A 55,426-nucleotide genomic window follows, 5' to 3' on the forward strand; every position below is an offset into this window, starting at 1 on the left:
TCCGCCGCCAGCAGCTCGGCCACGTCCGCGAGACGGATCAGGCCGTGCAGGGTCAGGATCAGCCGGACCGTGCGGCGGCAGACGGTGACCGCGCGCAGGTCGTGGGGGATGTGGAGCGTGTAGTCCCAGGGTTCGGTTTCGGGCATGAGTGAACTCCGTTCGTGAGATGAGGAGTCGACCGAGCTCGGCGGCGCCGGGCGGTGGCAGTGCCACAGCCGTCGTGGCAGGACGGAGTGGTGCGCTTCCGGGGCCCCGATGTGTCGCAGAGTGCGCGTCGCATCACGGACGGTATGCCTTAAATTTGTGACTGGGCAAGGTGATCGCCTAATCTGACACCCGAACGGGGCATCTCGGCAGATGAGTTGAACCAGGGAGCTGAGCGCATGGCGACACGGCGACACCCCACCGCACGGCAGCTGCGACTGGGGGCCGAGCTGCGGAAACTCCGAGACGCCGCAGGCCTGAAGGCCGTTGAAGCGGCGGCCCTCCTAGGAGTGAACTCTGCCCAGACGAGCCAGATCGAGGCCGGCGTCGCAGGGGTGAGTGAGGAACGCCTACGCCGCATGGCCGCGCACTACTCCTGCGCGAGCGGGGAGTTGATCGACGCGCTGGCAGCATGGGCGACGGACCGTACACGCGGCTGGTGGGAGGAGTACCGGGGCCTGCTGCCCACCCCCTTCCTGGACCTTTCCGAACTGGAGCACCACGCCACGTTTCGCTGGGACGTGGAATTCCTGCACGTCCCGGGCCTCCTTCAGACAGAGGGGTACGCCCACGGTGTCTTCTCGCACAGGCTGCCCGAACTCACCCTCAGAGAACTCGGGTTGCGCGTCGCGCATCGCATGAAGCGGCGCGTCATCATCGAAGGCGCACAAGCCGTCCCGTACAGGGCGGTGATCCACGAAGCGGCATTGCGTATCAGGGTCGGCGACCGTGCCACATCACGGACTCAGCTGAACCGGGTCCTGGAACTCTCGGAAGCCGACCACGTGACGGTGCGCGTCATCCCGTTCGACCTGGACGGATTCACCGATGCCGGAAGCGCGATGGTGTACGCGGGCGGCGCCGTCCCCCAACTGGACACCGTCGTGCGTGACGCACCGTACGGATCGGCCTTCGTCGATTCCGGTGCTCAACTCATGAGCTTCCGAACGCTCTTTCATAGAGTCGAGGATGTGTCGCTCGATCCCACGCGGTCGCGCGACTTCATCCACAAGCTGACGAAGGAACTGTGAGGAGCCTCATGACGAACCCGCGCAACTGGCAGAAGTCCTCCTTCTCCGGAGGCGGCGACGGCAACGCCTGCGTCGAACTCGCCTCCACCCCCGCCACCCTCCACCTCCGTGAGTCCGACGACCCCGCCGTCGTCCTCACCACCAGCACTGCCTCCGTGAGTCACCTCCTCCAGGCCATACGCACCGGAGCGGTCGCCGCGCCCCGGACGTAACAACCCTTCGACGAAGCCCGTCCGGCGTTCCACCCGCAACGCCCAGCACGCCAAGGAGCAGCAGACCGCCGCCCGGAACGATGTCGACGGCGCCCAGGGGCTGCTGGACGCGGCGAAGAAGCTCGCCGCCCACGCGAAGGGACTGCGCGAGGACGCCGCCCGCCGCACGGTGAAGAAGCTTCACGAGGCGTCCGACGCCGGTATCCGCAACCGGCACTGGTGGGAGGAGTCCGTCGACTGGATCTCCGACCACTGGGACGAGATCGTCGGCGGAGAACTTCGACGGCGTGCCGCTGTCGGCGACGGTCACGGTCTCCGTGCTGGGCGCCAAGAGCAAACAGGGTGTGGTCCTGTCCACCGACCCGCGGGTCATCGCGGAGAGCCTGCGCACCATCACGCCCCGCCGCGAAGGTGACGCGTGGCGCACGGTCACCACCGTGGAGATCCCCGAAGTCGGCGTCACGGCCCGGACGTTCGGCGTCGAGGACGTTCCCGTGGCACAGGGCGACACCCGTACCCTTCGTATGGCGCTGACCCAGACGTACATCCCGGTCCCGGGAACCACCGACCAGGTCGTTCTCGTCTCCGGGGCCAGCCCGGTGCTGGATCTGGCCGAGGCGTTCCACGACATCTTCGACGCGGTGACCAGCACCTTCCGCTTCGTCTGACCGAGACTTCAGGACTCCAGGAGGGGGAACCGACATGGGCAGTGGCGGCAAGAGCGACCTCGCGCTCCCGCTGAGCGAGCTGGAGGACTACGGCGGGCGGCTGCGGGACATCAAGACCCGGCTGAACCACACCAAGAAGCTCTTCGAGTCCTACAAGGACGACCTCGGCGACCACACCGTCTACGACGCCCTGGACGACTTCGAGTCCGGCTGGGAGGACGGCCGCGAGGACATCGGCCAGGCCCTCGACGCCCTCGCCGAGATGTCCGACGCCGTCGTCCGCGAGTTCAGGAAGCTCGACGACAAGCTGGCCAAGGACGTCTCCGAGGGAGTGAAGACGGAGAAGAAGGGCGGGGCGAAGTAGCCCGACGGCGGCCGGGACATGCGGAGTTGGGCAGCGTCTCCGAGGGGCCGCGTCGTGATCGAAGCGCTCGGATGATCCGACCCGTGGGGTTCTTCACCGAACTCGCCCCCGGGTGGGGACTCCCCCTGGACGGACTCATGCGGAACTCCGTGAACCCGACGGGAGAACCGGACGAGGCGGAGATCATCGCCTATCTCGGAAACGGTGCCGGGATCTGGAGCGAGATGAGCGCGGGGGCCGACGTCCTGGACCCGGAGGCTCCTGACCTGTCCGGCATCGGTTCGCTCCACACGGACGGAACCTGGCTGTGGCGCCGGGACCTTCCCTACTATCTCGGCAAGTACCACGTCTCCCTGCCCCCGGATTTCGTCACACACGTCAGGAACGCCCACCACCGGGTTCCGGAAGTGCCGGAGAAACGGCTGCTGGAGATCCTGACGGGGGATCTCGGAATCGACATGGATTGAGCAGTGTCCGGCCGAGGGACATGAAGGCGATCACCCGCAGGCGCCCGCCTCAGCCCACCTCGTTCTCCGCCACCGCGCTGCCGTGGACGGTCACGTCGCCGCCGTAGAACAGGCCGGTGAAGACCGGTGAGTAGGTCAGCTGGACCTCGACCTCGACCTGTTCGGCGTCGGCGGCCACGCAGTGGGTGGCGGCGATGTCGGCGCCGGACATGCCCATCTCGCGGGCGAACGCCTTCACTCGGGCGCCGCAGTTCTCGAAGTTGATGGGCGCCGGGCCGTTCTCGTTCTCGTAGAGGGAGTCGAGGTCGATGTCCTGGGCCGCGAAACGGGCCGCCTGTTCGGCGATGTCGGCGGCTCGTTCCCGCTTGGAGATGGACATACCGCCGTCGATGACGAAGGCCGAGAGCGACAGGAAGAGGAGCGCGAAGATGATGACCGCGCCGGCACCCGAGCCGCGGTCGTCGAGACGCGCGCGGCGTGCCGCGATCCGGCCGCGTACCGCGGAGCCCGGCTTCACGCCGTCCTCCGGAACGGGTCGAGCGGCGAGCTGAAACGGGCCTGCAGGGTGGTCGGGACATCGAGGCCGATCATCGCGAGGCCCCGCACCTCGCAGCTCACCTCGACGGTGAAGAGCGTGTCCGGTTCGAATCCCGCGCTGGTCTGCGACACCGTCACCGGGCCCGAGCAGACGTCAGCTAGGTCGGCCTCGGCCGCCTTCCTCGCCTCTGCCATGGCGGTCGCGTGGTCCTTCTGGATCGAGCCGGCGCGCGCGGCGTCCCGGGCGGCGCCGTCCAGCGCGCCCCGTCCGTCGACCAGTTGCCCGAAGGCCACCAGCACCAGAATGAAGAGGATCATCACCGGGGCGAGGATGACCACCTCGATGGTGGACAGCCCCCGGTCGCACCCGGCGGAGAGCCGGTCGCGTCGGGCCGAGAACTGGCCGCGGAGGGCGGACGCGCGGGCGAAGAACGCGGACGTCCGGCCGCGGATGGCGGCGAACACGCCCTCCGTTCCCCACACTTCCGCTCCCCCCATCAGTTCCCCTCCTCCTTCACGAACCGCTCCACCGGTCCAGACGACCGCGCGTGCACCGTCAGATCCAGGCCCGGGAAGACGGAAGGAACCCTCGCCGTGATCTCGACGCCCACGGTGTTCTGCTCCGGCTGGAGCAGCGTCACGTCCGGGGACAGCACCAGCTGCGGGCCGAGCTGGCGGATGTAGCTGTCGACGACGTCACGTGCCTCGCCGCGCCAGGCGCCGGGCTGCGCGTCGGCCGTGGCGCGGGCCTTGCGGGCACCCGCCTGGGCCGCCGCCTGGGCCACATGGTCCGCGAAGAAGTACAGCGCGAACTGCACCGTCGCGAAGATCATGAAGAAGAGCACCGGAGTGAGCAGCACGAACTCGATCGCGGTCATGCCGGAGTCGCCGCGGGCGGAGGCTGCCTCCACCCTGCGGCGCACCCAGCGACGTACACCTCGACGTGCTCGCACCCGTATCCCCGTATGAATTCAGCAGGTCTTGCCCGCGTCGGCGCCCTTGATGCAGTCGCCGACCTTGTTGGCTCCCTCGCTCAGCGCGGCGTTGATGATCGCGGCGACCACGCCGACGATGGCGACGACGACGGCCGAGATGATGACCCACTCGACCGCGGACGCACCCCGGTCGAGTTCGCCGGAGCGGGCACGCTGCACCCGGCCCTGGAGGAAGGTGATCAGGAAGTCCACCCCCGGGATCCCGGTGCTGAAGTTCCGTCCGTTCATGGTGAGTTGTCCTCTCGAAGGATAGTGGTGGTCGACTGGTGACGTTTCGGGCACCGCGGATGCTCAGACCTGGAACACGCGCATCGCCGCCGGGAAGATCAGGAAGACCAGGAAGCCCGCGCACAGCAGCAGTTGGGCGACCAGCATCGACTGCGACTTCTCGCCAGCGCTGCCCTCGATCTCGGAGAGTTCGCGGTGGCGCATCGTCTCGGCGCGCGAGGCGAGCGACTCACGCACCTTGGCGCCGTCGTCCGCGACCAGAGCCAGGGAGGCGGAGAGGTCCTTGAGCTCCTCGACGCCGAGTTCCTCGCCGAGCGAACCGAGCGCCTGCCACTGGCTGATGCCGGTGATGCGGGCGTCGGCGAGCGCGTTGCGGATGCGCTGTGTGGCCCAGCCGTCGGAGATCTCGGCGGCGGCCATCAGCGCCTCGGGCAGACCGCGGCCGCCCGCCAGGCTCATCGACACCAGGTCCAGATACGCGCCGATCACCCGCCGCAGGTCGCGCCGCTTGTCCACCGCGTCCCGCCGTACCTCCACATCGGGGAGGAAGAAGAAGACGATCGCGAAGAGCAGCGCCAGCCAGACCGGGATGATCGGACTGCGGCCGACGCCGAGCGTCCAGACGACGGCGAAGAGGAGCGGGCCGAAGAAGACACCGGCCGCGGCCAGCAACACCTTCGTCGCGAGGAACCTCTCCCAACTCCGGTCCAGGACCGCCAGGTCGGCACGGAGCGAGCGCTGCTCCCAGCCCTGCTGGAGATAGAAGTCGGCGATGCGCGTGCCCACGTGGGCGCGCAGGCTGCCGAGGCGCCCGGTGTCCTGCTGACCGTGGTGGGCGGACTCGTACGCCGCCCCCCGGGCCCGCATCGCGTCGATGCGCCTGACCTGCGCGACGGCACTGCGCTTCGAGGGCATGAGCGCGCGGACGAGGGCGTAGACGCCCAGGCCCAGGACGGCGCCGATCAGGATTGGCATGGTCAGGTTCATCGGCGTACCGCCTCATCACCAGGAACCGGCGTACGGGGGCGCACGAACTGCACGGACGACCCGTCCCGGACCAGGAACCGCTCCGGCGTCTCGATCGTGGACAGCTTGCGCAGCCACCAGAAGCCGAGGGCGAACAGGCCGCAGACACAGGCGAGTACGAGCTGTCCGACCGCCGTGCCGTACGGCTCGACGAACTCACGGTTGAAGATCGACAGCCCGAGGACGAAGGCGATGGAGACCGCGACGACGATCTGCACGGAGCGCCGGGTCGAGGCACGCTGGGCCATCACGCGCTGCCGCATGTCGACCTCCTCGCGCGCCGACTTGGCGAGCGCGCCCAGCACTTGGCGCAGACCGGGGCCGCGCAGCTTCGCGTTGAGGATGAGCGCGGCGACGATGATGTCCGCGGACGCGTCGTCGATCTCGTCGGCCAGGTGCTGCAGGGCCTCGGGCAGCGGCGTACGGGACCGCAGCCGGTCCACCAGCGCGTCGAGATGCGGCCGCAGCACGGGAGCGGAGGCGCGCGCCGACGCGGGGATGGCCTGCTCCAGGCCGACCGCGCCCGCGATGGTGTCGCGCAGCGACTCGGTCCAGGACGCCAGCGCCTCCACACGCCGCATCGCGGCCCGCTCCTCCGAGGCGCCGCCGAAGAGCTTGTCCCAGAAGAAGACGAGGATGCCTGCCGCGATACCGGCCACGGCCCAGCGCGTGAGGAGGAGGACGACGAGACCCGCCAGGGCGGCGATCGAGCCGCGCTGTCCGGCGAAGCGGATCAGTTCGTTCGCGCGTTCGCTCGCCTTCTGCTTCTCGTGCTCGGGCTTGGCGGGCAGCCCGCGCACGGCGACGGCGAACAGCGCGAGGCCGCCGCCTACGGCGACACCGCACGCGAGCGCGTACAGCACGGTCGTGGAGAACAGCCCGCCCATGGAGCCGAGCGAGTCGAGCGCCGCGAGCGACGTCGTGCCCGGTGTCGCGGGCGTCATGTCCTGGGTCATCGTCGTCACCAATTCCCGCTGCCGGGCAGCCGGTAGCCCTGTGCGATGAGTTCGTCGAGGCAGGCGATGGGCGCGTGCGGGACGATCCGTCCGTCCGGGGCCTCGGCGAACACCTCGCTGGACAGCACCCGGCCGTCGACGCCGTTGACCTCGCGCACGGACGTCACCATGCGCTGGAGGCGGCCACCGGACTCGTATTCGTTGCGGCGCTGGATGAAGACGACGAAGTTCACCGCGCCCGCGATGAGCATCTGGCTGGCCTCGATGGGCAGTCGCTCGGTCGCCTGGAGCGCGTACGTGGAAATGCGGTTGAAGACCTCGCTGGAGCTGTTCGCGTGGATCGTGGAGAGCGAGCCGTCGTTGCCCTGCGACATCGCGTTGAGCATCGTCACGATCTCGTCGCCGAGGACCTCACCGACGATGACGCGGGAGGGGTTCATACGGAGCGACCGGCGGACCAACTCGGCCATCGTGATGGCGCCTTGGCCTTCCGAGTTGGGCAGGCGCTCCTCGAAGGCCACCACGTTCGGGTGCAGGTCGGCGAAGGTGTCGAGGCCGAGTTCCAGGGCGCGTTCGACGGTGACGAGCCGCTCGTGCGTCGGAATCTCGTTGGCGAGGGCGCGCAGCAGCGTCGTCTTGCCCGCGTTGGTGGCTCCCGCGATCATGATGTTCTTGCGGGCCCGTACGGCGCAGGCCAGGAAGTGCGCGACCTCGGGGGCCAGGGTGCCGTTGCCCACCAGGTCGGACATGAAGACCTTGCCCATGCGCGCGCGGCGGATCGACAGGGCCGGCCGACGGGTGACGTCCATGACGGCGGAGAGCCGGGAACCGTCCGGCAGCCGCAGGTCGAGCTGCGGGTTGGCGGAGTCGAAGGGCCGGGAGGACAGACCCGAGTAGGCGCCGAGGATCTGGATCAGCTCGATGAGTTCCTCGTCGTTCTCGGCGACGGAGTCCCCCTTCGCCTCCCGGCCGTCCGCGTAGCCGATGAAGACCTGGTCGTACCCGTTGATGTCGATGTTCTCGACTTCCGGGTCGTCGAGCAGCGGCTGGAGGCGGCCGACACCGAAGAGCGCGGCGTGCACGGCGGCCGCGTACTGCTCCTCGGTCTCGGCGTCGAGCGGGGTCCGGCCGAGGTTGATCTCCGTGCGGGCGTGGTCCTCGAGTATCTGGGCGATGACGGCGCGGGCGTAATGCCGTTCGTCCTCGCTGGACATCGGGGTGACGCCGCGGACCTGGTCCTCGCGGCGCTGCTCGGAGATACGGTCACCGGCGTCCTGCCGGAACCGCTTGACCAACTGGTGGTCGACGGCGGTCATCGGCCGGCTCCGGCAGCGGGCTGCCCGTGCGCCCCATGGGGTCCGTCGGCGGGTACGGACCAGGCGGCGCCGTACTGCTGGTACAGATCCGCGGTCACCTTGCGGGCCGAGCGGATCAGCAGTGACTTGTCGAGACGGCCGCGCCGGCGTCCGGCCAACTGGTCGGCGCCCGCCGGATCGTCGGCGAGCGTGCCCACGACCCGGGCACCGGTCTGGGCCGCCACGAGCATGTCGTTGACCTGGTGGACGAGCTTGGCGGAGTCGCTCGGGTCGGCGATGAGGATGACGCCGATGAACGGTGTGGCGAGGCCGGCGGCGCCACGCGGGCCGCCGTGCAGCTTGGCGGAGAGCGCGGCGGCGCGGTCCCGGACACGCGCGATGGCCTCGGGTTCGGTACGGGAGAGCAGCAGCACCAGGGCGGCGTGCGGGAAGAGTTCGACGGCCGGGGTGTCTCCGCTGATGCGCCCGCAGTCGGCGATGACATCGGCGGGCGCGTTCGGGGAGTCGGCGAGCTGCGCGAACGCCCGGCCCAGGGTGGGCCAGAGTCCGGCGAGACCGGCGGCCTGCTCGGCCATCCCGAGCCCGACCAGGACTTCGAGGCCGCCGCTCAACGGCTGCACGTGGTCCCAGAGTTGGTCGGGCACGAGCCCGCGCCGGGCAGTCGCCGCGATCGACAGCATGCCGGTGTTGGGGTTCAGCGGGCCGCCGTGGGCCGCCGCGCTGCGGTACACGAGGTCGCCGCCTGCCGGGTCGGTCTCGGCGAGCAGGACCCTGCGGGGCCAGACCGCCGAGAGTGCCACGGCGGCGGTGGTGACTCCGGGGGAACCCTTGTCTGCGGCGAGGGCGATGAGCGCCATGGGTCTCTACTCACTCGCCTCTAGTTGCCGGGGACGATGACGACGGCGACTTCGCCGGCCGAGGAGGCGGCGGCGACGTACGGCGCCTCATCGCTGTCCACGACGAGGGTGACCGGCAGGTTGGTGCTGCTGATCGTGCCGTCCTTCCGGGAGTCGACGGAACTGACCTTCGCCCGCTCGACGATGAGGGCGTCGTCCGCGCTCGACGAGCTCGAGCCGGAGGAACTCGACGAACCGCGGCTGCCGCTGGAGCCGCTGCTGCCGACGCGGTAGACGGCGACCGTGTCACCGGACTTGATGCCCGCGGGGTACTGGCCCTCCTTGAGGGAGACGCCCACGGAGGCCTTGCCGGCCGGAACGGTGGCGCCGTTGGCGAACATCTCGCCGATGACCAGGGTCCCCGCGTAGATCGTGGACTTGGCCTTGAGCTTCTTGAGCGCCTCGACCTGGCTCCACTTGACGTAGTTGATGGACGGGTCGTCCGCCACCAGCACGGAGTCCACGTGATCGCTCACGGACTCACCGGCCTGGACCTCGCTCGTCACCTTCACGACCTCGATGCGGTCACCGGCGCGCAGCACCAGCATGGTGGCGCCCAGCGCGCCGACGAGGATCAGGAGCACCGCGAGGGCGGCCAGCGCGGGTTTGCGCTCGCGAGGCGGCGTGGGAAGACGCTCACCCATCGCCGGGTGAGCCGACGTGGCGGAACGGTTGTTGCCCGCCCCCGTACGCTCTTGGATCTTCACGCAACCGCTCCCCGTACACCCAAGAAAATGTCTGTCAATTCACGCGCCAAGTAGGACACTTCACCCCCGCGCCCCTTTACGGGACGTACCGCGCGACCTGGCCGAATAGCCAGCGCTGGAGCGAGTGTCAAGCCATGGCACCGTATCAGCCGCACAAAAGCCCCTCAAGGCGCGTCAAGGCCCGTGAAGCACACCCGACTCGACGTTATCGACGCGCAACGGAAGGCACGCGGTTCCCTGTTGAGCCCGGCGATCTCCCGGTCCGCCGAACTGTGCGGCAGCGAATCTCCCACCGGCCCGCCCCGGACGACCCGTCACGGACTGTGCACGATGCCTGCACGAGGTGCTCACGGGTGGGGCGGGGGATGTGATCTTTCAGCCACACGGGGGACCGGGCGTCAGCCCCGGGACTCGTCCCAGGGACCCTCCCTCTCGACGTCCCAAGTCCCACCGACCCCGTCCGTGACCCGCAGCCGCGCGTCACCCGGCCGCGCCGCGACGAGCGACTCGACGCCCTCGCACGACAGGCCGGTCGGGCCGACGGGCGCATCCGACCCGGCGGTCACCATGCACGGCTCAGAACCCCCAGGGGTTGGGACGGACCGGACCGGACGTGTCCTCCGACCAGATCAGGCGGGCCTCGATGTCGTCGCCGAGGAGTTCGGTCAGGCGGGCGACGGCCCAACCGTTCCAGTGGACGCCGCCGCGGTACTCGGGCAGCCGGAACGCGGCGAGCCGGGAGGGAAGCGCCTCCGGGCGGAAGACGGCCTTGGTGATCTCGCCGGTGGTCTTCTTCGGCTTGGACGACCGGCGGGCGTCCAGGCAGTCGACGACCCGCTCCACGAGGTAGAGGACATAGTCGTCGGAGCCGACGGCGTCGGTGGGGCCGGTCCGACCGGGTCCCTCGGTGGCGACCGGCACGAAGCGTCCCGCCCCCGACAGATCGTCGGCCAGAAGGTCGGCGACCCGCCTGCTCAGAACGGGAGCCCCGGGGTAGCCGCTCGGAAACTCGCACCTGCGCCAGCCGGGGTTGCCGTCCCACGAGCCGCTGAACGAGGTCGGCGGATCCGACGGGGATCCGGAGATCTGCCAGCGGATGAGCTTCCTGAGGGAGCTGCCGAGGAGCAGTGTCCGGAACTCGCCCATGCGGGGCAGGAGGCGGTAAGCGAAGTTACTGGATGGGCGCGAGGTGAGAAAGGGAGCTCACTGACGCCGGCGCCGCAGGGGGTCTACCGGTCGGCACCCCACCTTGCTCGGCGCCCACTGATCGGCGCCTACTGATCGGCAAAACGGAACGTCGAGGTGATGGCGTCGAAGATGTCGAAGAAGGAGTCGGCGAGGTCGAGGACCTGGCTGCTGCCGGCGACCAGGGCGACCTTGCCCTCCTGGCCGGGCACGGGGATGAATGTCTGCATGAGCACCGCGCGGATCGTGCGCTGGAGACTGTCGTCGGGTACGGCGATGTCCTCGATGCCGTACGTGCGCGCGGCGGGACCGACGCCGGGTATCTCGACGGTGGTCACCTTGCGCCAGGCGTCGCCCTCCTTCTTGGCCTCGCGCACGGCGAGTTGGCCCGCGATCGCCTGCGGGTCGGTGGAAAGGGGCTCGCCGGACTGCGAGCGGCCGCCGACGATCGAGACGGTGACCGAGCCGGTGATCGGGGTGTCACCGCCGAAGGACTCCGCCATGCATCCGCAGTACAGGGCACCGGACTTCCAGGCGTCGGCCGCGGCCTTCCGCAGGAAGGCGGTGTAGGTGTCGCGGTACTGAGCCAGCTCCGGTCGCTGCTCGATCCGTTCGCTCACCATCCGCCGGATCGAGTCGTCCCGCGACTCCGGCCGCACGTCGAACTCCCACCACGACTCGGGCACCTTGATCCGAAATCCGCCGCGCTCGACGGTGAGCATCTCCATGTAGCGGGCCATGGCGTGTCCCCCGGGGTCGTCGTTCGTCCTGCTGTTCGGCCTGCTGTTCGGCCTGTTCGACCGGTTCGGCTCGGGTCAGCCTACGAGGTGGGGGCCGTACGGCCTCTGGTCACACCCGGAAGCCGGGGCCGCGAAGGCGCCGGCCGGGCTTGTGAAGGTGCGGAAAGCAAAGTCGGGGTGAGGTGTGGAAGCGGGCCCGGACGCGGGTGGGTGAATGTGGCCATGGACACGATCGGGCGACGGCAAGCCTCCATTTCACACCCGATCAACCCCATATGACCCCATCCAGAAGGAGGGTTCAGCCTGGCGAAACCAAGAGCCCCACGGATACCGTCATTGCCCTTGACTGACTTCGCTCAACCGATGTCTCACGGGGAGTCCACTGTGAAGCGCCGCTCTTTGCCCGTTGCTGCCGCGTTCGCCGCGACAACAGCCCTGCTGCTGACGGCTTGTGGCGGCGGGGGTGACAGTTCGAAGGACAATGACAAGATCGCGGGGGCGGACCAGAGCGGCACGGATTCGGCTTCGCCGAGCGCGAGCGCTTCGGATGGCGTCACGCGCCCCGACCTGACACTGCCGGGCGACATCAAGGAGACCTTCCAGGGCTGGAAGACCGGCGACGCGACCAAGGACGCGGTCCTGACCGACGCCGGGCACGCCCAGACTGCCGTCACGTACGCGGTCGCCAAGGGTGACCCCAAGTCCGCCGCGCTCTCCTTCTATCAGGCCGGCTCCGCCCTGCCCGGCAGCCAGGACTGGGTGAAGACCATCGTCGACTCAGGTTCCACGTTCACCGGCGCGGTCCGCTACTACTCGCCCGATCTCGAAGTGTTCGACAAGCAGTCGGCGGGGCTTTCCTACTGCTCCGACGAGAGCAAGGCGTTCAACAAGAACCGCAAGACGCAGAAGATCGACAAGACGCCCGCGAACGACGACTCGTACGTGCTCTACAGCACCCGCCTGGAGAAGAACGACAAGGGGATCTGGCAGACCACCAAGCTCGTATCGGAACGGGGGAACAAGACATGCACGCCTTGACGAGGCGGCGCAACCGATGGCTGGTCATAGGGACCGTCCTGGGCGTCTGCGCCTTGACACCGGGCACGGCAATGGCCGGATGGGGACCCGGGGGCAAGTCGAACGGCGAGAACACGGAGACGGGCGGCGGACAGTCCGGGACCGACATCGTCTCCATGGTCCGCTACAGCGGTAGCTCCAAGGGCGGTGGCGGCAGCAAGGGCAACGTCACTCCTGTGGGGAACTGGACGCCCCCCGCCTGCTGGTACGAGCCGCGCACGGCCGAGGACTTCCAGAAGTACGTCGAGGACATGTACACCGAGACGGTCAACTACCCGGGTCAGCACAGCTACGCGAAGACCGCCGTCGGGCAGTTCCGGAACATGTACAAGGACGGCAAGTACAAGGACTACAACCTCGACATGGCCGACGAGGGAACCTGGTGGGTCGCGGTCCAGGATCCCGATCGCTGGATGGAGCCCGCGGCGCAGCTCTGCAACGAGATGCCCTTCTGGGTCGTGAACGGGGACACTCCCGACGTGCCCAACGCCGTCACCCCGAAGGTCCTCGCCGAACTGGCGTACAACAGGCTCCGGCTCCCGGAGACCGAGGTCACCCTGGCGCCCGAGAACAGCACCAAGGTGAATCTCCCGACATGGGCCTGGCTGGACAAGGCCAAGTTCAAGTCCGTTGGCGTCACCGCACAGATCAACGTGGGCGGCCTCAACATCCAGGCCACCACGACGGCCAAGCCCGTCGCCCTCAAACTCGAACCGGGCACGAAGGACGCGGAGACCTACCCGGCCTCCGGCGAATGCGCGATCAACGACGACGGTTCGATCGGCGAGCCGTACGCCAAGGGCAAGTCCGACCGGACCCCGCCCTGCGGACTCAAGTACCTGCGGTCCTCCGGCGACGGCACATTCGCTCTCAAGGCGACGGTCACGTGGGAGATCACCTGGACCGGAACCGGTAACCCGGGTCCGACGCGACTGCCGGACGGGACCTTCGGCAAGGAGCAGGAAGTCACGGTGCAGGAGATCCAGTCCGTCAACCGATGACAGCGCAGCCGCACCCGTGAGACCCAGGCCATCGACCACTCAGGAAGTCAGAGAACCCCATGAGTGACCTTCGCCTCGAAGACACCATATTCGAGGACCTGAAAAAGACCTTCTCCGATATCAGCGATCGCATGGAGACGACCCGCCGCACCCTCCGGGGGGCGGACGCCTCGGCCGTCGGCGAAGGCAAACTCGTCGAGGACGTACAGGATTTCGCCGACGACTGGGGCTACGGCATCAAGCAGCTCGGCAAGCACACCCATGGCGCGGTCAAGATGATCAACAAGATCGGCGAATCGTTCGGCAAACTCGACCTGGATCTCGCCGAGTCACTCAAGGCTTCGAAGAAGAAGGGCGATTGAGGTGGCGGGAAAGCGTCCTGCCTTCCCCCACATAGGCTGGGATCCGACGCCGGGAGATGTCGAGGACACCCGGGACCTCGCCAAAAAACTCGGCGGCCTGGCAAGCGAGTTGGGCACTGCGCTCCGCGAGCTGGAGCGGATCGAATGCGGGGCGTGGAAGGGCAAGACCGCCCTTGCCTTCACCGAGTACATCGGAGAAGACGTCACCCCTCTGATCCGCAAGAGTCACGACTCCTTCGACAAGGCGTCGCACGCCCTGCATCGGTGGGCCGGAGAACTCAAGGAGTTCCAGGAGGAGGCTGACCGGCTCGAGAAGTCCGCAGGTGAGAAGCTCGAAGCCAGGGAGAAGGCCGAACAGAAGGCCGAAGGCAAGGGCAGCGAGGAACTCGGCAAAGCCTCCGGCGCGGTGGACGAGGTCACCAACAAGGTCCACGACCTCGAAGACCGCTACAAGCAGGCCGCCGGAAAGATCAGCAAGGAGCTCGACAAGGCCGGCGACATCGCCCCGGACGAGCCCGGGTTCTGGGACAAGCTCACCAAGGGCGTCGCGGACGCCTGGGACGTCACCGGTCAGTGGATCAAGGACCACGCCGACATGATCAAATTGATCGGCGACCTGCTGAGCGACCTGACCGCGGTACTCGGACTGCTGGCCATCATCACGCTCCCATTTCCACCGCTGGCGGCGATCTTCGGAACGGCCGCACTCATCGGGAGCGGGCTCGCGCTGGCGGCACACGGGCTGGCGAAGGCTGCCGGCGCGGATGTCAGCTGGATGCAGATCGGAATGGACGCGGTCGGCCTGATGCCGGGAATCGGGATGTTCAGCAAAGGCATCAAGGTGGCCGGAGAGACCGCCGATGTCGCCAGGGTTGCCGCGGCCGGGAAGGTAGCCGCGCTCGGCAAGGGGTTCCAGGCCACCGACATCGGAAGCTCACGCATCCTGATGGCCTTCGGCAAGTCCTCGCAAGGCCTCACCGGCGGGCTCGGCAAGGCGGGCCTGGTGAAGATCGGTGGCATGTCCGACCACGTCTACGAGGTCTCGCATGCAACGAGCGGCTTGATGTCCCGGATGGGAGGGCTCGCCAGCGCCGGATATCACGAGGGTCAGTGGGCGGGTTCCAAGGGCCTGAACATGATCCCGGGAGTGAAGATCGACCCGATGGGGGCCGGAATCGCCATCGACGCCGGCCTCAAGATCTTCCCGAAGATCATGCCCATCCACCAGCACATAGGAGAAGCGCTCTTCCCCGGCGACCAGTTCGAGAAGTCCGCTGCGGGCGGTTGAGCGTCGACACCGAGTGGCGGAGCGGACACCATGGAACAGCTCACGGAGATCGTCGTGCAAGGAAGATGCGTGCGGGTATGAATGTCTGGCAACCTGAATCAGGGGAGACTCTCCTCGCCCGCGCTCCGGTCACGTTCGCCACGGGAGCGGCCATGCGCGTCAGAGGCATGCGGTGGTTCCGCGACTTCGAACGCCAGGACATTCAAGGCGAATTGCCCGGCTGGCCCGAGGGTCCGGTGTACGCAGTCCGCTCAACGGGCGGCTCGGCCGCACGGAACACCGTCAAAGGCGCGGCCATCGCTGTCGGGGTCGCCGTCTTGGGTGTCCTCGGTTCCGCGGGAGGGAACGTCAGCGGCACCGCTTTCCCCGACTCCGGCTCCGACACCCCGGACGACCGGGATGACGAGGTGCTGGACTTCCCTGTCATGTGGGCCGCGCCCGGCACGATCGCCCGTACGCTGCCCTGGCAACTCGACCCCGGGCGCTCTGACGAGAAGCACTACCGCACGCACGCGATCGTCACCGACCGCCGACTGGTCGTCGTGGGCCTCCCGTTCCACAAGAAGGACCTGAAGGCCATCGAGGACGAGGTCCTCTGGGAGATTCCGCGGTCGACCGTCAGCCGGGTCGAGCGGAAGGAATTCAAGGACGGGAACGACTTCAAAGTCACCTTCACCGACGGCTCGTGGTGCAGGCTGAGCAGCATCAGGCGGCAGCGTCTGACGCGCTATCTCGTGTCGCCGATCGACCTGATCCGCCAGGATTCCCTCACCCAGGCGCAGCGAGCAGCAGTCGAAGCCTACTCCGCGAGGGTTCAGGCTCCTGACGGCGTCTCCCCCATCATCAGTCGCCCTCCGGGTGGCCACTACCGGGTCGAATACCTTCTGCCGAACAGGCTCGATTCCTTCTTCGGCGCGTCGGAAATCAACATGCTCATGGATTCCGACGGAAAGGAGATTCAAGCTGCGGATTATCGCCCGGAAGACCTGTGACGCCCACCCGCCTGAGCCTCACCAGAACGGCCTGGACCTTCATGCAAACCTCCGCCCATCCTGCAAGCGGGGTCCCCTTGCCCCCAGCCCACGATGAGCCCCCGCCTATCTGGTTCCTCGTACCCGAAGGCTTCTTCGCCCTCCCGCTCGCCGCCACATCCGAAGAACGCGCGGAACGCGCCCAGTCCTTCGTCCGAGAGCTCTACTCCCGTGGCGACGAGAGGCTCTGGGAGCCCGCTGCCCCGTACTACGCGGGGATAGCGGAGCTCATGGCACACACGGGAATCTCCTACTCGGCGATGGGGCTGTTCTCCACGGCTGCTGATGGGGAGGAGGACGGGACCACGACAGGACACGAACTCGCCGACGGTGCCGCCCAATGCGCCTTCACCGTGGCGGCCGTCCCGACCGACCAGTCGGCGCAGGACACCGATGTCGTCGCACAGGGAATCCTCTCCATCCTCTCCGGCGACCCGTACAACGATGCTCGTTGGCTCGATCTGCCGTGCGGTCCCGCAGTCTCCTGCGTGACGCTGCGACAGTTCGAGATCAACCCGGAGTTGACGCCGGACGGGGAGAAGTCGGATCTCCTCACGGGACAGATCCAGGTCCATGTCCCCTTCCCCACCGGCCCGTTCACGGCGGTCTTCACTCTCTTCACCGCGTCCATGGATTACTGGGCCGAGCTCTGCGACCTGCTGGTCGCCATGCTCCGAACGGTGTCCTTCATCGATCCCGCCGGCGACGTCGCCGATGGCACAACATGAACGCGGCCAGTTCGGCCCCGGCCGGGACGGACGCCAGACCGGACGGACGGCGGACGGGCGACGGAACAGCACCGCCCGTGCCCGTCGAAACCGCGTCGGATTCTCTCCGGATGCCGCCGCTCGGTGCACGATCGGCAGGATCCCCGAACCCTCTACGGACGTTCCACAGGCGGCCGGCACGCGAACCCGGCCGGCGTTGGGACGCGCGCCGACGACTCGAAGTCAGTGGTCATAGCGCCTGCTCCCTTTGCGGAACGGGGCGCTCAGGCGCATCGGGGAAGAACCTCCGAGACGTCGCGTACATTCCGTAGTAGGGGTAGAGGCGCGGAATGTCGGCGCCACCCTGACGGGCGATTGTGGCGACCTTTCGGTAAAGGCGGGCTCTGCACCTTACATTCCTGTTGGTCGGATCGAGCAGGCTCCGGCGCCGCGCCAGATACGTCCCCACCAGAGAGGCGCAGACGATCAACGCGTCGACGGCGATGAACGTGATCTGGAACCGGCGCGATTCACCGGATGCGACCAGGTCCCAGAACGGCCAAGCGCCGACCGCGAAAACGAAGAGCGGAATCGCGGCCAGACAGCCGAGAACACTGGCCTTCTCCATGTCCTGGCGCCGCTGGAACAGCATCCAGTGGACGGCCCGGTCATCAAGAAAGTCGAAGCGCACCTCCCGCCCGTACCGCTCCGCAGCTGCCTCCGCGGCGGGGACGGCCGCGATGACCCGCGAAGGAACCACGTCACGAGTGGCCCCCCGGTCGTCGACGAATTGTCCGGGTTTCAGCGCGTAGAAGTCGCCCACGTGTATGTCTCCTTCTCCACTGGGCGCCAGTGCAGCGTGGAACGAGGCTGCACGCATGCTTGGCTGCGGGGCAGGCGAAGGGGCTCTGGACAGACCGAGGGACTGGACTCCCCGTCCGCCGCGAACCTCCAGGGAGCCGAATCAGTTTCTGCACAAACACGTTGCCGAAACGGCGCCCCCGACGGTCGTGCGGGACTCCATCACTGCGTCGCGGCACGGACACGGGTGCGACCGGGCGCAGCGCGCCCCGTCGCACCCGTTGCGGACCGCGTCGTCCCGCTGCTAGCCCTTGACACCCTTGGCCAGCTGATCGTCAAGGTCCTCGTACGCCTTCGCGGCGTCATCGAGGAATTTGGCCATGCCCTTGAGGCCCTCAAGGGTTTCCTTCATGCCCTTGGTGAACTCCTTGAAGGAGTCGTCGAAGGCCTGGGAGCCCTTGGCCGTCGTGTAGCCGTCGGCGACGAGGCCGTCGATGTAGCTGTCGAGGCCGTGGAGCTTGTCCTCCATCTTCTCCTTCTCGTGGCCGAGTCGCTTAGCAGCGTGCCGCATCTTCTCGTAAGTGATGTCCGCGTCTTTGCCGCCGGCCATGTGGCGTCCTCCATGCTTCAACTCGCCGCAGGGCCAACCCCCGTGGCTCCTGATGCGGATGGTGTGATCGTCCGCATTGAGCAAGCAGCTTACTTACGACGCTTGCAGGAGCACACCCCGGTTCTGTCACGAGCCCGCACCAGAGGCGGTGTTCGCCCGGGGCCTCCCTGGTTCCCTCACATGGGCCGTTGCCTGCGGGAAGCGGCGAGCGGCTATCGTCGAGAGCACTGTGGCCCGCGTTCCGGAAGCGGCCAGGGTGTCTGGGGGAGGACGAGCGTGCGGCTGACTCTGACCGTCGTCGACCCGCTCGGCGGCGCCACCGCCGACGTGGTTCTTGATGCGGATCCCGAGTCCTCGGTGGGGGACATCGCCAAGGAGCTGGCGGAACACGTCGGTTACGGCGGTGGTGCGCAGATCATTCCCCTCGGACAGCACCGGGGAGCCGTGGGCGGGGGCGCGCCTCTCGCGTACGTCGACGGGTATCCCGTCGATCCGGCCGCGACCATCGGCACCTCTCCGCTGCGCGAAGGCGCCGTCGTCAGTCTGCACGACCCCGCCGGATGCCTGCCCGGCGAGCCGACCGGGCTCGTCGAACTGCGGGTCGCCGGCGGTCCGGCGGCGGGCGCCGTGCACCGGCTCGGGATCGGCCGCTACGACATCGGCGCCGGAGCGTCGTCGTACCTCCGGATCGGCGACCCCGAACTTCCGCAAAGGGCCCTGACGTTGTCAGTTGCAACCGACGGAAAGTGCCGCGTCGCCGTGCACGGGGACAAGGAGGGCGTCACCCTCGACGGCGGGCCCGTCGAGGAACGCGAGGACGACGAGTGGCCGCTCGGCAGCGAGGTCGCCGTCGGTAACACCCTTCTCCAGCTGGACCGTTACTCGGTCCCCGACGCCGCGCTGAAGTGGTCGGAGGACGGCGCCGGGCTGGACTACAACCGGCCGCCGCGACTGCATCCGCCGGAGCGCGAGACCAAGTTCCGGCTGCCGAGCCCCGTACGGGACTACGAAGCCCGTCCGCTGCCCTGGCTGATGGCCCTGACACCGCTGGTCAGTGCCGTCGTCATGGTGATGGTCTTCGGACGCTGGTACTACATGATCATGGCTCTGCTGAGCCCGCTCATCATGCTGGGCAACTACTTCATGGACAAGAAGCAGGGGCGCAAGTCCCATGCCAAGCAGGTCAAGGAGTACAACGAGCACAAGGCGCGGATCGAGAAGGACGCCCAGGACGCCCTGCTCTCCGAACGGCTCGACCGGCGTCGGGCGATACCCGATCCGGCGACCGTGCTGTCGCTGGGCACCGGGCCGCGCACCCGGCTGTGGGAGCGACGGCGCACCGACGCCGACCATCTGCTGCTGCGGGTCGGCACCGGGCAGCTGCCCTCCGAGGTGGTGCTCGACGACCCGGAGCAGGACGACCACAAGCGTCAGGTCACCTGGACCATCGAGGACGCGCCGGTCGCCCTTCCGCTCGGCGAGCGGGGTGTCGTCGGCATCGCGGGACCCGGCGACTCGGCGCAGGCACTGGGGCGTTGGGCCGTCGCGCAGACCGCGGTGCTGCACAGTCCGCTGGACGTCCAGTTCTACGTCCTGACGGAGAACAGCGGCCGGGAGAGCTGGGACTGGGTGCGCTGGCTGCCGCACAGCCGGCCCGCCGGGGCCCAGGACGCCAACGTCCTCATCGGCACGGACGCCGAGACCGTCGGCGCGCGCATCGGTGAGCTGACCCAGATCCTCGACGCCCGCCAGAAGGCCGCCCGGCAGAACGGCAACAAGGCCTCGTTCAGCGATCCGGACATCATCGTCGTCTGGGACGGTTCCCGGCGGCTGCGGTCCATGCCGGGTGTGGTGCGACTGCTGCGCGAGGGCCCGGCCATGTCCATGTACGCGATCTGTCTGGACGCCGAGGAGCGGTTCCTGCCCGGCGAGTGCCAGGCCATCGTCATCGCGGAGCCCAGGCCCGAGGAGCACAGCTCCGCCCAGCAGCCGGCCCGGACCGCGCCGGCCGCCCCCGGTGGCTTCCCCTCCTTCCACGCCTGGCACGCCACCGAGCCCGACGACTCCGCGGCCGGCGCGCACAAGGCCCTCGAGCTGCGGCTGCGCGTCCAGCAGACGGGCATCGCGCGGGTACGGGACGTACGGCCGGACTTCGTGTCGGCGGCCTGGTGCGGCCGGCTCGCCCGCTCCCTGTCCCCGCTGCGCGACATCAGCGGCGAGACCGAGGACTCGGCGCTCCCCGGCGCCAGCCGGCTGCTCGACGTGCTGCAGCTGGAGCCGCCGACCGGTGACGCGATCAGCGCGCGCTGGCGGATGGGCGGGCAGTCGACGACGGCGGTCATCGGTGAGTCGTACGACGGTCCGTTCGGCATCGACATGCGACGCGACGGCCCGCACGGTCTGATCGCCGGTACGACGGGTTCCGGCAAGTCGGAGCTGCTCCAGACCATCGTGGCGTCGCTGGCCGTGGCCAACACCCCCGAGAACATGACGTTCGTGCTCGTCGACTACAAGGGCGGCTCGGCGTTCAAGGACTGCGTCAAACTCCCGCACACCGTCGGCATGGTGACCGACCTCGACGCCCATCTCGTCGAGCGCGCGCTGGAATCGCTCGGGGCGGAGCTCAAGCGGCGCGAGCACATCCTCGCCGCCGCCGACGCCAAGGACATCGAGGACTACCAGGACCTCGTACGCCGTGATCCCTCGCACGCCTCCGTGCCCCGGCTCCTCATCGTCATCGACGAGTTCGCCTCCATGGTGCGGGACCTGCCGGACTTCGTGACGGGCCTGGTCAACATCGCCCAGCGAGGCCGTTCGCTCGGCATCCATCTGCTGCTCGCCACCCAGCGGCCGAGCGGTGTCGTCTCGCCCGAGATCCGGGCCAACACCAACCTCCGTATCGCACTGCGCGTGACCGACGGCGGCGAGTCCAGCGACGTCATCGACTCCCCCGAGGCCGGGCAAATCTCCAAGAACACACCGGGCCGGGCCTACGTCCGGCTCGGGCACGCCTCGCTCGTGCCGTTCCAGTCGGGCCGCGTCGGTGGCCGCCGGCCCGGTGCCGCCGATCCGACGGCGCTCGCACCCTGGGCGGGACCGCTCGGCTGGGAGGACCTCGGGCGGGCCGCCATGGTCAAGCCGAAGGCCGAGCAGCGCGAGGAGGAGGAGATCACCGACCTCAAGGTCCTGGTCGACGCGGTGCGCGAGGCCAACCGGTCCCTCGGCATCCCGCCCCAGCACAGCCCCTGGCTGCCCGCGCTCTCCGAGACGCTGCTGCTCGACGAGATCCGGCCGCCCGCGTTCTCGGGCGGGCCGGGCAAGCTGCCCCCCGCTCCGTACGGCGTCGAGGACCTGCCCGCCGACCAGGCCCGGCGCCCCGTCGTGGTGGACTTCGCCTCCTTCGGGCATCTGCTCATCGGCGGTGCCCCGCGCAGTGGCCGTTCCCAGATCCTGCGGACGATCGCGGGCTCGCTGGCCCGCACCCACTCGGCGGCCGACGTCCATCTGTACGGCATCGACTGCGGCAACGGCGCACTACACGCGCTGACGCGGCTGCCGCACTGCGGAGCCGTCGTCGGCCGCAACCAGACCGAGCGCGTGGTCCGCCTCATCGCCCGCCTCAAGGGTGAACTCACCCGCAGACAGGATCTGTTGGCGGACAAGGGATTCGCCGACATCGGCGAGCAGCGGGCCGCGGTACCGGAGGACGAAAGGCTTCCGCACATCGTGGTGCTGCTCGACCGGTGGGAGGGCTGGCTGCCGACCCTCGGCGAGTACGACCACGGCGACCTGACCGACCAGCTCACCGCGATGATGCGGGAGGGCGCGAGCGTCGGCCTGCACCTGGTGATGACGGGTGACCGCCAGATCCTCTCCACCCGGATCGGCTCGCTCACCGAGGACAAGTACGGGCTGCGGCTCGCCGACCGCTCCGACTTCTCGCTGATCGGCATCAACGCCCGCAAGATCCCCGAGGAGATCCCGCCCGGCCGCGGCTACCGCAACGAGCACGGCACCGAGACCCAGTTCGCCCTGCTCACCGAGGATTCCACGGGTCAGGGCCAGGCCGCGGCGATCGCGGCGATCGGTGAGGCCGCCGCGGCCCGCGACGCGGAACTGCCGCGTGGCAGGTGCCCGTTCCGGGTCGATGTGCTGCCCACCCGGATCGGCTTCACCGACGCCTGGGAGATGCGCGACCCGGACGCGTCCCGCTCCAAGCTGTGGAGCCTGGTGGGTATCGGCGGCGACGACATCATGGGCTTCGGTCCGGACCTCTCCCAGGGCGTGCCGACGTTCGTCATCGCCGGCCCGGCCAAGTCCGGCCGCAGTACGACCCTGTTGAACATGGCCCGGTCCTATCTGTCCCAGGGCGTCCGTCTGGTCGTCGCCGCGCCCCGCCCGTCGCCGCTGCGCGAACTGGACGGCCAGGACGGCGTGTTGAAGGTATTCGACGAGGACGACATCGAGAGCGACGATCTGCGCGAGGCCATCGACTCGGCGTCGCGCGAGGAGCCGATCGTGGTCCTGGTCGACGACGGCGAGGTCCTGGAGGACTGCGACGCCGAGACGGTCTTCAAGCGGATCGTGCAGCGCGGCGCCGAACGCGGCCTCGGACTGGTCATCGCCGGTGACGAGGAAGACGTGTGCAGCGGATTCTCCGGCTGGCAGGTCGAGATGAAGAAGGGCCGCCGCGGCATCCTGCTGTCTCCGCAGGACTCGTCCGCGGGCGAGCTGATCGGCATCCGGACGAACCGGAGCATGGTCGGCGGGCCGGTCGCACCCGGCAAGGGCCTGCTGCACCTCGGGGACGGGGAGCCGCTGACGGTGACGACGCCGATGTGATCCGACCCGTCGGGCCGGTGGGAGAAGGAAGCGAAGGACGAGGACGCGGCGAAGGGCGAGGGGGGCGGATCCGGTGAGCGGATCGGCGAAGCCGAAGCGGCGGAGGGCCGCGGGAGCGGCGCTGCGCTACGAGCATGTGGGGCAGCGGCCGTCCGCGTGGCGGCGGACGAAGGAGAAGGCGACCTGGAGGGACGCGGGCGCGGGCTGCCTGATCATGCTGGTCGCCCTGGTGGCGATCGCCGGGTTCGCCATGACCGCACACGCCTGGGGGCCCGAGCTGTGGGGGCGGGTCGCCCCCGCCTCACCCGGCGGCGGGTACGGATTCGCGGCCGGTGTCGGCGCCCTGCTGCCGCTCGGGCTCGCCGCCGTGATCGCGACGCTCACGCGGATGAAGTGGAGGGCGAGCCCTCTCCGATCGCTCGGCTGGGTGATCGCCTCCCTGCCCGGCGTCGCGACCTGCGCCCTCTGGGCGCAGGTCGTGTTCGCGGCCGCGCGCCCCAAGCACCGACGCGACTGGAACGGCAGTTGCCACAGCAAGGGCGAAGCGTGCTGGGTCCACCAGGAGTACCCCTGGGTCTGGGCGGTCGGCCTGCTCTCGACGGCGCTCGTCGCCGCGGCGCTGATCGCCGCGGCCGTCAAGATCACGAACGCCCGCGAGAAGAACCGGCCCAGCTGAGCGCGTGAGCCTCCGCGCTCCTGAGCCCGCACCTCGCACCCCCGCACCCCCGCATCCGGCCTGTCCCTCGGACCGGCTCCCGCGGACCGGCACCAGGCTCCTCTAGTCGACCTTCGTCATCCTGGCCACCGGATCCCCCGCCTCGGCGTTGTCCGTGTCGTAGGTGAGGGAGCTGCCGACGGGAGTCAGCCGTACCTCGTGCCGGCCCTTGGTGCAGACGTCACGGTTGGACTCCTCGGCCACGCTCGTGGCCACGAGCTGCTTCTTCGTGACCTTCTTGAGGATGAGGACGTCGTCGCAGATGCCGCCGATCTGGTCGGTCTGCCGGAAGGTGCCCAACTCCTCGCCCACGGCGGCCTGGTGGACGGTGACGCGGAAGGTTCCCATGGGAAGGGTGCCGTTGAGGCCGAGGCCGTCGCCCTCCCAGGTGCCGAGGTAGGAGGCCGGGATCACGGACGGCTGCCCGCCCGGGTCGGAAGCGCTCGCCGAGGAACGCGGCGCGGAGGGACTCGCCGTGGAACCCGGTCCGGGGGCGCTCGCGCTCGCCGACGGGTCCGCGTCGGGAGAGCTCTGGCTCGCCGTGGCCGACGGACGTTCGCCCGACGCGCTGCCCTGGTCCTTCGTGTCGCCGCCGCCCGGCAGCAGGTCGAAGAGGAACGCCGAGCCCACGGTCGCCGCCGCCAGCGCCCCGGCGACCGCCAGCGCGACCGTGCAACTCATCCTGCGGCCACGCCCGTCGGCCCCGGGCGCGGAGGTCGCGGCGACGCTGACGGAGACCTTGCCCGGACGGTCGTACGGCTGCTGACCCGGCGCTCCCTCGCGGTGTACCGCGTCCTGGGGTTCGGCGGCCCGGCTCTCACGCTGTCCGGGTACGTACGTGGGCATCGGAGGCGGAGGCGGCCCGAAGCCCTGCGGAGCCGGACCGAACCCGCCGGCCGAGCCGGGCGCCGCGGAGTCCGCGCCCGACCCCGGGCCTCCGAAGCCCGCACCCGCCCCTGATCCAGCGAAGCTCCCGCCCGGCGCCGACGCGCCGGCCGCCCCATCGGGCCCGGGCGCTCCGGCCGCCCCGCCGGGTGTCACCGCTCCGGACCCGGAGCCACTCGCGGCACCCGGCCCGGAGTCCACCGAGGAGCTGCTGAAGCCCACCGGCCCGGAGGGCGCGACCTCCGCGGCCCCGGTCGCCTCAAGGTTCAGCAGCTGTACGGCACTTCGGCTCACCTGCTCGACCAGGGAGCCCGGCAGCCACCCCGCCGACACCAGCCGGGCGGCGCCCTGCGGTGCGAGCCGGACCGCCACCTCGCCAGGAGTGGGCCGCGCCGCGGGTTCCTTGGCCAGGCAGGCGGCCACCAGCTCGCGCAACTCGCCCTCCAGGGAGTCGAGTCGCGGCTCCTCGTGCACCACCTTGTAGAGGAGGGAGGCGGAGGAGTCGCCGGGGAAGGGGGGCTCACCGGTCGCGGCGTAGGCGAGGACCGCGCCGAGTGAGAAGACGTCCGCGGCTCCCGTGACGCCCTTGCCGAGGATCTGCTCGGGGGACATGTAACCGGGGGAGCCGACCGAGACTCCCGTCGAGGTCAGGGAGGCGGTGCCGTCCGTGGCCCGGGCGATGCCGAAGTCGATCAGGAGCGGGCCGTCGAGAGTGAGCAGCACGTTGGAGGGTTTGACGTCGCGGTGGACGAGGCCCAGCGCGTGGACCGCCGCGAGCGCCTCGGCGAGCCCGGCGCCGAGGACGCGCGCGGAGTGGACCGGAAGCGGTCCGCCGTCCGCGACGGCGCTCGTCAGTGAGGGACCCGCCGCGTAGCCGGTGGCGACCCAGGGGACCGGCGCCTCCGGGTCCGCGTCCAGGACGGGGGCCGTCCACGCGCCTCCCACCCGCCGCGCGGCGTCGACCTCGCGGCGGAAGCGGGCACGGAACTCCTCGTCGAGCGCGAAGTGCGGATGCACGATCTTGACCGCGACCGTCCGCCCGCCCGCGCTGCGTCCCAGATACACGCGCCCCATGCCGCCGGAGCCCAGCCGGCCGAGCAGCCGGTAGGGCCCCACGACCGTGGGTTCGTCGACTCCGAGCGGCTGCATGGCACCCACGGCTCACCCCTCCCCCGTACCTACTGCCCAGCAGCGTAGTGCCGTGCGCGCCCTGGACCCCGAAACTATCGGCACCGTGACGGTCGGCGCCTCACGGCTGGAGGAGCCGTACGTTCACGTCGGCCGGGAACCCGGTGGTGGAGCCGACCCGGCGCGCGAACTCCCGTACGGCTGCCAGCTGCGGGCCGCCGAAGCGGAAGTCGAGCGTCGTGAAGTACCGCTCCAGGACGGCCTCGTCGAAGGCCTCCCACCGGGCCGCCTGCTCGGCGACCTTGGAGACCTCGTCGAGGGAGAGGTCCCGGGAGGCGAGGAAGGCCTGGTGGACCTTGCGGGTGACGAGCGGCTCGCGCTCCAGGTAGTCGCGCCGGGCCGCCCACACGGCGAAGACGAACGGCAGGCCCGTCCACTCCTTCCACAGGGTGCCGAGGTCGTGCACCTGGAGACCGAACTTCGGCCCGTCGAGGAGGTTCGCGCGCAGCGCCGCGTCACCGATGAGGACGGCGGCGTCGGCCTCCTGCATCATCAGGCTCAGGTCGGGCGGACACGTGTAGTACGAGGGCTGGACACCGACCTTCTCGGCCAGCAGCAGCTGCGCGAGCCGCACGGAGGTGCGCGAGGTCGAGCCGAGGGCGACGCGGGCGCCGTCCAGCTGGTCGAGGGGGACCTGGGAGACGATCACGCAGGACATCACGGGACCGTCGCAGCCGACCGCGATGTCCGGGAAGGCGACCAGGTCGTCGGCGTGCTTGAGGAACTCGACGAGCGTGATGGGCCCGATGTCGAGATCCCCTCGCACCAGTTGCTCGCTGAGCTTCTCCGGGGTGTCCTTGGTGAGCTCGAAGTCGAGGAGCGTGCCCGTTCTCGCGAGCCCCCAGTACAGGGGCAGGCAGTTCAGGAACTGGATGTGGCCGACGCGCGGCCGGGTGCGAGAATTGTCCACATCGCGAGGCTAGACCCCATGCGGCACGGTGCGGGCTCCAGGGTGGGCGCGTGCTGGTGGAAACCATCGGGAACCCCCGTGTCAACCTCTGTGACACCCCGAAGTCAACGCATGTCAGACCCCTCGCCCGTACGGGCTGATCTTCCGGATGCCGTGATCTTTCCCTCTATTGCTTTCGGGTGCCTGCGTGCTAGGCTCGCCGCAAGTTGCAGTTTGGTTTCCCTTGCAGTACAGAGCCTGCGGAGCATGTGACCGCGGGCTCTTGTCGTTTTCAGACGTATGCAGTTGTTTACACAATCGCAGGTTCTGGAGCAGGGCAACCCTTTGGGCCCAAGGAGGGCTTATGGCTACCGGAACCGTGAAGTGGTTCAACGCCGAAAAGGGCTTTGGTTTCATTGCCCAGGAAGGCGGCGGCCCGGACGTCTTCGTCCACTACTCCGCGATCAACGCGAACGGTTTCCGTTCGCTCGAAGAGAACCAGTCGGTTTCCTTCGACGTCACGCAGGGTCCGAAGGGCCCGCAGGCGGAGAACGTCACTCCGCTCTAAGCCTTCGGCTCCATGAGCCCAAAGCTTTGATCCGGAACGGATAGCAGTACCCAAGGAGCCCCGCGCCAGCCGGTCGTGGGGCTCCTGCCTTTGCTCCGGCGCCCCGTCCGCCTTCCCGGGTTCGCCGCCTCCGCCCGCTCCCTGGCCTTCCCGCGCTCCCCGCCCTTCCGCGCACCCGTCACACGTGCTGCATCACGAGCACGAACGTCGTCGCGGGTTCCAGCGCCTCGTACGCGTGCGGCACATCGCCCCGGTACGCCATGTAGTCACCGGGACCGAGCTCGACCTCCTCGCCGCGCGGGCCCGCCTTCAACCGCCCCGCACCCACGATCAGATGCTCCACACTCCCTGGAATGTGCGCCTCCGATTCCCGCGCCGCACCCGGTTCCACCCGCAGGTGGTAGATGTCGCGCCGGGCTCCCGGCGGACTCGCGGAGAGCAGCGTCGCCGCGTACTCCGCCTGCTCCGAGTGGACGGTCGGCCCCTCCCCCGCGCGGATCACCTGGACGGCCGGGGTCGGCGGCTCGACCAGCGCGCTGAACGGTACGCCCAGCGCGACACCCAGGGCCCAGAGCGTCTCCATGCTCGGATTGCCGCTCGCCGCTTCCAACTGGGACAGCGTGGACTTCGCGATCCCGGCGCGCTTGGCCAGCTCGGACAGGGAGAGGCCGGCCCGCGCGCGTTCGCGGCGCAGGGAGGCGGCGATCCAGTCGAGGGGGAGTCGGGCCGGCGGGGTGCCGGAGCCGTCATCGGTCATGTCGTTCTCTCCATCGGTACGATCGTTCGCCTTGACGAACGAGGTGTTTGCTGTTCATTGTAGAGAACATGCGTTCGCTGCTCCGAACACCACACCCGTCGCACGACCCTCGTCTGCTGCGGGACGTGGCCCTCGTCTGTCTCGCCGGCGGGATCGTCGGCGTCTCCTTCGGGACCATCGCCGTCGCGGGAGGGCTCCCGCTGTGGTTGCCGGTGGTGATGTCGCTGCTGGTGTACGCGGGCTCCGCCCAGTTCAGCGCCGTCGGGATACTCCTCGCCGGGGGCGGGCCGTTCGCCGCGGCGGCCACCGGGCTGCTGCTCAACACCCGCACGGCCGCCTTCAGTCTGGCCGTCGCCGACGTCATCGGGCGGGGCCGCGTCACCCGCTGGATCGGCGCCCACCTCGTGACCGACGAGACGGTCGCCTTCACCCTCGCCCAGCCGGACCCCGCCCGCCGCCGGGCCGCCTTCTGGATCTCGGGGCTCGGCCTCTACGCGTCGTGGAACCTGTGCGTCCTTCTCGGCGCCCTCGCCGGGGGCGCGCTGGGCGACACCGGACGCTACGGACTCGACGCCGCGTTTCCCGCGGTGCTCGTGGCACTGGTGCTGCCCGCGCTGCGCGGGGACCGCGGCGTACGACGCGCCGCACTCGCCGGAGCCGCGGCGGCACTGGCGCTGACGCCCTTCGTCCCGGTGGGGGTGCCCGTACTGATGGCCCTCACCGGACTGCTGTTCCTGGGCGGGAGGACGGCATGAGCGGCACGGCACCGGCCCTGGCCGCCGTCCTCGTCCTGGCCGTCGGGACGTACGCCTTCCGGCTGGCCGGGCCCCTGCTGCACGGGCGGGTCGAACTCTCCGCCCGGGTCCGGAGGTTGCTGTCCGCGGGAGCCGTGGTCCTCCTCGTCGCGCTGCTCGCCACGGGCGCGCTCACCGAGGCCCGCGGCTTCGCGGGGTGGGCCCGGCCCGCCGGGGTGCTGGCGGGCGGAGTACTGGCCTGGCGGAGGGCCCCGTTCGTGGTGGTGGTGCTGGGAGCCGCGGCCACCACGGCGGGGCTGCGCATGGCCGGGGTCGGCTAGTGCTGTGACCGCATGGGTTCGCCGGGTACCGCGCCCAGCATGGGTAGATCGCCCACAACTACCCGATCACTTGCCGAAACGCCCTCATCGGCCGTGCTGACATCCCCGAGTGGCCCCTTGTCACTTTCGCCAGAACAGGTGGTGGGTCACGCCGCTCGGGCTGGGCACGATCTCGAGGTGGAACCGGTCGAGCAGTTCCTCGGGGGAATTCCACAGTCGTGCTCCCGATCCGAGCTTCACCGGTGAGACCGCGATGTGCATGGTGTCGACGAGGTCGGCGTCGAGGAACTGCCGGATGGTGGTGGCCCCGCCGCCGAGTCGGACGTCCTTGCCCTGCGCTGCGTCCCGTGCCTGTTCGAGGACCGTGGCCGGGTCTGCGTCGACGAAGTGGAACGTGGTGTCGGAGAGCGCGAACGAAGGACGCTCGTGGTGGGTCATGACGAACACCGGGGTGTGAAACGGGGGCTCGTCACCCCACCAGCCGCGCCACTCATGGTCGTGCCAGGGCCCTCGTTGGGGCCCGAACTTGTTGCGGCCCATGATCTCGGCGCCGATGTTGCGGGCGTAGTCGCGCGTGAAGTAGTCGTCGAGGCCGCGGCTTCCGCCGGCGTCCGTGCGAAGGTTCCAGCTCGCCGTGGCGACGGCCCAGGCGAGCAAGTCCCCAGGGTCGGCGTGGCCGAACGGTCGCTCCAGGCTCTGGTGCTCACCGGCGCCGAATCCGTCGCGCGAGATGCCGAAGTTCTGGACTCTCAGTAGCTGAGCCACGTGTTCCTCCTGTGTTGCCGACAACGGTGGTGAGACTCTCCGGGCCGGGAGAACTCATCGCCGCGTCCGTGACCGGTCAGAATCTGGGCTACCTGGTGTCCCGCCCTGTGAGGTTCGCGGTTTCGGTCAGGCTGCCTGGTCGGTCAGCCTCCTGACCCTGACCGGCTCCGCCGTTCCCGCCTCCCGGCACCGTGCCTGAACATCACCGGATATCCAAGCGCGCCACACCCGGCAGGCCACCGGCAACCCGGTGAACCCATGCGGTCACAGCACTGGGCATGTCGTCCGGAGCGGCCCGGTCCGCGGCGCCGCGCACCGGCGCTACGTCGCGTACAGGGCCTCTATCTCCTTGCTGAAGTCCTTCTCTATCGCCGCGCGCCGCAGCTTCATGGAGGGGGTGAGGTGCCCGGCCTCCTCGGTGAAGTCGACGGGCAGGACGGTGAAGCGGCGGATGGACTCGGGGCGCGAGACGAGCCTGTTGGCCTCGTCGATCGCCCGCTGCAGGATGGCCAGCAACTCGGGGTCGTCCATGATGAGTTCGGCGGGAACGGCGTGCTTGCCGTTCATCCGGCGCCAGTGCGTGATGCCCTCGGGGTCGAGGGTCACGAGGGCGGAGACGAACGGGCGGCGGTCGCCGAGGACGATGCACTGGGCGATCAGCGGATGAGAGCGGAGCCAGTCCTGCATGGGGGCCGGCGCGACATTCTTGCCGCCCGCGGTGATCAGGATCTCCTTCTTGCGGCCGGTGATGGCGAGATAGCCGCCGTCGTCCAGTTCGCCGATGTCGCCGGTCGCGAACCAGCCGTCGGGCGCGGCGTCGACGACTCCGCCCGCGTGCGGGTCCCAGTAGCCGCGGAAGACCTGTCCGCCGCACAGCAGCACCTCCCCGTCGGCGGCGATCCGCACCCGGGTGCCCGGCAGGGGCAGGCCCACCGTGCCGAGGCGCGGCTTCTGCGGGGGCGTGACGGTCGCGGCGGCCGTGGTCTCCGTCAGGCCGTACCCCTCGAAGATCTCGATCCCGGCGCCCGCGTAGAAGGCGGCGAGCCGGCGGCCGAGCGGGGAGCCGCCGCAGATGGCGTGGCGGACCCTGCCGCCGAGGGCGTTGCGGATGCGGCGGTAGACGAGGGGGTCGTAGAGGGCTCGGGCCGCGCGCAGGCCCCGGCTCGGGCCGGGACCGGTGCCGTGCTGCTTCGCCTCGAGGGCCTCGCCGTACTTCTGGGCGATCCGCGCGGCCCGGTCGAAGGAGGAGCCGCGTCCCATCCGTTCGGCCGTGGCGCGGCCGGTGTTGAAGACCTTCTCCAGGACGTACGGGATGGCCAGCAGGAAGGTCGGCTGGAAGGAGGCCAGGTCCGCGAGCAGTTCCTCGGTCTGGAGGCTCGGGGCGTGTCCGAGTTTCACCCGCGCGCGCAGACAGGCCACGGCGACCATGCGGCCGAAGACGTGAGAGAGGGGGAGGAAGAGAAGGGTGGAGGCGGGCTCCCGGCTGCGGGCCTTGAAGATCGGGTAGAGCAGTTCCACGGCGTTGTCGATCTCGGTGAAGAAGTTGCCGTGGGTCAGGACGCAGCCCTTGGGGCGGCCGGTGGTGCCCGAGGTGTAGATGAGGGTGGCGACCGTGTCCGGGCCCAGCACCCCGCGTCGTACGGCCACTTCCTGGTCCGGGACGTCACGGCCGAGTTCCGCGAGGCGCTCCACATGGCCCTTCTCGAAGACCCACATGTGGCGGAGGTCGGGGAGGCGCTCGCGCTCCGGGCCGAGCGTCGCGGCCTGTGCCACGGACTCGACGGCGAGCGCGACGGCCCCCGAGTCCTGGAGGATCCAGCGGGTCTGGAAGGGCGAGGAGGTCGGGTAGACGGGCACGGTGACCAGGCCGGCGGCCCAGGCGGCGAAGTCGAGGAGTGTCCACTCGTACGTCGTCCGGGCCATGATGGCGATCCGGTCGCCCGGCACGAACCCCTCCGCGATCAGCCCCTTGGCCACCGCCAGCACCTGATCGGCGAACTCGGCGGCGCTCACGTCCGTCCAGCCGCCGTCCGGCGCCTTCCGGCTGAGGACCGCCTCGCGGGGGGCCGCGGCCGCGTTGTCGAACGGGATGTCCGCGAGGGAACCGTGCGTCACCTGCCCCACGATCGGCGGTACCGCGACCTCGCGCACGACGCCGTCCAGCCGCCTGATCTCGGGCTCCGGGAGCGGAGGGGCGGAGTCGAGGGAGTACGGGCTGGACACGAGGCGGCTCCTTGTCGGCCGGATGCCGAGGCGGGTGCAAGGCGTGTGCGGGCTCGGAGGAGCACGGGGCACGCATCCTCATACGGCCCTGGAGAGTGGGGGGTTCAGGGGTCTCGGCAACCCGGTGAGACGGGGATCCTACGGCTCGGGAGTGTGGGGTTTGTGACGCTTTGGGGCGGGCGAGGTGCGGGTTACCCGGGGTAGCTGTGCCCCCTCGCGCGCCCGCCACCCGGCTCCGCCCGCCCACGAAAGCGACGCTTCGGGACCCTTCACGGGAGGCCCGTCCCCGGGAGGCCGTAGCAACCCGTCTCGACCGCCCCTCCACCCTGACATACCCTTACCCCGGGTAACTTACTCCAGAGTAAAGATATGTCCGAGCTGGGAGCTGGACCATGGCCGACCGCTGCCCGAGCTTCGCCGGCACCATGCCCGGTCGATTTCCGCCCCTGCGGCCCGGACTTCCGCAGTCCGCGGCACCGGACCGCCGCTCGGCCGAACGGCCCTCACGGGAGGGCGAGTTGCCGCACCCCACGGCCGGGCCGGCCGGAATGCGCCGCACGCTCCCGCCCCCTTGACGCCGCACTCCCCCGTCCCGCCCGCAGCCGCACCCTCTCCCACCCGCCTGGAGACCCCGATGCGCACTCAGCCTCCCGTCCGCCCCGAGCCCCGGACCCGGACCCTCGCCGCTCCCCCGTCCCTCGCCCCGCTGCTGGCCCGCGGTGCCCTGCTCTCCCCCTTCAAGCGCCCCCGCCCGGACGCCCCGGTCCCCGCCACCCGGCTCGTCCTCTCCGGCGTACGGGTCGACCTCGCCCACCTCGCCGCGTACGAGCGGGTGTGCGGGTTCGCGACCGGCGCGGACGTCCTGCCGGTCACGTATCCGCATGTCCTCGCCTTTCCGCTGGCCATGCGGATCATGGCGGGGTCCGCGTTCCCGCTGCCGCTGCTCGGGCTGGTGCACACGTCGATCGAGATCACCCAGCACCAGGAGCCCGCGGCGACCGCCGCGTACGAACTCGCCGCACTGGTCGAGGGATTGGCGCCGCACCGGAGGGGCACCGAGGCGACCGTGCTGACCGAGGCGCGGACCCACGGCAGACTCGTGTGGGAGTCGAGAAGCACCTACCTCGCCCGGCACCGCTCCCGGGAGGAAGCCCCGCGGACCGCCGCACCGAAGGAGCGGACGCCACTGCCCGCCGTCGCCGAGTGGAGCCTCGCCCAGGACATCGGCCGTCGCTACGGCGCCGTCTCCGGGGACCGCAACCCCATCCATCTGCACCCCCTCACCGCCCGCCTCTTCGGCTTCCCGCGCGCCATCGCGCACGGCATGTGGACCGTCGCCCGCTGCCTCGCCGAGTACGGGCCGCGGGAAGCGGTGGGCGTGCGGGCCGAGTTCAGGGTGCCGGTACTGCTCCCCGGGACGGTGACGTACGCCGTGCGAGGCACCTCGTTCGAGCTCCGGGCGGGCGAGCGGGTCCATCTGACGGGCGACGTACGGCCGATCCGCCCCCGGAGCGAGTGAACTGAAGCGGCACGGGCCCACTGCGGACGGTCGTCCGCCGGGCCGCGCGCGGCGGCGCCAGGTCCCTCTACCGTGTGGGCCGCGAGAAGGTCGCGCCGACCCTGCGCCGCTGGGGCCGGGCCTGACCGCGCCCGACGCGGACGGGAGGCCGTCCGGCGGAGGGTCAGACCTCCGCGGCGGGCTGGGGCGGGATCTCCGGGGCGCCCATGAGCGGCGGCGACCACGGCCGCCCCTGCATCAGCGTGCCGAGTCCCGCCCAGGCGAAGTTCATCAGGGTGGCGGCGGCCTGCCGGGCCGAGACACCCGGGGTGGTGTTGGCCCACGCGGCGAGGGACTCGGCCGCGCCGACCAGTGCCTCCGCGAGCCCGGCGACCTCCCGCGCGGGCAGCGACGGGTCACGGTGCGCCTCACGCGCGGCGACGACGATCAACTGCGTGACGAACTGGACCAGTTCCTCGCGCATCGCGAAGACCTCGGCCGCGAAGGGCTCACCGTGTGTGCGGGCCTGGAGATGCAGGACGGCCCAGCCGTCCGGGTTCTCGGCGGTGTGGGTGAAGAACGCCCGCAGCCCTTCCCAGAGTTGCCGGTCGGCGGGCAGTCCGTGCCGGACACCGGCGCGGACGGCGGCGGTGAGCGCCTCGGCCTCACGCCGGATGCACGCCGTGAACAGGTCTTCCTTCGAGTTCAGGTACAGATACACCAACGGCTTGGACACGCCCGCCAGTTCGGCGATCTCGTCCATCGACGCGGCCCGGTACCCACGCTGCCCGAAGGTCCGTACGGCCGCGTCCAGCATCTGCTGTTCGCGTACCGCGCGCGGCATCCGCTTGTTCTTCACAGCACCCATGCGGCCAAGCCTACGATCGGCTGGAGCCGGGCCGGACGCACAGCGGCGTCAGGAGACCCGGCTCCGGGTGCGCGGGAGTGTCAGGAGGCCTGGCTCGGGGTGCCGTGGGCGGCCTCGTCGACGACGACGTCCTCCTGGTTGCGGTTGCGCTCCAGGTTGGCCTTGGCACGGTCCACCCGGGCGACGACCTGGGCCGAGGCGCGGTCGCGCTCTCCCCGCAGGACGACGAAGCTGATCGGCGCGGAGATCACCAAGGACAGCAGGACGACCCACATGTAGTTGGAGTCGCCCAGGCCGCGCGGGGCGATGCCCGAGTAGACGAGGCCCCAGACGACCACGAGGCAGCCCACGAAGATCCCAAGGCGCATCAGTGTGTAGCGGAGCATCTCAATCCACTCTTCCGTTCCGAACGTTCCCAAAGGGCCCCGTCCAGTGAAGCACGACGGGAGGGCGATCTTGCAGGGGGTCCTCAGTCGCGGAGTGCGAGGGGCAGCAGCATCGTGATGTCGTCCCGCTCGTCGCCGGGTGCGACGCGGATCGCGCCGGGCACCCGTCCGACCTCCTTGTAGCCGCAGGAGGCGTAGAAGCGCTCCAGCCCCTCCCCGCCCCGGCAGGTCAGCCGGATCGCCTCGATGCCGTCGAGGCGGCCCGCGGCGTCCTCGGTCGCGGCGAGCAGGTCCCGGCCGTACCCCTCGCCCTGGTGCCGGGGGTGCACCATCACGGTGTACAGCCAGACCCAGTGCTTCATCAGCCGGTGGGTGTTGTGGGTGAGGAAGGCGGTCGCGGCGACCTCACCGTCCTCGTCCCGGCCGACCAGCAGCCGGGTGCGGCCCTCCGTCATGGCGACGAAGTGCTTCACGAGTTCGGGGCGCACGTCGCCGGCGGTCACCGGCGGCACGAAGCCGACGGAACCGCCCGCGTTCGAGACGTCCACCCACAGGGCGACCACACCGTCCCGGAGCTCGGGGGTGACCGCCGGGTCCCGTTCGAAGACCAGCGCCATGTCAGAGCCGCATGGGCTGCGGCGACTCGCGGCGCGCCGGGTCCGGACCGTCGTACTCGCGGATGATCTCGTACCGCGTGTTGCGCTCGACGGGGCGGAAGCCGGCGTCGCGGATCAGGTCGAGGAGGTCCTCGCGGGTCAGCTTGTTCGGGGTGCCGTAGTTGTCGGCGTCGTGCGTGATCTTGTACTCGACGACCGAGCCGTCCATGTCGTCGGCGCCGTGCTGGAGCGCGAGCTGGGCGGTCTGGACGCCGTGCATGACCCAGAAGACCTTGACGTGCGGCACGTTGTCGAAGAGCAGCCGGGAGACCGCGAAGGTCTTCAGGGCCTCGGCACCGGTCGCCATCTGGGTGCGCGCCTGGAGACGGTTCCTGACCTTGCCGTCCTTCATGTCCACGAAGTCGTGCTGGTAGCGCAGCGGGATGAAGACCTGGAAGCCGCCGGTCTCGTCCTGGAGTTCACGCAGCCGCAGCACGTGGTCGACCCGGTGCCGGGGCTCCTCGATGTGCCCGTACAGCATCGTGCACGGGGTCTTGAGACCCTTCTCGTGCGCGAGACGGTGGATGCGCGACCAGTCCTCCCAGTGGGTGCGGTGGTCGACGATGTGCTGGCGGACCTCCCAGTCGAAGATCTCCGCGCCGCCGCCGGTCAGCGACTCCAGCCCGGCCTCGATCAGCTCGTCGAGGATCTCCGAGGCGGACAGCCCCGAGATCGTCTCGAAGTGGTGGATCTCGGTGGCCGTGAACGCCTTCAGCGAGACGTCCGGGAGTGCCTTCTTCAGCTCGCTGAGCGAACGCGGGTAGTAGCGCCACGGCAGGTTCGGGTGCAGGCCGTTGACGATGTGCAGCTCGGTGAGGTTCTCGCCCTCCATCGCCTTGGCGAGCTTGACCGCCTCCTCGATACGCATCGTGTACGCGTCCTTCTCGCCCGGCTTGCGCTGGAACGAGCAGTACGCACAGGACGCGGTGCACACGTTCGTCATGTTGAGGTGACGGTTGACGTTGAAGTGGACGACGTCGCCGTTCTTCCTCATGCGCACCTCGTGCGCGAGCCCGCCGAGCCAGGCCAGGTCGTCCGACTCGTACAGCGCGATGCCGTCCTCGCGGGTGAGCCGCTCACCGGCCCGGACCTTGTCCTCCAGCTCGCGCTTGAGCCCGACATCCATGCGATTACCTCTCCCTGTGACGAACGCTGCCAACCGTACTCCCCCGCCTTTCCGGCGAAGGGCCCCCACCAGGGGCTTCGCGCCTACTCCTCCTCGGGCAGCTCTCCGACCCGGTTCTCCCACTTCGTGGAGAGCACGATCGTCGTACGGGTACGGGAGACGCCCTTGGTGCCCGACAGGCGCCGGATGGTCTTCTCCAGACCGTCGACGTCGCTCGACCGCACCTTGAGCATGAACGAGTCGTCGCCCGCGATGAACCAGCAGTCCTCGATCTCGCTGAGGTCGCGCAGACGCCGGGCCACGTCCTCGTGGTCGGCGGCGTCGGAGAGCGAGATGCCGATCAGGGCGGTGACGCCGAGGCCGAGCGAGGCCGAGTCGACCGTCGCGCGGTACCCGGTGATGACGCCGGCCGCCTCCAGCCGGTTGATGCGGTCGGTGACGCTGGGTCCCGACAGACCGACGAGGCGTCCCAGCTCCGCGTAGGAGGCCCGGCCGTTCTCCCTCAGGGCCTGGATGAGCTGCCTGTCCACCGCGTCCATGCGATCGAAGCCTTCCACTGAAAAGGTCTGAGAGGTGTTGAGAGGTCCAAAGGTCCTGAACTGCTGATGGTGCCCGGTGCTTCCGGCGCGTCCCTCAGGTGGTGTCGCCCCGGGAACCGCCCCCGAGTTCGCCCTTCCACCGGCGGTACAGCCCGTGTTCGACGCCCGCCGCGTCGAGGACCCGCCCGGCGACGAAGTCCACCAGGTCCTGGATGTGCGTGGCGCCCGCGTAGAACGCCGGCGAGGCGGGCAGCACGGTCGCGCCCGCGTCGTCCAGGGAGACCAGGTGACGCAGTGTCTGCCCGTTCAGCGGGGTCTCCCGCACGGCGACGACCAGCTTGCGCCCCTCCTTGAGCGTGACGCTCGCGGCACGCTGCAACAGGTCCTTGGAGAGGCCGAGGGCGACTCCGGCGACACAGGCGGTGGACGCGGGCACGATGAGCATGCCCTTGGCCGGGTACGAGCCCGACGAGGGCCCCGCCGCCAGGTCGCCCGCGCTCCAGTGCCGTACGCCGTCGAGATGCTCCTCGAAGGTGTCGAAGGTGCCGGGCTTGCCGTCGGCGCCGCGCGCCAGCCACTCGCGCAGGTCGTCCCGCCAGTGGGCGTCGCGGAACGGGAGGCCGGTCTCGTCGAGCAGCGTGAGCCGCGAGGCCCTGCTGACGACCAGGTCGACGCTCTCCCCCGCTTCCAGCAGCGAACGCAGCACCGCGGCCGCATACGGCGTACCGGACGCGCCGGACACCCCCACGATCCAAGGCCGGCGCTGCGTCTGTCCTGGCTTCATGATGTCGAGCCTATCCGGCCACCGCCCGGATTCAGACCGTGAGCCCGCGCACCAGCAGATCCAGCAGGGCGCAGACGAACAAAGCGATGCCGATGAAGCCGTTGACTTGGAAGAACGCCCTGTTCAGGCGCGTCAGGTCGTGCGGCTTCACGATGGAGTGCTCGTAGAGGAAGGCGCCCGCGACGATCACCAGGCCGAGCCAGAAGAAGGCACCCGCGCCGGTGGTCACCCCGTACCAGACGAAGAGCGCCGTCGTCACCGCGTGGCAGGCCCGCGCGCCCCGGATCGCGGCCGGGATGCCGAAGCGCGCCGGAACCGACATCACGCCGATCTCGCGGTCGGTCTCGACGTCCTGGCAGGCGTAGATCAGGTCGAAGCCACCGATCCAGACGCCGACCGCGAGACCGAGGACGACGGCGTCCCAGGACCAGGTGCCGGTGACGGCGATCCAGGCGCCGATCGGGCCCATCGCCTGGGCGAGACCCAGGATGGCCTGCGGGAAGTTCGTGAACCGCTTGCCGTACGGGTAGACGACCATCGGGATGACCGCGATGGGCGCCAGCGCCAGGCACAGCGGGTTGAGCAGGGCCGCCGCGGCGAGGAAGACCACCAGGGCGACCAGCGCGCCCGTCCAGGCGTGCCTCACGCTCATCGCGCCGGTGACCAGTTCACGATGGGCCGTACGGGGGTTGCGGGCGTCGATCTCGCGGTCGATGATCCGGTTCGCCGCCATGGCGAAGGTGCGCAGGCCCACCATCGCGACGGTGACGAGGAGCAGCTTTCCCCAGTGGATGTTCTTGTCCCACGCGAACATCGCCGTCAGCGCCGCGATGTACGCGAAGGGGAGCGCGAACACCGAGTGCTCGATCATGACGAGACGCAGGAACGCCTTGGTGCGGCCCGGCTGCGGAAGCGCCGCGGAAGCTGAACTCACAGCCCGTACTCCTTCCAACGGCGGTCGACCTTCGCCGCCGTCTGCGGGTCGGACAGCACCATCTCGGGCCAGCCGCCGTCCCGGGTGTAGCCCTCCTCGGGCCACTTCTTCGTCGCGTCGATGCCCGCCTTGCCGCCCCAGAACTGCTGGTAGGAGGCGTGGTCGAGGTGGTCGACCGGGCCTTCGACGACGGTGAGGTCACGTCCGTAGTCCGTGTTGCCGAGCGCGCGCCAGGCGACCTCGTGCAGATCGTGGACGTCGCAGTCGGAGTCGACGACCACGATGAGCTTCGTCAGGGACATCATGTGGGCGCCCCAGATGGCGTGCATGACCTTCTGGGCGTGCTTGGGGTACTTCTTGTCGATCGCGACGATCGCGCAGTTGTGGAAACCGCCCGCCTCCGGCAGGTGGTAGTCCACGATGTCCGGCACGATGATCTTCAGCAGGGGCAGGAAGAACCGCTCCGTCGCCCGGCCGAGGGGCCCGTCCTCCGTCGGAGGCCGTCCCACCACGATCGACTGGAGCAGCGGTCGCCTGCGCGTCGTCACGCAGTCGATGGTCAGCGCCGGGAACGGCTCCTGCGGGGTGTAGAACCCGGTGTGGTCGCCGAACGGTCCCTCGGGCAGCATCTCGCCCGGCTCCAGCCAGCCTTCGATGACGACCTCGGCGTTCGCGGGCACCTGGAGCGGCACCGTCTTGCAGTCGACCATCTCGATCCGCTTGCCCTGGAGGAACCCCGCGAAGAGGTACTCGTCGATGTCACCGGGCAGCGGGGCGGTGGAGGCGTATGTCACGGCGGGCGGGCACCCGAAGGCGATCGCCACCGGCAGCCGCTCGCCCCTGCGGGCCGCCACCTGGTAGTGGTTCCGGCTGTCCTTGTGGATCTGCCAGTGCATGCCGATGGTGCGCTTGTCGTGACGCTGGAGCCGGTACAGACCGAGATTGCGGATGCCGGACTCGGGGTCCTTGGTGTGGGTGAGCCCGAGGTTGAAGAAGGAGCCGCCGTCCTCGGGCCAGGTGAACAGGGCGGGCAGGGCGTCGAGGTCGACGTCGTCGCCGCGCAGCACCACCTCCTGCACCGGCGCGTCCTTGACCTTCTTCGGCGGAACGTGCGCCATCGCGCCGAGCTTCCCGAAGGCCTCGCGCACACCCACGAAGCCGTGCGGCAGCTCCGGCCTGAGCAGTCCGCCGATCTTCTCGGAGATCTCGGCGTACGACTTCAGCCCGAGGGCCTTCAGCAGGCGCCGGTCGGTGCCGAAGACGTTCATCGCGAGCGGCATCGCCGACCCGCGCACGTTCTCGAAGAGCAGCGCGGGCCCGCCAGCCTTCTGCACCCGGTCGACGATCTCCCCGACCTCCAGGTACGGATCCACCTCGGCCTTGATGCGCTTGAGGTCTCCCTCGCGCTCCAGCGCCCTCAGCAGGGAGCGAAGATCGTCGTAAGCCATGTGTCCAAGTATCGGCCACCCGCTAACCTGTGCCCGTCACCGGGGCCCCGTGCCGCCCCGCCGTCGCTCACTGGGGGAACGTTCGGCCATGCTCAGGTATCTGCCGTTTCTGCTGGTCCTGGCGCTGTGGATCTACGCCTTCATCGATTGCCTGAACACGCCGGAGGAAGAGGTCAGAGGCCTGCCGAAGGTGGTCTGGGTCATCATCATCCTGCTCTTCGGCGAGGTGCTGGTCGGTCCGATCGCCTGGCTGGTCGCGGGCCGCAACCGCCGGGGTCCGGCGGGCGGCGCCACCCCCTCCGAGTGGCACCGCAACCACCGGACGACGTTCGTCGCCCCTGACGACAACCCCGAGTTCCTCAACTCCCTCAAGGCCGGGAACGGCGAGGACGACGCCCTTCTGAAGGACTGGGAGGCCGACCTGCGGCGCCGCGAGGAGGAGCTGAAGCGGCGCGAGGAACAGAGCAGGTCCGACGAAGAGTCCTGACGTGGAACTGCGCCTGCTGGTGACCTTCGAGAAGGTCGCGACCGTGCTGAGCTTCACCCGGGCCGCGACCGAGCTGGCGTACGCGCAGTCCAGTGTGACCAGCCAGATCCGCGCCCTGGAGTCCTCGCTCGGCACCGAGCTCTTCGACCGGCTGGGCAGCCGGATCAGGCTGACCGAGGCGGGCGAACGGCTGCTGCCCTACGCCCGGCAGATCATCGAGCTGACCGACGAGGCACGGGCCGCGGTGGTCGGCGCCGAGGAGCCCTCCGGCACCCTCACGATCGGCACGATGGAGTCCCTCACCTCGTACCGGCTGCTGCCGCTCCTCGAGTTCTTCCACCACCGCCATCCCCAGGTGCGGCTGTCGCTGCGCACGACCATCGGCGACGAGACCCGCCAGGCGCTGCGCCAGGGCGTGTACGACGTCGGCTTTCTGATGGAGGAGGACACCGAGCACACGGGCCTGGAGGTCGCGGTGCTGGCGGTGGAGCCGCTGGCGCTCGTCGCCGCCCCCCGCGATCCGCTCGCCGGCGCGGCTCCGGACACCGCCGATCTCGTGGGACGGCCGCTGCTCGCCACCGAACCCGGATGCGCCTACCGGGACTTGTTCGAGCGGGAGCTCAACTCCCGGGCGCCGGAGGGATCTCGTGTCGCGTTCATGGAGTTCGGCACGATCGAGGCGACCAAACAGGCCGCGGCGGCCGGCCTCGGCATCGCGCTGCTGCCCGAGGTGACGGTCGCCGCGGAACTGGCGCGGGGCGAGCTCGTACGGCTGCGCTGGGAGCCGCCGTTCACGCTTCGGACGCAACTGGCGTGGCGGGCCGGGAAGCGGCTTCCGGCTCACGCGCGGCTGTTCGTGGAGCGTGCGCGGCACCTGGTGTCCGAGGAGTCCGGCCGACCCGAGTGATCCGGCCGATCCGGGAGATCCCGGCGGTCCCGGCGGTCCTGGGGAGCGTGACTTTCAGGCTGGCCGTCACGATCAGCGGGACGCCGAGCGCCTGGACGAGGCCGATGTGGTGGCCGTACACGGCCCAGTCCATGACCATCGCGACGGCTGGATACGTGAAGGCGAGCACGGCGATCTTCGCGGTCGGGAGCTTGGCGTACGCGGCGTACATCAGGACGTACATCAGCCCCGTGTGGACGACTCCGAGCCCGACCAGCCAGCCCCAGTCCGCGCCGGTCCCGCGCATCGCGCCGAAGTCGGCGAAGGGGAGCAGCAGCGGGATGCCGACCAGGACCTGGACGAGCGCGATGAGGTGGGGCCGGACGCCGGTGATGCGCTTGGTGACCAGGGTGGACAGCCCGTAGAGGAGCGCGGCGAGGAGGGCCTGGCCGACACCGGTGAGGTACGAGCCGCCGTTCGCGAAGTCGGCCGGGGAGACGCCCGAGACGAGGATCAGACCGGCGAAGGCCAGGGCGATCCAGCCGACCTTGGCGGCGGTGAGCCGTTCACGGAAGAGCAGGGCGCCCAGCAGCACCACGTAGAACGGCTGGGTGTGGTAGACGACGGTCGCGACGGAGATCGAGGTGTTCTCGTACGACTGGAAGAGCAGGACCCAGTTGAAGACGATGAACACCCCGCCGAGCGCGGCGAGTCCGAGCGTGCGCGGGGTGAAGCCGTGGCCCCGGAAGTATCCCCGGGCCAGCGCGTAGCCGCCGAGGGCGAGCGCCCCGAACAGAACGCGGAAGAAGACGACGTTGAAGGGCGAGGCCCCGGACTCGACGACGAAGACGCCGAGGGTGCCGGAGAGCATCATGGCGGCGGTGAGCTGGGCGGCGCCCTTGTTCTCGACTGCGCTGGCGGAGGTCATGCCCCGAAGGTAGGAGCGGGGACCGGGGGCGGGCCACACGCTGGTGGGGCGTCCTGCCGATGACCCCATCGGTGCCGCCGATGGGCGCCGGCCGACAGCCCGATCCGGACACGCCCTAGCGGGGCGGCTCCTCGCGCAGGACGAGTGTGAGGAGCCCCGGGAAACGGGCGTCGAACTCCGCCCGGCGGAGCCGGTTGACCCGCTTGGGGCCTTCGTCGCGCTGCTCGACCAGACCGGCGCCGCGGAGCACGGCGAAGTGATGGCTGAGCGCCGCCTTGCCGACGGGTACGTCGAAACTGCCGCAGCTGCGGCTCCACTCCGCGGACTCCGCCAGCGCCCTGACGAGCCGGAGCCGTACCGGATCGGCGAGGGCGGCGAGGGCGGCCTGCACGGGGACCTCGTCCGGGTGGGTGTGCTCGGGCGCCGCCCGATGACTGGTCCGCTCCGCCACGCCGGGCTCCCTGGTGATTCCCTGAACCGCTTGCCGAGTGTTCGATGAAAACCATACACTCCCGACTGTTCGCTTTTCATTGAACAGTCTGGGCGGAGCACCGGCTGTTCGGCCGAGCATCAACCAGGGGTGTGCCATGCGTACGGTCCAGTTCGAGGAGTACGGCGGTCCCGAGGTCCTGCGGGTCGCAAAGGCGGAGGTCCCCGAGCCGGGCCCCGGGCAGGTGAGCATCGACGTGGCCTACACGGGCGTCAACTTCGCCGACCTCAAGGCCAGGTCGGAGGGCTACCGCGTGCCGCGCCTCCCCTTCGTGCCGGGACTCGAGGTCTCGGGCCGGATCCGGGCGGTCGGCCCGGACGTCACGGAGCTGCGGGTCGGCCAGGAGGTGGCGGCGCTGACGGAGGGCGGGGCGTACGCGGAGGTCACCGTGGCCGAGGCGGTCACCGTCTTCCCGCTGCCGTCCGGAGTCGGCCTGCGCACCGGCGCCACCCTCCCCACCGTCCTGCCCACGGCGTACGCCCTCCTGCACAGCGTGGGCAGGCTCCAGCCCGGCGAGACGGTGCTCGTCCAGGGAGCGGCGGGCGGCGTGGGAACGGTGCTGGGCCAACTGGCGAAGGCGGCCGGGGCCGGCGCGGTGTACGGCGTCGTGTCCGCCGGCCCGAAGGCCGAGTACGCCCTCGGCCACGGCTACGACGAGGTGTTCGTGGGCTCCTTCGCGGACGAGGTCCGCGCGGCGACCGGCGGGCGCGGGGTGGACCTGGCCCTGGACCCGGTGGGCGGCGAGACCCTCCGGGGCGGCCTCGCCTCCCTCGCGCCCTTCGGCCGCCTGGTCTCCTTCGGCAACGCGAGCTCGGCCGAGCCCTGGACGGTGGGCCAGCCGGAGCTCTACCCCACCGGCCTGTCGGTCGCCGGGTTCTCGATCCTCGGCCTGGCCAGGACGGCCCCGGACGCCCTCCGCGCCATCGCCTCTCTCGCGTTCCGGGCGGTGGCCGACGGCACCGTGACCCTGCCGGTGACGGCGGAGTTCGGCCTGGAGGCGGCCGGGGAGGCGCACGCGCTGATGGGGTCACGGACGAGCACGGGGAAGCTGCTGCTGCGGGTGGCGGGCTGATCTCCCCCGGCCTTCGTCCCGGGCCTGAGGCCTCCTGAAGAAAGTCCTCCAGGGGTGCGCCCGGATCCATACCTTCGGCCCGGCTCCGTAGACCTTCGGCGGACGGCGGGGAGGCCGGCGGCTTCCCAGACTGGGTCGGAGGCGAAGGACGCCGGTGCGAAGTCGGGAGGCGCGATGCAGGGGACACCGGGTATCAGCCGGGCACGGTTTCTGGGGATGGCGGCGGCCGTCGGGGGCGCGGCGGCGCTGCCCGTCGGGGCGGCGGAGCGCGCGGGAGCGACCGGGCGGACGACGGACGGGCGGCCCGGGCCGACGTACGCAGGCGCGGCGCGCGGGCTGACGTACCGGGGTGTGGTGTACGAGGTCGGTGCCGGGGAGACGCCCGCCACCGCGTGGAACGCCCGGCGGATGCGCGCGGACCTGCGCGCCGTCGCCCGTGACCTGCACGCCAACGCGGTCAAGGTCACCGGCGACGGTGTCGAACGGCTCACCGCGACCGCGGCCGAGGCTGCGGAGCGCGGGCTGAACGTCTGGCTCGAACCGACCCTCGGGGACGTACCCGAGCGGGAGATCCTCGACCATCTCGCGGAGACGGGCCGGTACGCCGACCGGCTGCGGCGGCAGGGCGCCGGGGTGCATCTGAGCGTCGGCTGCGAGTTCGTGCTGTACGTCCCCGGCATCGTGCCCGGCGCGAACATCCAGGAGCGCGTGGAGAATCTGCTCAAGGGCGACTTCGACCCCGTGCTCATGGCCCGGCGGCTGCACCGGTTCACCGCGAAGGCCGCGAAAGTGGGCCGGTCCGTCTTCGGCGGACGTCTGACGTACGCCGCGGCGCAGGACGAGGACGTCGACTGGGGCCTCTTCGACCTCGTGGGCATCGACTACTACGCGTACTTCCGGCGCCCGTCGGACTACCTCCGGGACCTCGCCCCCTACCGGCGCTTCGGGAAGCCGGTCGCCGTCATGGAGTTCGGCTGCTGCACCTTCGAGGGCGCGCCGGAGCAGGGCGGCATGGGCTGGGACGTCGTCGACTACGCGAAGGAGCCGCCGGAGATCAAGGCCGGTCTGGTGCGCAGTGAGCGCACGCAGGCCGCGTATCTGACGGACGCACTGGCGGCGTTCGAGGCGGCGGGGCTGTACTCGGCGATGGCGTACACCTTCGTCACCCGCGACGCCCCGCACCGCCCCCATGACCCGCGCCACGACCTCGACATGGCGAGCTACAGCATCGTGAGGACGATCGAGGACCGCCCCGGCGATCCGGCCTCGGGCGTGCGCTGGGAGCCGAAGGATGCCTTCCACGCGCTGGCCCGGCAGTACGGACACGCCAACACGCACCACCGCTGACCGCCGCCCACCCGCGACCGGCGACCGCCCACCGGCGCCGAGGGCACGGTCTCTCCGGTGACGCGCCCGGCGGGTACCGGCACCCGCCGGGCGAACCCGGCGCGGCAGGAGGGTACTTCCGCACCTTGTCGTCGTGTTCCGGCCCACGAGAGCGGGGTCCCGCAGGAGAGTGGGGTCATGGAACGCATCGATGAGGCACAGGCCCGCGCGTGGCTCGCCACCGCCCTGGCCGAGGCCCGCGCCGGGCTCGCCGAGGGCGGTATCCCCATCGGGGCGGCGCTGTACGGCGCGGACGGCACCCTCCTCGGCCGGGGCCACAACCGCCGCGTCCAGGACGGCGACCCCTCGGCGCACGGCGAGACGGCCGCGTTCCGCGACGCGGGACGGCAGCGGACGTATCGCGGTACGACCATGGTGACCACCTTGTCGCCGTGCTGGTACTGCAGCGGTCTGGTCCGGCAGTTCGGGATCTCCCGGGTCGTCGTCGGCGAGGCGGCCACCTTCCACGGCGGCCACGACTGGCTCGCCGAGCACGGCGTGGAGATCGTGCTGCTCGACGATCCCGCGTGCACGGAGCTGATGCGCGACTTCATCAAGGACAACCCGGCCCTGTGGAACGAGGACATCGGTGAGTGACTCCAGGACGCCGGCGGTTCCCGGGACTTCGCACGGGGACGGCCCCGGCGCCGCGGCCGGTCCGGGCGGCCTCCCCTCCCCCGCCGCTCCCCGCATCCCCACCATCGACCTGCACCCCTGGCTCTCCGGGGACCCCGGGGCGCGCGCCGCCATCGCCCGTACCGTCGACGACGCCCTCCGGACGGCCGGCTTCCTGCTCGTCACCGGTCACGGTGTCGACCCGGAGCTGCGCCGCCGCATCCGGGACGCCGCCCGCGCCTTCTTCGTGCTGCCCGCCGGGAGGAAGCAGCCGTACGCCGCCCGGGTCGGCGGGCGCGGCTGGCTCGGGCCGGGTGCCGAGGCCAACGGCTACTCGGAGGGCACCGAGACCCCGCCGGACCTCAAGGAGTCCCTGACGTTCGCGACGCACGAGCCGTTCGAGGACCCGGAGACCAACGCGGAGTGGTACGCGCCGAACGTCTGGCCCGCGGAGGTGCCGGAACTGCGCGAGCTCTGCGCGGAGTACCTGGCGGCGATGGGTGAACTGGAGAACCACCTCCTGGCGCTGCTCGGCGAGGCGCTCGGGCTCGAACCGGACTTCTTCACCCGGCACATGGACCATCCGACGTACGGCTTCAACATCAACTGGTATCCGGGGACGGAGGTCGTCGGCGAGCCGGAGCCGGGCCAGTTCCGCATCGGGCCGCACACCGACTTCGGCACGGTCACCATCCTCGACCGGCAGGCCGGCAAGGGCGGCCTCCAGGTGTTCACGGACGAGGACGGCTGGCAGGACGCGCCCTTCGACCCGGCGGCGTTCACGATCAACATCGGCGATCTGATGGCTCGTTGGACCGGCGATCGGTGGCGCTCGGGGCGGCATCGGGTGCTGCCGCCGCCGGCCGACGCGCCCGCCGAGGAGCTGATCTCGCTGGTGTACTTCGGCGAATGCACACCGGGGACACTGGTCGAGTCGGTGCCCGCCCCGGTGGGCCGCGTCGCGTACGAACCCATCGACTCGCATGTCTACCTGCGCCAGAAACTTGATTCGATCACTATCGGTTGAATGGCGGAACGTTTTCGTAATTGAACGGACATCGGACGGCCTATACCGAATCAACTCCCCCTTTCTAAACTGTTGTTGATACACCTCACAGCAGCACATCGGACCGGACCGCGGACCAGGGGGAGATGCGGTGCACTCAGGGCTGCACGGCAGGGGGGCGCTGTTCGACACCGATCCGCCCGGGCTCGCGTCACGACTGGTCGGTCTGCGTCCGTACCAGCTCCGCGCCACACCGTACGAACAATCCGGGGAACTGCCCTTCGTGGTGTTCGCGGGCGGCCGGGGACTGGGCAAGACCGCCCTGCTCCTCGAACTGCGCGAGGCCTATCGCGGACACACCCCGGTCGCCCTGATCGACGGCGAGGAGCGGCAGTTCGCGGCGCCGCCCGCCGACCGTCCCGCGGAGTCCTGGTCACCGGTGGGGCAGGCGCTCACCACGGCCGCGGAGCAGCTCGCCGAACCGGTGAGGGGCGCCGGAAGGATCGGCTTCCCGCGGCTGTCCTCCGGGCTGCTGGCCGTGGCGGCGGGCGGCTGGAGCAACCGTGACGTGCCGCGCATACGGCAGGAGGCGGAGCGGATCCTGCTGCTCAACGAGACCGACTCGTGGCTGTCGGGGTTCGCGGGGCGCTGGGTGAGCAAGGTGATCTCCAAGCTCGTCGCGTCGATGAGCGGGACGGGCCCGGTGGTGGAGCCGATCATCGAGGCGACCCTGGAGGCGTTCACGGAGGGCGTCTCGCCCGCCCACCGCCGGCTGCGCCGGGCCGCCACCTGGTACCGGGACTATCCGAACGCGGGCGGCAGCCCCAAGCTCGCGCTGATCCTGCTCTCCCGGCACTTCCGGGCCGGCGGCGACTCCCGCAGACACGCCGAACGCCACCTCGTACGGGCGCTGCTGGCCGACCTCGACGACGCGTACGCGGGGGTCGTGCAGCGCTCGCACCGCCGGGGACGCCCGGTCCTGCTGATCGACAACGTCCAGGAGCCCGGGGGCCTCGGGCTCCTGGAGCCGGTCCTGCGCGACCGCGCCGACGGCATCGCGGACCGGGTCGTGTTCTTCGCCGCGCTGCGGGGCTACGCGCATCCGGCGCTGCGCAACGCGGGCCGGCTCGCCCTGCCCGAGGCGGCCCGGGAGAACGGCTGGCGGCCCGGCACCTCGCCGTCCTCGCGGGCCCTGCTCGTCTCGCTGCCGCCGCTGACCCCCGACGACACCCTGCACATCATGGACACCGCGTCCGGCGGTCTCAGCACCGCGTCCGGCGGACCGGCCTCCATGTCGTCCCAACTTCCGCACGCCACGCACAGGTTGACGGGCGGCAGTCCGCTCGGCATCACCCTGCTCGCCGCCTCGGCACGGCAGAACCTGCCCGAAGGCGCCGACTCGCTGGGCGCGTTGCTTACCGCCGATGTCGCGCTGCACGAGGACCACGCCGGCCGCCCCGCCTATCAGGAGCTCCTCGGCCGGCTCGTCCCCGGCGGCCGGCTCGACGAACTGACCGTGCTGGCCGCGGCCCACGACCGCGACTCGGCGTGCTCGCTCGCGGAGTCCCGGCTCCCGGAGGACTTCGGCGCGTCCGGCGTCCTGGACCTGGAGGAGCGGCTCGCGTCGGAGGGCTGGGCGGCAGCGGACGGACAGTTCGTCGGCGACCCCTTCCTGCGCGCGTTGCTCCTGCTGAGGCTGCACCACGGCGACCCGGACCACGAGCGGTGGCGGGCGGTGCACCGCGCCCTCATCGACCACTACCAGGACGCCGGCGAGACCGCCCCGCCCGACAGCGCCCGCTATCGGCTGCACCACGAACTCGCCCTCGGCAAGGCGGACTTCGCGGTGGCGCATCTGCGGGACACCTTCCCCCGCTCCGACACCCGCGGCTGGCTGTCCTCGCTGCTCTTCATCGCCTCCGCTCCGTACTACCACGCGCACGATCCGGACGGCCGGGACTTCGACGGCCACGACCACCGGGCCTCCGTCGCCCTCGGCCGCACGGACGCCGAGCAGCGGCCGCCGGACGGTGTGGACGCCGTACTGCACCTGCGGGTACGGCGGTTGCTGCACGCGGTGTGGCAGCTGACCGATCCGCTGGTGCTGCCGGACCCGAGGGTGACCGAGCGGCTCCGCTTCGAGCTGGAACAGCTGTCGAACCTGCGGCCCGCGGGCAACGCCCTGCTGTGGCGGGCCTCGCGGGACTGGCCGTCGGACGCCCTGGCGGGCCGGCCGCTGCGCGTCCCGGGCGACGAGGAGGGGGACCGGTGATGGCGCGCTTATGGGTGTGGCTGCGTGAGGACGTCTGGGAGATTCGTTTCCGCAGGTATGTCGCGCTGACGCTCGCGGCCGCCCTCGTGGGCGTCGGCATGTGGGGCGGCATGACGGCCGCGAAGGAGGACCGGTCGTGCGCGCCGGGGGTCGTACAGCCGAAGGGCAGTGCCGAGTGCGTCGGCGTCTCCTCGACGACGTACGCCTTCGGACGTCCGCAGTTCGCCGACGCCGTACGGGCGATCAACCGCGAGAACCACCGTCTGGCGCCCGGCAGTTACGTCACCGTCGCCCTGCTCGAACCCTTCACGGCGACCGACGCGGACAACCTGCGCGATGTGCTGCACGAGCTCCAGGGCGCCTATCTGGCGCAGTACCAGGCGAACCACGACACGACCGGGCTGAAGCCGAAGATCCGGCTCGTGCTCGCCAACCCCGGTGCCACCGGCGCCTCCTGGCGGCTCACGGTCGACCGGCTGGAGCGGATGGCGAAGGGCCCGGACCGGCTGCGCGCGGTGACCGGGGTCGGGCTGAGCACCGACAACAACCAGAAGGCGGTCGGGGAGCTGACCCGGCGGGGCATCCCGGTCATAGGGAGTTCGATCACCGCCGACGACCTCGCCAACGGACAGAACGGCGAGGACCCTTTCCCGGGGCTCGCCCGCGTCTCCCCCACCAACACCGACGAGGCACGCGCCCTCGCCTCCTTCGCCAAGGTGTCGGCGGCCAACGCCTTCCTTGTCTACGACCGGACGGGCGATCCGTACACCCGCACGCTCCAGAAGGCCTTCGAGAAGATGCTCAAGGGCGCGCGCTACGAGGCCCAGCCGTTCACGCCGCCCGCCGACCGCAGCAAAGAGGGCAGCACCGCCAACGTCTTCGCGCAGATCGCCAACATCCTGTGCAACACCCCGAAGGCCACGAACACCGTCCTGTTCGCGGGCCGGCACACCCAGCTGCGGCAGTTCATCAACGCGCTGGGCGCCCGGGGCTGCTCCGACCGCCGCTTCACCGTGCTCACCGGCGACGAGGGCTCGTACCTCGCCGGTGACAAGGAGCTCGACCCGGCCGCGCTCGAGGACCCGCTGCTCACCGTGCGCTACACGGCCCTCGCCCATCCGGACGCCTGGCTGAAGGACGGCGCGCGGACCGGCGGCAGCGCGGCCGACGCGAAGGTGCTCCAGCGGCTGCTGGACCGTGCCGTGCGGGAACCGGTCGGCCCTCTCGGCAAGGTCGCCCTGGACGACGGCCAGCTGATCATCGCGTACGACGCCATGCGGCTCGCGGTGCACGGCATCCGCGGAGCCTCGCCGACCGGGCGGATCCCCGCACTCGTGGACGTCGGCCTCCAGTGGCCCCAGGTGAAGGGCAAGCAGCTGCGGGTGAACGGGGCGAGCGGCTGGATCTGTCTGGACGCCCACGGCAATCCGTACGACAAGGCCGTGCCGATCGTGGAACTGACCCACGACAGCCGCGCCCGCTTCGTGAGGATCGCCTGGCCGGAGGCCAAGCCTCCCCCGGCGGAGTGCCTGCCGCCGTCCTAGGGCGGCCCGGGACGACGGAGGCCGGCCCCGGTGACGTGCGTCATCGGGGCCGGCCTTCTCGCGTCGGGATGGGTGTCAGACGCCCGCGTAGGAGTGCTTGCCGCTGACGAAGATGTTGACGCCGTAGTAGTTGAACAGCCAGCAGCCGAAGGCGATCAGGGCGATGTAGGCGGCCCTGCGGCCCTTCCAGCCGGCCGTGGCCCGCGCGTGCAGGTAGCAGGCGTACGCGACCCACGTGATGAACGCCCAGGTCTCCTTGGGGTCCCAGCCCCAGTAGCGGCCCCAGGCGTCGCCCGCCCAGATCGCGCCCGCGATGATCGTGAACGTCCACAGCGGGAAGACGGCGGCGTTCACGCGGTACGAGAACTTGTCGAGCGAGGACGAGGCGGGCAGCCGCTCCATGACGGAGGTGGCGAACCGGCCGGGCTGTCCGCCGTTCGCGAGCTTGTTCTCGTAGGAGTCCTTGAAGAGGTAGAGCAGCGTGCCGACGGCGCCCACGTAGAAGACGGCGCCGCACAGGATCGCGGTCGAGACGTGGATGTACAGCCAGTACGAGTGCAGCGCGGGAACCAATTGGTCGCTCGCGGTGTACAGGACAGTGACGGCGAGACCGAGATCGAGGAGGACCGAGGTGACCAGGGGGAGGCCGAGCCAGCGGACGTTCTTCTTCAGCGCGAGCAGCACGAGGAAGACCCCGACGGCGACGGTGGAGAAGGTGATGTTGAACTCGTACATGTTGCCCCACGGCGCCCGCCGCACCGACAGGGCGCGGGCGACCACACCGGCCGCCTCGACGGCCCACGCGAGCACGGTCAGGGACACCGCGATACGCCCGTAGAGGTCGCCCTGCTCGTCCCCGCCGTGCGCGCCGGGCCCGTCGGGCACGTCCCGCGCGCCCACCGCGGACCGGGTGACGACCTTCGGCCGCTCCAGTACGGCGGTGCCGCCGGCCTTCTGCACGGTGACCTCGGGGGCCGCCGCGGTCGCCTTGGCGCCGTTCGCGGTGAGCGCGTTGGCGGTGCGGGCGACCTTGCTGCGGCTGCCGAAGATCCACTCGGCGATGTAGGCGAAGAAGGCCAGGGTGTAGACGGCCATCGCCGAGTAGATCAGCGTGTTGCTGATGTTGGCGAGGTGTTCGTTGGTCGCGGTGGCCAGATCGGTCACGGCGCCCAGGTCGTGTGCGGTGGCGAGCGTCACTGCTTCTCAGCCCCTTCGGCGGCTGTTGCGGGGGGTTCGGCGTCGGCGTCGGTGGGTGCCGCGTCTTCGTCGGGCCTGGTGGGTGCCTGTTCGTGCACGAGCGCGGCCAGGTCGCCGAGCTCCTCGGGAAGCTTCGCGGACTCGCTGCGGCCGAGCCCGGCCATCTCGACGACGGTGACCCCGTCGGCGCCCGTGGTGGCCCGCACCCAGACACGGCGGCGCTGGATGAACAGCGATCCGGCGAGGCCGAGGATCGCGGCGAACGCTCCGGCCAGCGCCCAGTCACTGCCGGGCTGCTGGGTGACCTGGAAGTTCGCCCACTCCTTGATGTCCTTGTCGAAGGTGATCGAGCCGGCGCCGTCCGGCAGCTTCATCGTCTCGCCGGGCCGCAGCCGCGACTTGACGATCGCGCCCTTCGCGTCCTTGAACTGCTTCATGTGGGTGGTCTCGAGCTGGTACACGTTCTGCGGGAGGCCCGCATTGACCCCCAGGCTGCCGTGGAAGCCGCTCAGCGCGAGCACGGGGTAGTCGAGCGCAGGGAACTGGGAGAACATGTCGCCCTTGCCCGCCCCGGCGAAGGTCGGCACGAAGAAGGCGGAGAAGCCGAGCTGTTCGCTCTTCCCCTGCGCGTTCCGGTAGCCGTCCATGACCTTGACGGCGCCCTGCGAGGTGACGTTGGAGTCGAGCGGCAGCAGGGGCACGGCCTCGTGGAAGACGACCTTGCCCTTGCCGTCCCGGACGGTCACGACGGGCGCGTAGCCGTGGGCGGTGAGATAGACCTTCGAGTCGCCGATCACCAGCGGCTCGTTGACCTTGACGACGGTCTTCTTCGGCTTGCCGTACGCGCCGACGCTGTAGTCGACGGTGGCCTGGTAGGTGCGGGGCGTGCCCTTGTTGGGGCCGGTCCGCTCGTAGGTGCCGGTGAAGTTCTTCAGGTCGAAGCTGAAGGGCGTGAGGTCGTCGGTGCTGAAGAGGTTGCCGGACTTGAAGTCGTCGTAGGACACGAGCGTGTTGGAGAAGCCGTCGCCCTCGACGATCAGCTTGTTGCCCTCGGACTTGAAGAGCTGGCCCCAGGCGAAGGCGACGAGCATCACGATCAGCGCGATGTGGAAGAGCAGGTTGCCGGTCTCGCGCAGATAGCCCTTCTCCGCGGCGACGGCGTCCTTCTCGATGTGCGCCCGGAAACGCCGCTGCCTGAGCACCTCGAGCGCGGCCTCGCGGACCTGCTCGGGCTCCGCCGCAGTGCGCCAGGTCGCGTACGCGGGCAGCCGGGACAGCCGCTTGGGGGCGCCCGGCGGACGGCCGCGCAGCTGCCCGACGAACTGCCAGGTGCGGGGCACGATGCAGCCGATGAGGGAGATGAACAGCAGGATGTAGATCGCGGAGAACCACACCGAGCTGTACACGTGGAACAGGCCGAGCCGGTCGTAGAGCGGACCGAGCAGGCTGTGCGCGTCCTTGAACTCCTGCGCCTTCGCCGCGTCCTGGTTGGACTGCGGGATCAGCGAGCCGGGGATGGCGCCGAGCGACAGCAGGAAGAGCAGGATCAGCGCGACCCGCATCGACGTCAGCTGGCGCCAGAACCAGCGGGCCCAGCCGATGACCTCACGGGCGGTCCAGGCGATCCATCCCGTGGCGCCCGGTGTCCGCGCGCCGCCGAAGGAGCCGGGCATCGCCGTCTCCACGGGCGCGGTGGACAGCTGCGAACCGGCCTCGCCGAGTTCGCCGTCGGCGCTCACCCCGATGTGCCGCTTGGCCGCCGCCGGTTCCGCCGTCCCGCCGGCGCCGGTGTCAGTGTCGGTCGTGCTCATGGATCAGATCCCTACCGTGAAGCCGCTGGACCACGTCTGCATCTGCTGCACCAGGCTGTCCCAGGCGCCTGTCAGCAGGAGCGCACCCGTCACGATCATCATGGTGCCGCCGATGCGCATGACCCAGACATAGTGGCGCTTGACCCAGCCGAAGGCGCCGAGCGCCCTGCGGAAGGCGACAGCGGCGAGCACGAAGGGCACGCCGAGACCGAGGCAGTACGCGACGGTCAGTATGGCCCCACGGCCCGCGCTCGCCTCGCTGGAGGAGAGCGCCAGCACGGAGGCCAGGGTCGGGCCGATGCAGGGCGTCCAGCCGATTCCGAACAGCGCGCCGAGGATCGGCGCCCCGACCAGTCCCGCCACCGGCCGCTTGTGGAAGCGGAACTCGCGCTGCGTCAGCCAGGGCATCATCCCCATGAAGAAGACGCCCATCAGGATCATGAGCACGCCGAGCACCTTGGACAGCGTGCCCTGATACTCGAACAGCGTCGACCCGAAGTACCCGAACAGCGCCCCGCCGGAGACGAACACGGCGGTGAAGCCGAGCACGAACAGACTCGCCCCCGCGACCATCCGCCCCCGTCTGGCTTCCGCCAGATCCGTGCCGCTGACTCCGGTGACGTACGACAGATAGCCGGGTACGAGCGGCAGGACGCACGGCGAGAAGAAGGAGACGAGTCCGCCGAGCACGGCGATCGGCAGCGCGAGCAGCAGGGCACCGCTGTAGACCGTGGTGTTCATGTCGGTCGAGGCGGCGAGGTCCGTGGACGACAGGAGAAGGGACACGCCGGTCACTTCTCCGCGACGATCGGGTCGAGCATCTCGTGCAGCTTGTCCTCGCTGAGCGCCTGCAGGATGCGGGCCGCGATCTTGCCGTCCCGGTCGATGATGAGCGTGGAGGGGATCGCCTGCGGGTTGAGCGTGCCCTTCTCGAAGCGGAGCATCAGCTTGCCCGTCGGGTCGTACAGGCTGGGGTACGTGACCCCCTGCTCCTTCTCGAACGCCTTGGCCGGGGCGGTGCTGGGGTCACGGGTGTTGATGCCCACGAACTGCACGCCCTGCGCGGCGGTCTCCTTGGCGACCTTGACGAAGTTCGGCGCCTCGGCGCGGCACGGCGGGCACCAGGAGCCCCACACGTTGAGGACGACGACCTTGCCCTTGTAGTCGGAGAGATCGA

Annotated in this window: 57 protein-coding genes and 1 pseudogene (1 of these 58 cut by a window edge); 25 read left to right on the forward strand and 33 right to left on the reverse strand. The window is 70.2% G+C overall.

Translation table 11 applies throughout. The annotated features are described in order from the left end of the window. Positions 1–146, reverse strand: a pseudogene (locus ACWD68_RS28760) (ATP-binding protein); the annotation flags it as partial. Positions 147–383: 237 nt separating this feature from the next. Here ACWD68_RS28760 and ACWD68_RS28765 point away from each other — a divergent pair. From ACWD68_RS28765 to ACWD68_RS28785, 5 genes are all read left to right on the forward strand, one after another. Beyond that, positions 384–1,235, forward strand: coding sequence for a helix-turn-helix domain-containing protein (locus tag ACWD68_RS28765; RefSeq protein WP_451809366.1), 852 nt, complete (start codon positions 384–386; stop codon positions 1,233–1,235). A gap of 8 nt (positions 1,236–1,243) precedes the next feature. Further along, a complete protein-coding gene (locus ACWD68_RS28770) occupies positions 1,244–1,447 on the forward strand; it encodes a DUF397 domain-containing protein (protein ID WP_451809367.1) in 204 nt (67 codons plus the stop codon). Positions 1,448–1,734: 287 nt separating this feature from the next. Next, complete coding sequence (locus ACWD68_RS28775) at positions 1,735–2,115, forward strand: hypothetical protein (protein ID WP_451809368.1); 381 nt, start codon at positions 1,735–1,737, stop codon at positions 2,113–2,115. Positions 2,116–2,149: 34 nt separating this feature from the next. Continuing rightward, positions 2,150–2,479 carry a hypothetical protein gene (locus tag ACWD68_RS28780; protein WP_451809369.1) on the forward strand — a complete coding sequence of 110 codons (330 nt, stop codon included), beginning with the start codon at positions 2,150–2,152 and terminating at the stop codon, positions 2,477–2,479. Between the two features lie 83 nt (positions 2,480–2,562). After that, complete coding sequence (locus ACWD68_RS28785) at positions 2,563–2,946, forward strand: hypothetical protein (protein ID WP_451809370.1); 384 nt, start codon at positions 2,563–2,565, stop codon at positions 2,944–2,946. A gap of 49 nt (positions 2,947–2,995) precedes the next feature. On the opposite strand, the gene ACWD68_RS28790 is transcribed toward ACWD68_RS28785, so the two are convergent. The 11 genes from ACWD68_RS28790 to ACWD68_RS28840 form a co-directional block, all read right to left on the reverse strand. Next, a complete protein-coding gene (locus ACWD68_RS28790; RefSeq protein ID WP_451809371.1) occupies positions 2,996–3,463 on the reverse strand; it encodes a pilus assembly protein TadG-related protein in 468 nt (155 codons plus the stop codon). Further along, positions 3,460–3,981, reverse strand: a complete 522-nt coding sequence (locus tag ACWD68_RS28795) for a TadE/TadG family type IV pilus assembly protein (RefSeq protein WP_451809372.1) — start codon at positions 3,979–3,981, stop codon at positions 3,460–3,462. Before ACWD68_RS28795 ends, ACWD68_RS28790 begins: the two co-directional genes overlap by 4 nt. Further along, positions 3,981–4,361 (reverse strand): TadE family protein, encoded by a 381-nt coding sequence (locus ACWD68_RS28800; protein WP_451809431.1) that lies wholly within the window; start codon positions 4,359–4,361, stop codon positions 3,981–3,983. The genes ACWD68_RS28795 and ACWD68_RS28800 overlap by 1 nt, the downstream gene beginning before the upstream one ends. A gap of 93 nt (positions 4,362–4,454) precedes the next feature. Further along, on the reverse strand, positions 4,455–4,706 hold the full coding sequence (locus ACWD68_RS28805) for a hypothetical protein (RefSeq protein WP_351863077.1): 252 nt from the start codon (positions 4,704–4,706) through the stop codon (positions 4,455–4,457). A gap of 63 nt (positions 4,707–4,769) precedes the next feature. Continuing rightward, positions 4,770–5,693 (reverse strand): type II secretion system F family protein, encoded by a 924-nt coding sequence (locus ACWD68_RS28810; RefSeq protein WP_451809373.1) that lies wholly within the window; start codon positions 5,691–5,693, stop codon positions 4,770–4,772. Beyond that, positions 5,690–6,619 carry a type II secretion system F family protein gene (locus ACWD68_RS28815; RefSeq protein ID WP_451809432.1) on the reverse strand — a complete coding sequence of 310 codons (930 nt, stop codon included), beginning with the start codon at positions 6,617–6,619 and terminating at the stop codon, positions 5,690–5,692. Before ACWD68_RS28815 ends, ACWD68_RS28810 begins: the two co-directional genes overlap by 4 nt. 74 nt (positions 6,620–6,693) lie before the next feature. Beyond that, a complete protein-coding gene (locus ACWD68_RS28820) occupies positions 6,694–8,004 on the reverse strand; it encodes a CpaF family protein (RefSeq protein WP_451809374.1) in 1,311 nt (436 codons plus the stop codon). After that, on the reverse strand, positions 8,001–8,861 hold the full coding sequence (locus ACWD68_RS28825; protein WP_451809375.1) for a hypothetical protein: 861 nt from the start codon (positions 8,859–8,861) through the stop codon (positions 8,001–8,003). Before ACWD68_RS28825 ends, ACWD68_RS28820 begins: the two co-directional genes overlap by 4 nt. A 20-nt stretch (positions 8,862–8,881) precedes the next feature. Further along, positions 8,882–9,607 carry a hypothetical protein gene (locus ACWD68_RS28830; RefSeq protein ID WP_451809376.1) on the reverse strand — a complete coding sequence of 242 codons (726 nt, stop codon included), beginning with the start codon at positions 9,605–9,607 and terminating at the stop codon, positions 8,882–8,884. 576 nt (positions 9,608–10,183) lie between these two features. Next, complete coding sequence (locus ACWD68_RS28835; protein ID WP_451809377.1) at positions 10,184–10,753, reverse strand: hypothetical protein; 570 nt, start codon at positions 10,751–10,753, stop codon at positions 10,184–10,186. A 128-nt stretch (positions 10,754–10,881) separates the two neighbouring features. Continuing rightward, a complete protein-coding gene (locus tag ACWD68_RS28840; protein ID WP_451809378.1) occupies positions 10,882–11,532 on the reverse strand; it encodes a hypothetical protein in 651 nt (216 codons plus the stop codon). A 384-nt stretch (positions 11,533–11,916) separates the two neighbouring features. Between ACWD68_RS28840 and ACWD68_RS28845 the strand changes: the two genes are divergently transcribed. From ACWD68_RS28845 to ACWD68_RS28870, 6 genes are all read left to right on the forward strand, one after another. Then, positions 11,917–12,570 carry a hypothetical protein gene (locus tag ACWD68_RS28845; protein ID WP_451809379.1) on the forward strand — a complete coding sequence of 218 codons (654 nt, stop codon included), beginning with the start codon at positions 11,917–11,919 and terminating at the stop codon, positions 12,568–12,570. After that, complete coding sequence (locus ACWD68_RS28850) at positions 12,558–13,610, forward strand: hypothetical protein (protein WP_451809380.1); 1,053 nt, start codon at positions 12,558–12,560, stop codon at positions 13,608–13,610. Before ACWD68_RS28845 ends, ACWD68_RS28850 begins: the two co-directional genes overlap by 13 nt. Before the next feature lie 59 nt (positions 13,611–13,669). Next, positions 13,670–13,972, forward strand: coding sequence for a hypothetical protein (locus tag ACWD68_RS28855; RefSeq protein WP_451809381.1), 303 nt, complete (start codon positions 13,670–13,672; stop codon positions 13,970–13,972). A gap of 1 nt (position 13,973) precedes the next feature. Next, positions 13,974–15,260, forward strand: coding sequence for an enoyl-CoA hydratase/isomerase family protein (locus ACWD68_RS28860; RefSeq protein WP_451809382.1), 1,287 nt, complete (start codon positions 13,974–13,976; stop codon positions 15,258–15,260). Positions 15,261–15,337: 77 nt separating this feature from the next. Next, positions 15,338–16,252 (forward strand): hypothetical protein, encoded by a 915-nt coding sequence (locus ACWD68_RS28865; protein WP_451809383.1) that lies wholly within the window; start codon positions 15,338–15,340, stop codon positions 16,250–16,252. 77 nt (positions 16,253–16,329) lie between these two features. Continuing rightward, positions 16,330–17,019: a hypothetical protein gene (locus ACWD68_RS28870; RefSeq protein ID WP_451809384.1), complete on the forward strand. Its 690-nt coding sequence runs from the start codon at positions 16,330–16,332 to the stop codon at positions 17,017–17,019. A gap of 229 nt (positions 17,020–17,248) precedes the next feature. Here ACWD68_RS28870 and ACWD68_RS28875 read toward each other — a convergent pair whose 3' ends face one another. Together ACWD68_RS28875 and ACWD68_RS28880 are read right to left on the reverse strand one after the other, a co-directional pair. Then, positions 17,249–17,821, reverse strand: a complete 573-nt coding sequence (locus ACWD68_RS28875; RefSeq protein WP_451809385.1) for a hypothetical protein — start codon at positions 17,819–17,821, stop codon at positions 17,249–17,251. 282 nt (positions 17,822–18,103) lie between these two features. Further along, on the reverse strand, positions 18,104–18,409 hold the full coding sequence (locus tag ACWD68_RS28880) for a WXG100 family type VII secretion target (RefSeq protein ID WP_451809386.1): 306 nt from the start codon (positions 18,407–18,409) through the stop codon (positions 18,104–18,106). A gap of 276 nt (positions 18,410–18,685) precedes the next feature. Here ACWD68_RS28880 and ACWD68_RS28885 point away from each other — a divergent pair, with 276 nt between their 5' ends. Then, entirely contained in the window at positions 18,686–23,251 is a 4,566-nt protein-coding gene (locus ACWD68_RS28885; protein WP_451809387.1) for an FtsK/SpoIIIE domain-containing protein, read from the forward strand. A gap of 73 nt (positions 23,252–23,324) precedes the next feature. Continuing rightward, positions 23,325–23,927: a hypothetical protein gene (locus tag ACWD68_RS28890; RefSeq protein ID WP_451809388.1), complete on the forward strand. Its 603-nt coding sequence runs from the start codon at positions 23,325–23,327 to the stop codon at positions 23,925–23,927. Positions 23,928–24,029: 102 nt separating this feature from the next. On the opposite strand, the gene ACWD68_RS28895 is transcribed toward ACWD68_RS28890, so the two are convergent. Both ACWD68_RS28895 and ACWD68_RS28900 read right to left on the reverse strand, forming a co-directional pair. Continuing rightward, positions 24,030–26,000, reverse strand: a complete 1,971-nt coding sequence (locus ACWD68_RS28895; RefSeq protein ID WP_451809433.1) for a serine/threonine-protein kinase — start codon at positions 25,998–26,000, stop codon at positions 24,030–24,032. 100 nt (positions 26,001–26,100) lie between these two features. Further along, positions 26,101–26,949, reverse strand: coding sequence for a menaquinone biosynthetic enzyme MqnA/MqnD family protein (locus ACWD68_RS28900; protein WP_451809389.1), 849 nt, complete (start codon positions 26,947–26,949; stop codon positions 26,101–26,103). 343 nt (positions 26,950–27,292) lie between these two features. On the opposite strand from ACWD68_RS28900, the gene ACWD68_RS28905 reads away from it, so the two are divergent. Then, positions 27,293–27,496, forward strand: coding sequence for a cold-shock protein (locus ACWD68_RS28905; RefSeq protein ID WP_037627265.1), 204 nt, complete (start codon positions 27,293–27,295; stop codon positions 27,494–27,496). A 178-nt stretch (positions 27,497–27,674) separates the two neighbouring features. Here ACWD68_RS28905 and ACWD68_RS28910 read toward each other — a convergent pair whose 3' ends face one another. Then, positions 27,675–28,253, reverse strand: coding sequence for a helix-turn-helix domain-containing protein (locus tag ACWD68_RS28910; protein WP_451809390.1), 579 nt, complete (start codon positions 28,251–28,253; stop codon positions 27,675–27,677). Between the two features lie 68 nt (positions 28,254–28,321). Here ACWD68_RS28910 and ACWD68_RS28915 point away from each other — a divergent pair, with 68 nt between their 5' ends. Then, on the forward strand, positions 28,322–29,008 hold the full coding sequence (locus ACWD68_RS28915) for an AzlC family ABC transporter permease (protein WP_451809391.1): 687 nt from the start codon (positions 28,322–28,324) through the stop codon (positions 29,006–29,008). Continuing rightward, positions 29,005–29,328: an AzlD domain-containing protein gene (locus ACWD68_RS28920; protein WP_451809392.1), complete on the forward strand. Its 324-nt coding sequence runs from the start codon at positions 29,005–29,007 to the stop codon at positions 29,326–29,328. Before ACWD68_RS28915 ends, ACWD68_RS28920 begins: the two co-directional genes overlap by 4 nt. A 120-nt stretch (positions 29,329–29,448) precedes the next feature. Here ACWD68_RS28920 and ACWD68_RS28925 read toward each other — a convergent pair whose 3' ends face one another. Together ACWD68_RS28925 and ACWD68_RS28930 are read right to left on the reverse strand one after the other, a co-directional pair. Continuing rightward, positions 29,449–30,093, reverse strand: coding sequence for a dihydrofolate reductase family protein (locus ACWD68_RS28925; RefSeq protein ID WP_451809393.1), 645 nt, complete (start codon positions 30,091–30,093; stop codon positions 29,449–29,451). A 321-nt stretch (positions 30,094–30,414) separates the two neighbouring features. After that, positions 30,415–32,316 (reverse strand): AMP-dependent synthetase/ligase, encoded by a 1,902-nt coding sequence (locus tag ACWD68_RS28930; protein WP_451809394.1) that lies wholly within the window; start codon positions 32,314–32,316, stop codon positions 30,415–30,417. Positions 32,317–32,950: 634 nt separating this feature from the next. Between ACWD68_RS28930 and ACWD68_RS28935 the strand changes: the two genes are divergently transcribed. After that, positions 32,951–33,835 (forward strand): MaoC family dehydratase, encoded by an 885-nt coding sequence (locus ACWD68_RS28935; RefSeq protein ID WP_451809395.1) that lies wholly within the window; start codon positions 32,951–32,953, stop codon positions 33,833–33,835. Between the two features lie 163 nt (positions 33,836–33,998). On the opposite strand, the gene ACWD68_RS28940 is transcribed toward ACWD68_RS28935, so the two are convergent. The 8 genes from ACWD68_RS28940 to ACWD68_RS28975 all read right to left on the reverse strand — a co-directional run bounded on the left by ACWD68_RS28940 (position 33,999) and on the right by ACWD68_RS28975 (position 40,555). Beyond that, positions 33,999–34,682 (reverse strand): TetR/AcrR family transcriptional regulator, encoded by a 684-nt coding sequence (locus ACWD68_RS28940; protein ID WP_451809396.1) that lies wholly within the window; start codon positions 34,680–34,682, stop codon positions 33,999–34,001. Between the two features lie 80 nt (positions 34,683–34,762). Next, positions 34,763–35,068: a DUF4229 domain-containing protein gene (locus ACWD68_RS28945; RefSeq protein ID WP_451809397.1), complete on the reverse strand. Its 306-nt coding sequence runs from the start codon at positions 35,066–35,068 to the stop codon at positions 34,763–34,765. Between the two features lie 83 nt (positions 35,069–35,151). Beyond that, the gene (locus ACWD68_RS28950; protein WP_451809398.1) at positions 35,152–35,685 is read right to left on the reverse strand and encodes an N-acetyltransferase family protein; all 534 of its coding nucleotides are present in this window, start codon (positions 35,683–35,685) and stop codon (positions 35,152–35,154) included. 1 nt (position 35,686) lies between these two features. Continuing rightward, positions 35,687–36,850, reverse strand: coding sequence for an aminofutalosine synthase MqnE (gene mqnE, locus ACWD68_RS28955; RefSeq protein WP_451809399.1), 1,164 nt, complete (start codon positions 36,848–36,850; stop codon positions 35,687–35,689). An 83-nt stretch (positions 36,851–36,933) separates the two neighbouring features. Beyond that, positions 36,934–37,389, reverse strand: coding sequence for an Lrp/AsnC family transcriptional regulator (locus ACWD68_RS28960; protein WP_266761447.1), 456 nt, complete (start codon positions 37,387–37,389; stop codon positions 36,934–36,936). A gap of 94 nt (positions 37,390–37,483) precedes the next feature. Next, on the reverse strand, positions 37,484–38,173 hold the full coding sequence (locus ACWD68_RS28965; protein ID WP_451809400.1) for a UbiX family flavin prenyltransferase: 690 nt from the start codon (positions 38,171–38,173) through the stop codon (positions 37,484–37,486). Between the two features lie 31 nt (positions 38,174–38,204). After that, a complete protein-coding gene (gene mqnP, locus ACWD68_RS28970; RefSeq protein ID WP_451809401.1) occupies positions 38,205–39,107 on the reverse strand; it encodes a menaquinone biosynthesis prenyltransferase MqnP in 903 nt (300 codons plus the stop codon). Next, a complete protein-coding gene (locus tag ACWD68_RS28975) occupies positions 39,104–40,555 on the reverse strand; it encodes a menaquinone biosynthesis decarboxylase (protein ID WP_451809402.1) in 1,452 nt (483 codons plus the stop codon). The genes mqnP and ACWD68_RS28975 overlap by 4 nt, the downstream gene beginning before the upstream one ends. Positions 40,556–40,643: 88 nt before the next feature. On the opposite strand from ACWD68_RS28975, the gene ACWD68_RS28980 reads away from it, so the two are divergent. Together ACWD68_RS28980 and ACWD68_RS28985 are read left to right on the forward strand one after the other, a co-directional pair. After that, entirely contained in the window at positions 40,644–41,042 is a 399-nt protein-coding gene (locus tag ACWD68_RS28980) for a PLD nuclease N-terminal domain-containing protein (RefSeq protein WP_451809403.1), read from the forward strand. 1 nt (position 41,043) lies between these two features. Continuing rightward, the gene (locus ACWD68_RS28985; RefSeq protein ID WP_451809404.1) at positions 41,044–41,949 is read left to right on the forward strand and encodes a LysR family transcriptional regulator; all 906 of its coding nucleotides are present in this window, start codon (positions 41,044–41,046) and stop codon (positions 41,947–41,949) included. Here ACWD68_RS28985 and ACWD68_RS28990 read toward each other — a convergent pair. Together ACWD68_RS28990 and ACWD68_RS28995 are read right to left on the reverse strand one after the other, a co-directional pair. Beyond that, positions 41,834–42,856, reverse strand: a complete 1,023-nt coding sequence (locus ACWD68_RS28990) for a DMT family transporter (protein WP_451809405.1) — start codon at positions 42,854–42,856, stop codon at positions 41,834–41,836. The genes ACWD68_RS28985 and ACWD68_RS28990 overlap by 116 nt on opposite strands. Positions 42,857–42,971: 115 nt before the next feature. Continuing rightward, entirely contained in the window at positions 42,972–43,307 is a 336-nt protein-coding gene (locus ACWD68_RS28995; protein WP_451809406.1) for an ArsR/SmtB family transcription factor, read from the reverse strand. Between the two features lie 136 nt (positions 43,308–43,443). Here ACWD68_RS28995 and ACWD68_RS29000 point away from each other — a divergent pair, with 136 nt between their 5' ends. From ACWD68_RS29000 to ACWD68_RS29025, 6 genes are all read left to right on the forward strand, one after another. After that, positions 43,444–44,418, forward strand: a complete 975-nt coding sequence (locus ACWD68_RS29000) for a quinone oxidoreductase family protein (RefSeq protein WP_451809407.1) — start codon at positions 43,444–43,446, stop codon at positions 44,416–44,418. A 174-nt stretch (positions 44,419–44,592) separates the two neighbouring features. Further along, on the forward strand, positions 44,593–45,765 hold the full coding sequence (locus ACWD68_RS29005) for an abortive phage infection protein (protein ID WP_451809408.1): 1,173 nt from the start codon (positions 44,593–44,595) through the stop codon (positions 45,763–45,765). 177 nt (positions 45,766–45,942) lie between these two features. Next, a complete protein-coding gene (locus tag ACWD68_RS29010) occupies positions 45,943–46,401 on the forward strand; it encodes a nucleoside deaminase (RefSeq protein ID WP_451809409.1) in 459 nt (152 codons plus the stop codon). A 94-nt stretch (positions 46,402–46,495) separates the two neighbouring features. After that, positions 46,496–47,446 (forward strand): isopenicillin N synthase family dioxygenase, encoded by a 951-nt coding sequence (locus tag ACWD68_RS29015; RefSeq protein WP_451809434.1) that lies wholly within the window; start codon positions 46,496–46,498, stop codon positions 47,444–47,446. A 130-nt stretch (positions 47,447–47,576) separates the two neighbouring features. Continuing rightward, positions 47,577–49,697, forward strand: coding sequence for a hypothetical protein (locus ACWD68_RS29020; RefSeq protein WP_451809410.1), 2,121 nt, complete (start codon positions 47,577–47,579; stop codon positions 49,695–49,697). Further along, positions 49,697–51,241 (forward strand): ABC transporter substrate-binding protein, encoded by a 1,545-nt coding sequence (locus tag ACWD68_RS29025; RefSeq protein WP_451809411.1) that lies wholly within the window; start codon positions 49,697–49,699, stop codon positions 51,239–51,241. Before ACWD68_RS29020 ends, ACWD68_RS29025 begins: the two co-directional genes overlap by 1 nt. A gap of 75 nt (positions 51,242–51,316) precedes the next feature. On the opposite strand, the gene ccsB is transcribed toward ACWD68_RS29025, so the two are convergent. The 4 genes in view from ccsB to ACWD68_RS29045 are tightly spaced (at most 50 nt apart) and all read right to left on the reverse strand, a layout consistent with a single transcriptional unit that may run on beyond the window. Next, positions 51,317–52,438: a c-type cytochrome biogenesis protein CcsB gene (ccsB, locus tag ACWD68_RS29030; RefSeq protein WP_451809412.1), complete on the reverse strand. Its 1,122-nt coding sequence runs from the start codon at positions 52,436–52,438 to the stop codon at positions 51,317–51,319. Then, positions 52,435–54,249, reverse strand: coding sequence for a cytochrome c biogenesis protein ResB (resB, locus tag ACWD68_RS29035; RefSeq protein ID WP_451809413.1), 1,815 nt, complete (start codon positions 54,247–54,249; stop codon positions 52,435–52,437). The genes ccsB and resB overlap by 4 nt, the downstream gene beginning before the upstream one ends. Before the next feature lie 3 nt (positions 54,250–54,252). Beyond that, the gene (locus ACWD68_RS29040) at positions 54,253–54,990 is read right to left on the reverse strand and encodes a cytochrome c biogenesis CcdA family protein (RefSeq protein WP_451809435.1); all 738 of its coding nucleotides are present in this window, start codon (positions 54,988–54,990) and stop codon (positions 54,253–54,255) included. A 50-nt stretch (positions 54,991–55,040) separates the two neighbouring features. Then, positions 55,041–55,426 carry the 3' portion of a TlpA family protein disulfide reductase gene (locus ACWD68_RS29045; RefSeq protein ID WP_451809414.1) on the reverse strand. Its footprint extends 232 nt past the window's final position, so 386 of the gene's 618 nt are visible here — the last part of the coding sequence; its start codon lies off the right edge, out of view; the stop codon is at positions 55,041–55,043.

The organism is Streptomyces sp. NPDC005141, from assembly GCF_053599975.1.

Excerpts from the sequence above, each read along its gene's own strand:
- ACWD68_RS28765 (WP_451809366.1), top strand. The coding sequence starts at position 384 with ATGGCGACACGGCGACACCCCACCGCACGGCAGCTGCGACTGGGGGCC.
- ACWD68_RS29000 (WP_451809407.1), top strand. The coding sequence starts at position 43,444 with ATGCGTACGGTCCAGTTCGAGGAGTACGGCGGTCCCGAGGTCCTGCGG.
- ACWD68_RS28945 (WP_451809397.1), bottom strand. The coding sequence starts at position 35,068 with ATGCTCCGCTACACACTGATGCGCCTTGGGATCTTCGTGGGCTGCCTC.
- ACWD68_RS28935 (WP_451809395.1), top strand. The coding sequence starts at position 32,951 with ATGCGCACTCAGCCTCCCGTCCGCCCCGAGCCCCGGACCCGGACCCTC.
- ACWD68_RS28780 (WP_451809369.1), top strand. The coding sequence starts at position 2,150 with ATGGGCAGTGGCGGCAAGAGCGACCTCGCGCTCCCGCTGAGCGAGCTG.
- ACWD68_RS28800 (WP_451809431.1), bottom strand. The coding sequence starts at position 4,361 with ATGACCGCGATCGAGTTCGTGCTGCTCACTCCGGTGCTCTTCTTCATG.
- ACWD68_RS28840 (WP_451809378.1), bottom strand. The coding sequence starts at position 11,532 with ATGGCCCGCTACATGGAGATGCTCACCGTCGAGCGCGGCGGATTTCGG.
- ACWD68_RS28895 (WP_451809433.1), bottom strand. The coding sequence starts at position 26,000 with ATGCAGCCGCTCGGAGTCGACGAACCCACGGTCGTGGGGCCCTACCGG.
- mqnE (WP_451809399.1), bottom strand. The coding sequence starts at position 36,850 with ATGGATGTCGGGCTCAAGCGCGAGCTGGAGGACAAGGTCCGGGCCGGT.
- ACWD68_RS28965 (WP_451809400.1), bottom strand. The coding sequence starts at position 38,173 with ATGAAGCCAGGACAGACGCAGCGCCGGCCTTGGATCGTGGGGGTGTCC.
- ACWD68_RS28865 (WP_451809383.1), top strand. The coding sequence starts at position 15,338 with ATGAATGTCTGGCAACCTGAATCAGGGGAGACTCTCCTCGCCCGCGCT.
- ACWD68_RS28855 (WP_451809381.1), top strand. The coding sequence starts at position 13,670 with ATGAGTGACCTTCGCCTCGAAGACACCATATTCGAGGACCTGAAAAAG.
- ACWD68_RS28835 (WP_451809377.1), bottom strand. The coding sequence starts at position 10,753 with ATGGGCGAGTTCCGGACACTGCTCCTCGGCAGCTCCCTCAGGAAGCTC.
- ACWD68_RS28880 (WP_451809386.1), bottom strand. The coding sequence starts at position 18,409 with ATGGCCGGCGGCAAAGACGCGGACATCACTTACGAGAAGATGCGGCAC.
- ACWD68_RS28825 (WP_451809375.1), bottom strand. The coding sequence starts at position 8,861 with ATGGCGCTCATCGCCCTCGCCGCAGACAAGGGTTCCCCCGGAGTCACC.
- ACWD68_RS28990 (WP_451809405.1), bottom strand. The coding sequence starts at position 42,856 with ATGACCTCCGCCAGCGCAGTCGAGAACAAGGGCGCCGCCCAGCTCACC.
- ACWD68_RS28980 (WP_451809403.1), top strand. The coding sequence starts at position 40,644 with ATGCTCAGGTATCTGCCGTTTCTGCTGGTCCTGGCGCTGTGGATCTAC.
- ACWD68_RS28820 (WP_451809374.1), bottom strand. The coding sequence starts at position 8,004 with ATGACCGCCGTCGACCACCAGTTGGTCAAGCGGTTCCGGCAGGACGCC.
- resB (WP_451809413.1), bottom strand. The coding sequence starts at position 54,249 with ATGAGCACGACCGACACTGACACCGGCGCCGGCGGGACGGCGGAACCG.
- ACWD68_RS29005 (WP_451809408.1), top strand. The coding sequence starts at position 44,593 with ATGCAGGGGACACCGGGTATCAGCCGGGCACGGTTTCTGGGGATGGCG.
- ACWD68_RS28940 (WP_451809396.1), bottom strand. The coding sequence starts at position 34,682 with ATGGGTGCTGTGAAGAACAAGCGGATGCCGCGCGCGGTACGCGAACAG.
- ACWD68_RS28905 (WP_037627265.1), top strand. The coding sequence starts at position 27,293 with ATGGCTACCGGAACCGTGAAGTGGTTCAACGCCGAAAAGGGCTTTGGT.
- ACWD68_RS28920 (WP_451809392.1), top strand. The coding sequence starts at position 29,005 with ATGAGCGGCACGGCACCGGCCCTGGCCGCCGTCCTCGTCCTGGCCGTC.
- ACWD68_RS28960 (WP_266761447.1), bottom strand. The coding sequence starts at position 37,389 with ATGGACGCGGTGGACAGGCAGCTCATCCAGGCCCTGAGGGAGAACGGC.
- ACWD68_RS28770 (WP_451809367.1), top strand. The coding sequence starts at position 1,244 with ATGACGAACCCGCGCAACTGGCAGAAGTCCTCCTTCTCCGGAGGCGGC.
- ACWD68_RS29025 (WP_451809411.1), top strand. The coding sequence starts at position 49,697 with ATGGCGCGCTTATGGGTGTGGCTGCGTGAGGACGTCTGGGAGATTCGT.
- ACWD68_RS29040 (WP_451809435.1), bottom strand. The coding sequence starts at position 54,990 with ATGAACACCACGGTCTACAGCGGTGCCCTGCTGCTCGCGCTGCCGATC.
- ACWD68_RS28915 (WP_451809391.1), top strand. The coding sequence starts at position 28,322 with ATGCGTTCGCTGCTCCGAACACCACACCCGTCGCACGACCCTCGTCTG.
- ACWD68_RS28810 (WP_451809373.1), bottom strand. The coding sequence starts at position 5,693 with ATGAACCTGACCATGCCAATCCTGATCGGCGCCGTCCTGGGCCTGGGC.
- ACWD68_RS28910 (WP_451809390.1), bottom strand. The coding sequence starts at position 28,253 with ATGACCGATGACGGCTCCGGCACCCCGCCGGCCCGACTCCCCCTCGAC.
- ACWD68_RS28950 (WP_451809398.1), bottom strand. The coding sequence starts at position 35,685 with ATGGCGCTGGTCTTCGAACGGGACCCGGCGGTCACCCCCGAGCTCCGG.
- ACWD68_RS28975 (WP_451809402.1), bottom strand. The coding sequence starts at position 40,555 with ATGGCTTACGACGATCTTCGCTCCCTGCTGAGGGCGCTGGAGCGCGAG.
- ACWD68_RS28850 (WP_451809380.1), top strand. The coding sequence starts at position 12,558 with ATGCACGCCTTGACGAGGCGGCGCAACCGATGGCTGGTCATAGGGACC.
- ACWD68_RS29010 (WP_451809409.1), top strand. The coding sequence starts at position 45,943 with ATGGAACGCATCGATGAGGCACAGGCCCGCGCGTGGCTCGCCACCGCC.
- ACWD68_RS28815 (WP_451809432.1), bottom strand. The coding sequence starts at position 6,619 with ATGGGCGGGCTGTTCTCCACGACCGTGCTGTACGCGCTCGCGTGCGGT.
- ACWD68_RS28805 (WP_351863077.1), bottom strand. The coding sequence starts at position 4,706 with ATGAACGGACGGAACTTCAGCACCGGGATCCCGGGGGTGGACTTCCTG.
- ACWD68_RS28795 (WP_451809372.1), bottom strand. The coding sequence starts at position 3,981 with ATGGGGGGAGCGGAAGTGTGGGGAACGGAGGGCGTGTTCGCCGCCATC.